The organism is Ramlibacter aurantiacus (genome assembly GCF_016722895.1).
GTDB classification, from domain to species: domain Bacteria; phylum Pseudomonadota; class Gammaproteobacteria; order Burkholderiales; family Burkholderiaceae_C; genus Ramlibacter; species Ramlibacter aurantiacus.
Window position 1 is genome coordinate 1,518,615 of record NZ_JAEQNA010000001.1, and the last position, 55,896, is coordinate 1,574,510.

Sequence of the window (55,896 nt, forward strand, 5' to 3'; positions counted from 1 at the left end):
CACCCGCAATGCGGACGGCGGCTGGGCGGACAGCCATCTGCCGCGGGTGCCGACCGGCCACCGCGGCTTCGGGGCCGTCGGGTTCGGCCCGCGCTACCTGCCCAACGTTGCGCTCTCCCTGGACGGCAGGACACTGGCCGCGGGTGACGTCGGGCACGGGTCGCAGGCCCCTGGTTTCTCGAGCCTGGCGACGTCGAGCCCCCAACAAAACCCTCGCCAGGCCTACGGAGGGGTGTTCCTCTTCTAAGCCCTGGCCACCGGCACGCGCACGAACACCGCCGTACCCCCGGCGAGCAGCAGCGCCGTGGCCGTGAACACCAGGCCGTAGGGCTCCCAGCCCACCGCCTGCGCCGCCGAAGCGGCCAGCCCGGTGAGCCACTGCACCAGCCCCACCCCCAGGAACATGGCCATGGTGAAGAGCGCCATGGCCCGCCCGGCCATCTCGGTGGGATAGGCCGACCGCAGGTCGGCGTACTGCAGCACGATGTAGCCGGTGACCGCGGTGATGGCCAGCACCAGCGCCACGTCCGGCACCGGCCGCCGGCTGGCGGCCAGCACCATGAACAGGCCCGCGGTGAGCATCGTGTAGCCCACGATCCAGCGACGCCGCCGCAACGGCCCGGGGTCGAGCCGGCCGAAGATCGGCGGACCGACCATGGCGATCAACGAGACCGCCAGTGCCACATGGCCGGCGGACACCAGGGTGAAGGTGTGGCGCTCCACCAGCAGCGGACCCAGCCACAGGCCGCGCAAGGTGAGGAAGGATGCATAGGTGACAAGCGCCAAGGCCAGGATGCCCCAGGTGTGCGGCAGCCGCAGCAGGTCCACATACCCGCGCAGTGCCGGCAGCACGGCCGGGCGCTGGTCAGCGGCCGGCGGGTCTTCGCGCACGACCCGCCACACCGCCAGCCAGGCCAGCGCCGAGGCCGCCGCCAGCACCCCGTAGGCCGCGCGCCAGGAGGTGCCCGCCACCAGCCAAGCCACCGGCGTGCCGGTCAGCAACATGCCCACGCTGCCCAGACCCAGCACGGCACCACTCACGGCCGCGAAGCGCTCGGCCGGAAACCGGCGGGCGATGAACACCGTGCAGACCACGAAGGCCGGCGCGCAGCCGACGCCGATCAGCGCCTGGCCGAGCACCAGCTGGCCGTAGCCGTTCGCACCGGCCGCCACCAGCGCGCCGACCACCGCCAGCGGGAACACCGCCAGCATGGTGCGGCGCGCCCCCCAGATGTCGATGCCCACGCCGGTGACGATCTGCAGGCTGCCAAAGGCGAGATGGAAGACGCCGGCGAACACACCCAGCTGGCCTGGCGTGAGACCCAGTGACTGCTGCAGCGGCGGCGCCACGATGGCGGCCAGGGTGCGGAAGGCCTGGCTCATGGCGAAGCCGGCCGTGAACGCCAGCAGCATGGGCCAGGCCGACCCCTCCGCCGGGGAGGTCCGCTTCCGTTGCACCGGGTTCAAGCGGCGCAGCGCAGCCGCGGATGCATCCGCGCCTGCCTCACGCCAGCATGTCGAATGCCTGCTGCTCCACCGCCACGAAGGCGCGGGTGAAGCCGCCCAGCGCCGCGTAGAAGCGCGCCCTGGGATGGGCCTGCAGCGTCTCGCACAGCTGGCCCACCCAGGGCTGCAGGTGCGTGGCGAAGAACTCGCGCTGGCGGGTGAGGTTGGCCACTTCGACGTCGTCGCCGGCGATCAGGTAGCGCATGACTTCGGCCAGGTAGGCGAGGTGGTCCTCGGTCTCGGGCATGGCCTCATCCCGGGCGAGGCCCAGGGCGGCCAGGTCCTCGCGCAGGCGCGCGACCGGGCGGTCGTTCAGGAAGCCCGAGAGGTAGTGCGAGCCGAACAGGTAGACCTCGGGCTTGCCGACGCCGCCGAACAGGGCCTCGTGTTCGGCCGCCACCTGTTCGTCGCTCATGGCGCGGCTGATGCCGACCAGCTCGCGCCACGGTTCTTCGAGGAAACCCCCGGCGGCCGGCGCCTCGGTCGGGGCCACGCGCAGCGCCGCCAGCAGCTCGGGCGTGGGCGGGGCATAGAACAGCTGGGCCAGCAGGCCGTAGATCTCGGCCCGGGCGGTCTCCTCGTCCAGCGCCGACGAGGGCGTGTAGCGGGTGCCCAGGGGGACGGTGGCCTCGCGCAGGGGCTCGGTCATAGGTCGCTGATCCTCACTTCGTTGTCGGCGCTGTAGATGTCGATGACGCGGCAGTCGCCGCACATCTTGAGCCGCTCCAGCCCGGCGCCCTGGAACATGGGGTGGCCGGACAGCTTGCCGAGCATGGCTTCGATGGCCTTGAGCGTGCCGAAGGGCTTGCCGCAGCGCACGCAGCCGTAGGGCTGGGTTTCGTTGAGCACGCGCGGCTGCCGGCGTTCGGGCGTGAGCAGCAGGCGCGGGTGCAGCGTGATGGCGTCTTCCGGGCAGGTGCTGGCGCACAGGCCGCACTGCACGCAGTTCTTCTCGATCAGCTTCAGCTGCGGCAGTTGCGGGTTGTCCTGCAGGGCGCTGGCCGGGCAGGCGCCGACGCAGCTCATGCACAGCGTGCAGCGGTCCTTGTCCACGTGGATGCTGCCCAGCGGCGAACCGGCCGGCAGCTCGATCACCGGGGGCACGGCGCGCGCATGCTCGACCAGATGGTCGAGCGCCAGCTCCAGCGTGGGCCGCTTGTCGCCGGTGACGGCGAAGCGCGCCGGCTGGGCCGGCACCGCACCCGGCTTGCGCACCAGGCCTTGCAGCTGCGCATCGAGGGCTTCGGGCGCGCTGCAGGCCAGCAGGCTGAAGTGAGTGCCCTCGTAGCCCAGTCCCTGCACGATGGCCTCGGCCAGCGCCATCTGCTGGCGCAGGGCGTCCAGGTATTGCGGCGCCTCTTCGCCGGTGGTGAGCACGGCGACATGCCGGGCACCGGCTGCCACGGCCGACAGCCACAGCTCGATGCCGGTGCTGGCCGCGTGCCACAAGGCCAGGGGCATGACGTTGGCGGGCACGCCCGAGGCCTTGCCCACCCGCGCCAGGCGACCCAGGTCCTCGACCATCGCGCGCCCGGCTTCCTGGCTGTGCAAGAGCAGCACGGGCTCGCGGCCGCCGGCCTGGGCGTAGCTGGCCAACAGGGCCTTCCAGCGCTCGCCCTGCTCGTTGGGCCGGGGATAGGTGTAGGTGAGCGCGCCCGTGGGGCAGACCGTGGTGCAGGCCCCGCAGCCCACGCACAGGTTGGGGTTGACCTTGATCTGCTGGCGCGAGGTGTCCGAGGAAACCGCCTCGGCCGAGCAGACGTCGATGCAGGCGCGGCAACCCACGGTTTCATTGCGGCTGTGCGCGCAGAGCTTCTGCTTGTACTGGAAGAACTTGGGCTTCTCGAACTCGCCGACCAGCTCGCGCAGGCGCAGCACCGCGGCCATCCGGGCCTCGGGACCGCTGGCCGGGGGCAGGTGCAGGTAGCCCTGGGGCAGCGCGTGGCGGTCCATGGCCGGTCGCTCGCGCAGGTCGAGCACCAGGTCGAAGGTCTGGTTCTCGGCGCGCGGCTCGCGCTGGAAGTCGATGGCGCCGGCCGCCTCGCACACCTTCACGCAGGCGCGGTGGCCGGTGCAGGCATCGAGCCGCACCTGGTAGTCGAACCCGATGGCGCCCTCGGGGCAGGCCTGGATGCAGGCGTTGCAGCGGGTGCACAGGTCGAGGTCGATGGGGTTGTCCTGCGCCCATTCCAGCTCGAAGGCGCCCAGCCAGCCGGCCAGGCGTCCGATGCGCCCCGACAGCACCGGCCAGCGCCGCTCCTGCGAGCCGGTGCCGCCCTGCGAGAACACGGTGACCTGCAGCACGTCGGCCACGCTGGCGGCGATGCGCTCGGCCGCGTCGAGCGGCCCGATGACCAGCAGGCGGCCTTCGCTGCGGTAGGTGACGGTGGACACCGGCTCGGGCTCGGGCCGGCGCGCGTCGGCCAGCAGCGCGGCGATCTTGGGCATGGCGCGGGCGGCGTCGCGGCTCCAGCCGCCGGTCTCGCGGATGTTCACGAAGCGCACCGGCGACCAGGCGACACCCTCGGTCTGGCCAGCGATCTCGGTGAACAGTCGCTGCTCCTGGGTGCAGGCGACGACGACGTCGCCGCCGCCGCGCAGCGCCTGCTGGAAGGCGCCGGCTTCGCGCCGGCACAAGGTGGAGTGAAGCTTCAGGTCTTCATGCAGGGCCTTGCCCAGGACCTCGGGGTCCAGCGGCATGGTCCTGTTGCAATCGCAGATCAGGGTCGGCATCTTGGCTCGGGCGTTCGGGTACGGCATCGCCGCTGTCAGCGGCTGGGTCGCCCTCGGGTTGTCGGTTTTCAGGCGCTTGCGACTCTGGCACGGTCGCGCCCTCGGCGGTATCCGCAGCTTCCCTTGTTGCGGCATCGGCCACCTGGGCCGCCGGGTCCTCGCGGAACAGCCCCAGGAATTCGGCGCTGGCCAGATTCCGCAGCATGGATTCGGGCAGCGGGTCGGGCTTGCCGTAGTCGTCGATGTAGACGTCCAGGCCGTCCATCACGTTGAAGTGGGGATCTTCGAAGAGCTTCTTCACCGCGGCGTTGCGCACCTCGGGCGTCACGTCGGACGCCATGAAGCGGCTGAAGTCGGCCTCGGGCGTGAGGGCCCGCACGTCCTCCAGGCTCGGCGGCGGTGGCGCCTCGGCGGGCGACTCGGGTGACCCGGCCGGAGCAGCCGGAGCCGGTGCCAGGGGGCCCGCGGGAGCTTCGGGGATGGCCCGCGCCTGCAACGGCTCCGGGGGGGCGGTGGGCGGCGGCTCGGGCTCGGGAGCGCGGCCCTCCTTGACGTCCAGCTTGCGCCGCGACCAGCGGCCGAGGAATCCATCAGGCATCGCCGTCCCCCCCCTTGCGGCGCTTGTCGCCGGTGCTGATCGAAGCCGGATTCCCGAAGCGGTCCTGCAGCGGCTGGAAGCTTTGCGGCCGCTGCCGCCGGCGCGGCTCGGGCTGGTAGTGCGCCTGCGCGAACTCGCGCATCCATTCCACCACCTCGGGTGGCGCCGGCACGTTCTCCACGGTTTCCTGCGCGTCCAGCCAGCGACCGGCTTCGTTGTAGCTGAGCGTGAGGATCACCGGCCTCGCGATCGGCTCGTCGGCCACCGTGGGGGTTTCCTCCATGCGCCACATCACGAACCAGCACGGCGCCGGCGTGGTGACGTTGAGGTAGTAGCCCTCGGCCTCGTCGCGGAACAGCTCGACCCGCAAGCCCGGGTGCAGCCACAGCTCGCCGGTGTCGTCCTGGCGCAGCCGGCGCGGCTCGGAGCCGAAGGCGCTTTCGTTGGCGACCACGCTGTCGAGCACCCAGCGCCAGGGCTGCCAGCGGTTGCCCACCAGCGCCTCGCGGCGCATCAGCACCGCGACGTCGAGGCCGGGACGCTGCGTGCTCATGGAGAGACCTTCACCGCGCAGTACTTGAACTCGGGGATTTTGCCGAAGGGATCGAGCGCGGGATTGGTGAGCAGGTTGGCCGCCGCCTCCTGGTAGGCGAAGGGCATGAACACGGCGCCGTCGGGCGTGCCGTCGTCGCGGCGCAGGTGGCAGCGCACCTCGCCCCGGCGCGACTGCAGCGTGGCCATCTGGCCGGCGACCAGCCCGCGGCGCTCGAGCTCGCGGCCATTGAGCGAGGCGGTCGCCACCGGCTCGATGGCGTCCAGCACCGCGCTGCGGCGGGTCATGGAGCCGGTATGCCAGTGTTCGAGCTGGCGGCCGGTGATCAGTACCAGCGGGTACTCGGGGTCGGGCCGCTCGGCGGCGGTGAGCAGTTGCGTGGGCACCAGCCGCAAGCGGCCGTCGGCCGTGGGGAAGCTGTCGGTGAAGACGATGGGCTGGCCCGGGTCGTCCTCGCTCAGGCAGGGATAGGTGACGCTGCCTTCGCGCTCCAGCCGCTCCCAGCTGATGCCGGCGATGGCACCGTGCATGGCCTGGCGCATCTCCTCGTAGACCGCGGCGACGCCGGCATCGGGGCCGGGGTAGTGCCAGGCCAGGCCCATGCGGGCGGCGATCTGCTGGATCAGCCACAGGTCGGGCCTGGCCTGCCCTGGGGGCTCGATGGCCTGGCGACCGAGCTGCACCATGCGGTCGGTGTTCGTGACGGTGCCGGTCTTCTCGGGCCAGGCGGTCGCCGGCAGCACCACGTCGGCCATCCAGGCGGTCTCGGTCATGAAGATGTCCTGCACCACCAGGTGCGACAGGCCAGCCAGGGCCTCGCGCGCGTGGTTCAGGTCGGGGTCGCTCATGGCGGGGTTCTCGCCCTCCACGTACATGCCGCGCACCTTGTGCGGATCGCTCTCGGGGGCCAGCGCCTTGTCCATGATCTCGACCACGGTGTAGCCCGGCTGCGGATCGAGCGGGGTGCCCCAGAAGCGCTCGAACCAGGCGCGCACGGCCGGGTCGTCCACCCGCTGGTAATTGGGCAGCATCATGGGGATGAGCCCGGCGTCGCTGGCGCCCTGCACGTTGTTCTGGCCGCGCAGCGGATGCAGCCCGCTGCCGGGCTTGCCGATCTGGCCGGCCACCGCGCACAGCGCGATCAGGCAACGGGCGTTGTCGGTGCCGTGCACGTGCTGGCTGATGCCCATGCCCCAGAGGATCATCGCGGCCCTGGCCGTGGCGAAGGCCCGCGCCACTTCGCGCAGGGTGGCGGCCGGTACGCCGCACACGGCTTCCATGGCCTCGGGCGAGAAGGCGGCGACGCCGGCGCGCAGTTCCTCGAAGTGGCTGGTGCGCGCCTCGATGAAGGCGCGGTCGGCCAGGCCCTCGTCGATGATGGTGTGGATCAGCGCGTTGAGCAGCGCCACGTCGGTGTCGGGGCGGAACTGCAGGGTGCGCCAGGCGTGGCGGCCGATGTCGGTGACGCGCGGGTCGGCCAGCACGATCTTCGTGCCGGCCTGTGCCGCGTTCTTCATCCAGGTGGCGGCGACCGGGTGGTTGGCCGTGGGGTTGGAGCCGATCACCAGGATCAGCTCGGCCTGGGCCACGTCGGCCACCTGGTTGCTCACCGCGCCCGAACCCACGCCCTCGAGCAGCGCCGCGACGCTGGAGGCGTGGCACAGGCGGGTGCAGTGGTCCACGTTGTTGCTGCCAAAGCCGGTTCGCACCAGTTTCTGGAACAGGTAGGCCTCTTCGTTGGTGCCCTTGGCCGAGCCGAAGCCGGCGAGCGATCGCGGGCCATGCTGGTCGCGCAGGGCCTTCAGGCCGCCGGCGGCGAGGTCCAGCGCCTCGTCCCAGGTGGCTTCGCGGAACACCTCGCTCCACAGGGCCGGGTTGCGCAGCACGTCGGTGTCCTTGGGCACGCCGGGCTTGCGGACCAGGGGCACGGTGAGGCGGTGCGGGTGGTGCGCGTAGTCGAAACCGAAGCGGCCCTTGACGCACAGGCGGCTGTGGTTGGCCGGGCCGTCGCGGCCGTCGACGGCGACGATCTTCTCGTCGCGCACCTTGTAGGTGATCTGGCAGCCGACGCCGCAGAAGGGGCACACCGACGGGACCTCGCGATCGACCTGCTGCGAGCCGATGAGTGTCTTGGGCATCAGGGCGCCGGTGGGGCAGGCCTGCACGCACTCGCCGCAGGCCACGCAGGTGCTCAACCCCATGGGGTCCTGCAGGTCGAACACCGGCAGCACCTGGGCGCCGCGGTGGGCGAAGCCGATCACGTCGTTGACCTGCTCCTCGCGGCAGGCGCGCACGCAGCGCGTGCACTGGATGCAGGCGGCGAGGTTCACCGCCATGGCGGGGTGGGAGAGGTCGGGCGCGGGCGCTTCGCGGCGCAGGGATTGCAGGGCCGGGCGAGGGGTGACGCCGAGTTGATCGGCCCAGAAGCTGAGTTCGCCGTGTTGCGAGGCGGTTGGCGCGGGCCCTTCGACGAGCTCAGGATGATCGGAAATCACGGCCGCCGGCCCACCCCCTCCGTTCGGGCTGAGCTTGTCGAAGCCATGCCCGGGCGCGGGTTCACCCACGGCGTGCCCACCTACCCCGTTCGGGCTGAGCCTGTCGAAGCCATGCCCGGGCGCAGTGCCGTCATTCCACTTGAACCCCTCATCCGGCATGTCCGCCAGCAGCAGCTCCAGCACCATCTTCTGGCTCTTCACCGCCCGTTCGCTGCGCGCCTGCACGTCCATGCCCGGCGCGACGACCCGGCAGCAGCTGGGCGCCAGCACCCGCTCACCGGCGATCTCGACCACGCAGGCCCGGCAGTTGCCATCGGGGCGCATGCCGTCCGTGTAGCAAAGGCGCGGAATCTCCACGCCCACGCGGCGGGCTGCGTCGAGGATGGTCTCGCCTTCGATGGCCTGGACGTCCTGGCCGTCCAGGCGGAAGGCCACCAGGGGCAGGTCAGGTGACTTCATGGGGGAAATAGGTCTGGATGCAACGGATCGGGTTGGGCGCCGCCTGGCCCAGGCCGCAGATGGAGGCGTCGGCCATCACCTGGCCGAGGTCATCGAGCGTGGGCTGGTCCCAGCGCGGCGCCTCCATCAGCACGGCCGCCTTGGCCGTGCCGACGCGGCAGGGCGTGCACTGGCCGCAGCTCTCGTGCTCGAAGAATCGCATCATGCTCAGCGCCGCGTCACGGGCCCGGTCGTGCTGGCTCAGCACGATGACCGCCGCCGAGCCGATGAAGCAGCCATGCGGCTGCAAGGTGTCGAAGTCCAGCGGCACATCGGCCAGCCGTGCCGGCAGGATGCCGCCGGAGGCGCCGCCCGGCAGGTAGGCATAGAGCTCGTGCCCCTCGGCCATGCCGCCGCAGTGTTCATCGATCAACTCACGCAGCGTGATGCCGGCGGGCGCCAGCTTGACGCCCGGCTCGCGCACGCGGCCGCTGACGCTGAACGAGCGCAGGCCCTGGCGGCCGTGGCGGCCATGGCTGGCGAACCAGTCGCCGCCCTGCTCGACCAGCTGGCGCACCCAGTACAGGGTCTCGAAGTTGTGCTCCAGCGTGGGCCGGCCGAACAGGCCCACCTGCGCGATGTAGGGCGGGCGCAGGCGCGGCTCGCCCCGCTTGCCCTCGATGCTTTCGATCATGGCCGACTCTTCACCGCAGATGTAGGCGCCCGCGCCGCGGCGCAGATGGATGGCCGGCAAGGCGAAGGGCGGGTCGGCCTGCAGGCGCGCCAGCTCGGCCTGCAGCAGGCGGCGGCACTCGGGGTATTCGTCGCGCAGGTAGATGTAGATGGCCTGCACGCCCACCACGTGGGCAGCAACCAGCATGCCTTCGAGGAAGCGGTGCGGGTCGCGCTCGAGGTAGTGCCGGTCCTTGAAGGTGCCGGGTTCGCCCTCGTCGATGTTCACGGCCATCAGGCGCGGCGCGGGTTGGTCGCGCACGATGCGCCACTTGCGCCCCGCCGGGAAGCCCGCGCCGCCCAGGCCGCGCAGGCCGGCCGATTCGAGCGCGGCGATCACGGACTCGGGGTCGCGTTCCCCGCTGACCAGGCTGGCGGCCAGCTGGTAGCCGCCGAAACGGCGGTAGGCATCGTAGTCCACCACCTGCACCTCGCCAGCCGCGGGCGCATCGGCGCCCGCCATGGCCGCGATCTTCTCGGGCGTGGCGTGGCCGCACGATCGCTGGCCCACCAACGCCGCCGGCGCCTGCTCGCAGCGGCCGATGCAGGGCGCGGCGACCACCCGCACGTCCTCGCCCAGCAGCGCGGGCAGCCGGGCCATCAGCTCGCGTGCGCCGGCCATCTCGCAGGAGAGGCTCTCGCACACCCGCACCGTGAGGGCCGGGCCGCGCTCGTCGCCGCGCAGGATGTCGAAGTGGTGGTAGAAGCTCGCGACCTCGTAGACCGTGGCCATGGGCAGGTTCATCTCGCGCGCCAGCGCCGCCAGGTGCCGGTCATGCAGGCCGTGCCAGTGGTCGTTGAGCCGGTGCAGGTGTTCGATCAGCAGGTCGCGCGCGTGCGGTCCCGGGCCGATCAGTTGGCGCACCTCGGCCAGCGAGGTCTCGTCGACCGGCCGGCCTTTCAGGCGGCCGGTGCGGTCGCCGCCGCGGAACAGCCGGATGGGGGCTTCCTGCTGCATCAGGTGTCCTTGGAGACGGTGATGGTGGGAAAGCGCGAGGAAAAGTCCTTGGCGCGCTGCGCGATCTTCACGGCCACCTGGCGGGCGACGTCCTTGTAGACGCCGGCCACTTGCCCGGCCGGGTCGGCCACCACCGTGGGCTTGCCGCCGTCGGCCTGCAGGCGGATCGCCATGTCCAGGGGCAGCGCGCCCAGGTACTCGATGCCGCGCTCGGCCGCGTAGCGCTTGCCACCGCCCTCGCCGAAGATGTGCTCGACGTGGCCGCACTGGCTGCACACGTGGGCCGCCATGTTCTCGACCAGGCCGAGGATGGGCACGCCCACCTTCTCGAACATGGCCACCGCCTTTCGCGCGTCGAGCAGGGCGATGTCCTGCGGGGTCGTGACGATCACCGCGCCGGTCATGGGCACGCGCTGCGACAGCGTGAGCTGGATGTCGCCGGTGCCGGGGGGCAGGTCGACCACCAGGTAATCGAGGTCGCGCCAGTTGGTCTGGCGCAGCAGCTGCTCCAGCGCCTGGGTGGCCATGGGGCCGCGCCAGATCATGGCCTCGTCGGCGTTGACCAAAAAGCCGATGGACATGACCTGCACGCCGTAGTTCTCCAGCGGGTCCATGGTCTTGCCGTCGGGGCTCCCGGGCCGGCCCTCGATGCCCATCATCATGGGCTGGCTGGGGCCATAGATGTCGGCATCGAGCAGGCCCACGCTGGCGCCCTCGGCGGCCAGCGCCAGCGCCAGGTTGGCGGCGGTGGTGCTCTTGCCCACCCCGCCCTTGCCCGAGGCCACGGCAATGATGTTCTTGACGTTCGGCAGCAACTGCACGCCGCGCTGGACCGCATGGGCCGTGACGCGGGTGGCGATGTTCACCGTGACCTGCTCGACGCCCGGCACGCCGCGCGCCGCCGCGGTGAAGGCCTGGCGCAGGGTCGGCAGCTGGCTCTTGGCGGGATAGCCCAGCTCGACGTCGAAGGACACCTGCGATCCCTGGACCTGCAGGTTCTTGAGCGCCTTGGTGCTGACGAAGTCCTTGCCGGTGTGGGGGTCGGTGACGGCCGAGAGGGCGGCGAGCAGCTGGTCTGGAGTGGCCATGGGTGGGGAAAGATCAGGAATATGTCAGTGTACCGAGACGAGGGGTGCGACCCCGCGCGACCGGCCGCTCCCCGCGACCCGGACTCTAGAATCCCGGGTTCCCCGCAGGACTCCCCACATGACCCAGCGCAAGCTCTTCGTAACCACCGCCCTGCCCTACGCCAACGGCAAGTTCCACATCGGCCACATCATGGAATACATCCAGGCCGACATCTGGGTGCGGTTCCAGCGGATGCGCGGGCACATGGTGCAGTTCGTCGGCGCCGACGACGCGCACGGCGCGCCGATCATGATCGCCGCCGAGAAGGCGGGCAAGACGCCGCAGCAATTCGTGGCCGAGATCGCGGCGGGCCGCCAGGCCTACCTGGACGGCTTCCATGTGCGCTTCGACAACTGGCACTCGACCGACAGCGCCGAGAACACCGAACTGGCCCAGGCAATCTACCGGCAGCTCAAGGCCAACGGGATGATCGCCACCCGCACCATCGAGCAGTTCTACGACCCGGTGAAGGGCATGTTCCTGCCCGACCGGTACATCAAGGGCGAGTGCCCCAACTGCCACGCCAAGGACCAGTACGGCGACAGCTGCGAGGTGTGCAGCAGCGTCTACGCGCCCACCGACCTGATCGCGCCCTATTCCACCCTCACCGGCGCCACGCCCGAGCTGCGCAGCTCCGAGCATTTCTTCTTCCGCCTGTCCGACCCCCAGGTGGTCGACTTCCTGCGCCGCTGGACGCAAGAGCCCGGCCGGCTTCAGCCGGAGATGGCCAGGAAGGCCGGCGAGTGGTTCGAAGCGGGCCTGGCCGACTGGGACATCAGCCGCGAGTCGCCCTATTTCGGCATCGAGATCCCCGACGCGCCGGGCAAATACTTCTACGTCTGGCTGGACGCGCCGGTGGGCTACCTCGCCAGCCTGAAGAACCACTTCGACAAGGGCCAGGCACGCCAGCACTGGCACGAGGCCTCGCGCACCGACGCCAGCTTCGAACAGTTCATGGCCGACCCGGCGGTGGAACAGGTGCACTTCATCGGCAAGGACATCGTGTACTTCCACACCCTGTTCTGGCCGGCCATGCTGCAGTTCAGCGGCCGCAAGACGCCCACCCAGGTGAACGTGCATGGCTTCATCACCGTCAGCGGCGAGAAGATGAGCAAGAGCCGGGGCACGGGCATCGACCCGCTCAAGTACCTGTCGCTGGGCATGAACCCCGAGTGGCTGCGCTACTACATCGCGGCCAAGCTCAACGGCCGGGTGGAGGACGTCGACTTCAACCCCGACGACTTCGTCGCGCGGGTGAACGCCGATTTGGTGGGCAAGTACGTGAACATCGCCAGCCGCGCCGTGAAGTTCCTCCCCGAGGGGCGGCTGGTCGGCAACGACTCGGGCGACCTCGACCCCACCCGCCTGGTCGAATCGGTCAAGCAGTTGTACGAGTCGCGCGAGTACGGCAAGGCCCTGCGCGAAATCATGGCCTTCGCCGACGAGGTCAACCTGCGCTTCGACACGGCCGCGCCGTGGAAGCTGGTGAAGGAGGGCAAGGGCGCGGAAGCGGCCGTGATCTGCTCCGAGTGCATCGAGCATTTCAAGGTGCTCACCGCCTGCCTCAAGCCGGTGCTACCCGAACTGGCCCGCCAGGCCGAGGCCTTCCTGCGCTGCGACCCGCTGTCCTTCGACAACGCGGCCCAGCCTCTGGGCGACGGCCATCAGGTGGGGGAGTACAAGCACCTGATGCAGCGGGTGGACGTCAAGCAGCTCGACGCGCTGTTCGAGCCGCCTGCGCAGGAAGCTCCCGTGGTGGCCGACCCGGGCGGCGAGCCGATCGCCGCCGGCATCGGCATCGACGACTTCGCCAAGGTCGACCTGCGCATCGCGCGCATCGCCGCCTGCGAGGCGGTGGAGGGCTCGACCAAGCTGCTGCGCCTCACGCTCGACCTGGGCGAGGGGCGCACCCGCAACGTGTTCTCCGGCATCGCCTCGGCCTACCAGCCCGAGCAGCTGGTGGGCAAGCTCACCGTGGTGGTGGCCAACCTGGCGCCGCGCAAGATGAAGTTCGGCGTGAGCGAGGGCATGGTGCTGGCCGCCAGCCACGCGGACGAAAAGTCGCAGCCGGGGATCTACATCCTCGAACCGTGGCCGGGCGCGCAACCCGGCATGCGGATCCACTGAAGACCGTCAGCGCCCCGCGCCGGCCTCCTGCCGCAGCCACTGCGCGAACCGTTCCCCGGCCGGGTGCGCCGCCACCGCGCGGCGCCGGCACAGGTAGTAACCCCGGCCGGTCGATGCCGCCTGCGGCACCGGCGTGACCAGTCGGCCGCTGGCCAGGTCGGCTTCCACCATGCAACGCTGCACCACCGCCACGCCCATGTCGGCCCGCACCGCCTCCACCAGGTTCATCACCAGGTCGAAGCCCGTTCCGTGCCAGCCGGCTGGCAGGCTCGCGCCCACCGCCTGGGCCCAGAGCGACCAGTTGTCGGGGTAGTTGGAGTGGTACAGCAGCGGCTGCTCCAGCAACTGCGCCGCGCCGTGGATGCGGGCGGCGCGCCGAGGCGCGCAGACGGCGACGATCTCGCGCCCGATCAGGTAGTCCGCCGCGATCTGCCGCGGCCAACGCTGCTGCGCCCGTGCCTTCAGGGCGATCCACAGGTCGACGTCGTCGCGCTCGAAGGTTTCTTCGTGGTGGTATTGGCGGAACTCGATGGCCACCTCGGGATGGAGCGCGCGGAACCCCTCCAGCCGCGGCAGCAGCCACAAGTGGCCGATGCTGGGGGCGACCGACAGCCGCAGGCGCAGGCGTTCCGGCTGGCGCCGCACGGCCAGGGCCGCGGCTTCGAGCGCGGTGACGTGCCGCTCGGTGCGCGCACGCAGGTCTTCGCCCTGCGGGGTCAGGCGCACCCCGCCGCCCGTGCGGGCGAACACCTCGAAGCCGAGTTGCGCCTCCAGCCGCTGCACGGCCCGCGACACGGCGGCCTGGGTGACCGCCAGCGCGTCGGCCGCGCTGCGGAAACTGCCGCAGCGCGCCACCGCCAAAAAGGCATGGAGTTCGACCAGGGAGGGGCTGCGGATGCGCACGGCGGGCGATTACACCATGTCATCACCTGGCACCGAAAAGTCGTTTGGCACCGGCCCCTGCGCGCCCTAGGCTGCGCCCACCTCTTCAAGACGAGCCCTTCGCATGAATACCCGCCACTTCCTCAAGACCGTGGCCGCCGCCGCGGCCCTGGCCTTCGTGGGCGCCGCCGGCGCCCAGTCCTTCCCCGACCGGCCGATCAAGCTGGTCGTGCCTTTCGCTCCCGGCGGCTCGACCGACCTGGCGGCGCGGCTGGTCGCCGAGTTCGCGGGCCGTGAGCTGGGCCAGTCCATCGTGGTCGAGAACAAGGCCGGCGCCGGTGGATCGCTCGGCATGGAGTTCGTCGCCAAGTCGCGGCCCGACGGCTACACCCTGGGCATGGCGACGGTGAGCACGCACGGCAGCAACCCCGCCGTGTACGGCCCCAAGCTCAAGTACCACCCGATCAAGGACTTCGCCCCGGTGACCAACGTGGCGACCACGCCCAGCGTGTTCGCGGTGAACCCCAAGGTCACGGCCGCGGACATGAAGGCCTTCATCGCCCAGGCCAAGGCGCAGCCGCGCAAGTTCAGCTTCGCCTCGCCGGGCACCGGTTCGCTCGGTCACGCCAACATCGAGCACTTCATGCACCTGGCGGGCATGGAGCTGCTGCACATCCCGTACAAGGGCGCCGGGCAAGCCATGAACGACGCGGTGGCCGGCCAGGTCGACGCGATCACCGACAACCTGCCCTCGGCCCTGCCGCACATCAAGGCCGGCAAGCTGCGCCCGCTGGCCGTGCTGGCCGACAAGCGCTCGCCGTCCCTGCCGGACGTGCCCACCTACGGTGAACTGGGCTTTCCGCAGATGGGCAACGGCGGCTGGTTCGGCGTGGTCGCGCCCGCGGGCACGCTGCCGGAGATCGTCGCCAAGCTCAATTCGGCGATCCACAAGGCCATGAAGAACCCCGAGTTCGTGCGCAAGATGGACGAGTCCGGCGCGACCCTGATCCCGGGCACTCCGGCCGACTTCGGCAAGCAGATCCAGCAGGCGATGGACCGCTACCAGCGCGTGGCCGAGGTGGCCAGGATCAGCCTCGACTGATGTGAAGGTCCACCCCGAAGCGCCTTCGGCGCCTCCCCTCAAGGGGCGCCACCAGCGGCCCGGCCAGGCCGGTTCCGCGGTGGAGCACTGAGATGCAACCCTTCGACCTGTACCTGCCGCACGGCGAGCCCGTCGCGCTGGTGTGCGATTCGCCGCACAGCGGCACCCATTACCCGGAGGACTTCGGCCACGTGGTGCCCATGCCGCTGCTGCGCCGCGGCGAGGACACGCACGTGGACGCACTGTGGCAGGCCGCGCCCGATGTCGGCGCCACGCTGCTGGCGGCGCGCTTTCCCCGGACCTACATCGACGTCAACCGCACGCTCGAGGACCTCGACCCCGAGCTGCTGGACGGCCCGTGGGACGCCCCGCTCGCGCCGGGGGAGAAGACCCGGCTGGGCTACGGCCTCATCTGGCGCAACGTCGCCGCCGGCGTGCCGATCTATGACCGGCCGCTGGCGCCCGAACGGGTGCGCCGGCGCATCCAGCAGTGCTACCTGCCCTACCACGCAGCGTTGTCGAAGGCGATCGAGTCGTCCGCGCAGCGCTTCGGCGGCGTCTGGCACCTCAACCTGCACTCCATGCCCGACGACGCCTACCGGCGGCTGGGCATCGCCAGCCCGCACCCGCTGGCCGATTTCGTGCTCGGCGATCGCGACGGCACCACCTGCGAGCGGACCTTCGTCGACCTGGTGGAATACGAGCTGCGCTCGCTGGGCTACACCGTGGCCCGCAACGACCCGTACAAGGGCGTGCAACTCATTGCGCACATCGGCCAGCCCGCGCGCAACCGCCACAGCCTGCAGGTGGAGATCCGCCGGCCCGTTTACATGGACGAGGGCACCCGCGAGCGCCATGCCGGCTTCGACCGGCTGCAACGCGACCTGTCCCAGCTGCTGCGCACGCTGGCCGCCTATGTGCGGGGACGCTGCGATCCCGGCGCGCGCTGAAACCCGCGGGGGGCAGGCTCGGCTGCCTACAATGGCCGCGTCATCCCCGCCCGACCCTTCCATGCGTACCTCGCGCCTGCAGCTGATCACCTCGCTCGCCCTTGCCGGCGCCCTCCTCCTGCCGGGCTGCGCCGTGATCACCGTGGCGGGCGCGGCGGCATCGGTCGCGGCGACCGGCGCATCGCTGGCGGTGGGCACCACCGTGGGGGCGGTGAAGCTCACCGGGCGCGCCGCCGGGGCGGCGGTGGGCATGGTGGTGCCGGGCGGAGACGACTGACGATCCGACGGCCATGCTGCCCCTCGCCCGCTTCCGCCCGCGCTTGCTGGACGCGACGCGTGGCTACAGCGCGGCACGCCTGCAGCACGACCTGGGGGCCGGCGCCACGGTCGCCATCGTCGCCCTGCCCCTGGCCATGGCCTTCGCCATCGCCTCGGGGCTCAAGCCCGAGGCCGGCTTGTGGACGGCCATCGTCGCCGGCCTGATCGTCGCCTTGTTCGGCGGCTCCAACGTCCAGATCGCAGGCCCGGCCGGCGCTTTCATCGTCATCGTCTACGGCATCGTCGAGCGCTACGGGCTGGCCAACCTGCTCATCGCCACCGCCTGCGCCGGCGTGCTGCTGTTCGCGCTGGGGCTGCTGCGCCTGGGGGGGCTGGTGCGCTATGTGCCGGTCAGCATCGTGGTGGGCTTCACCAACGGCATCGCCGTGCTGATCGCGCTGTCGCAGCTCAAGGACTGGCTGGGCCTGGACATCGCACGCATGCCGGCCGACTTCTTCGGCCAGGTCCTCCTGATCGCGCAGAACCTGCACAGTTTCAGCCCCTATGCGTTCGCCCTGGGGCTGGCCTGTGTCGCCGGCCTGGCCATCTGGCCCCGGCTCTGGGGCGGCCAGTCACCCCTGCAGCCGGTGCTTCAGCTGCCCCTGGTGCGCAGCGCCGCTCTGGTCAATGCCCGGCTGCCGGGCCCGGTGATCGCCCTGGTCAGCCTCACCTTCCTGTCCTGGGCGCTCGCGCTGCCGGTGGAGACCATCGGCTCGCGTTTCGGCGGCATTCCGCAGGGCCTGCCCCGGTTCGAACTGCCGGCGTTCTCGTGGGAGACGGTGAAGCAGCTGGTGACGCCCACGCTCACCATCGCGCTGCTGGGCGCGATCGAGTCGCTGCTGTGCGCCCGGGTGGCCGACCAGGTCAGCCGGCTGCCACGGCACGACCCCAACCAGGAGCTGATGGCGCAGGGCCTGGCCAACCTGGTGGTGCCCTTCCTCGGCGGCATGCCGGCCACCGGCACCATCGCCCGCACCGTGACCAACGTACGGGCGGGCGCCACCTCGCCGGTGGCGGGCATCACCCATTCGGCGGTGCTGGCGCTCATCGTGCTGCTGCTGGCGCCGCTGGCGCTGCACGTGCCGCTGGCGGTGCTGGCGGGCATCCTGCTCTTCGTGGCCTGGAACATGGGCGAGTGGCGCGAATTCGCCCGCCTGCACCACCACAGCACGCACTACCGCGTGCTGATGCTGGGCACCTTCACGCTCACCGTGGTCTTCGACCTGACCGTGGCCCTGCAGGTGGGGCTGGTGGCCGCCTGCGTGCTCTTCATCTGGCGCATGAACACGCTGTTTTCGGTCGAGGTCACGCAGGCCTACGGCGCCATCCGACTGCGGCTGTATGGCTCCCTGTTCTTCGGCGCCGCCGCCAAGCTCGACGGCGGCATGCAGGCGGTGGAGGCCGGGCCGGAGCAGCCGCAGGTGCTGATCGACGCCCTGCACCTGGTGCACCTGGACGCCACCGGACTGGACGCCTTGCGCCAGCTGCACCGGGCGGTGCTGGCACGCGGCGGCACGCTGCGGCTGGAGAACCTGCAGCCGCAACCGCGCGAGGTGATCGAACGAGCCGGCTTCGACCGCGAACTGGACCGAGGAGTGGCGTCGGACGAGGTGACCGCCTAGGGCGGATTAGCGCACCTCGGTCTCGGGGTCGGGCCGCACCTCGCTGCGCACGACGCGCCAATCGCGGTCGAACCAGACGGTGAACAGGCTGGAGGTGTTGGGCGGCTTCATCCATCGCCACGACCACGCGGCTTCGTTGCGCCGGGGAAAGTTTTCCTGCATGGCCGGCTTGCCCAGCGTGCGCCGCACCTGCTCCATGGTCATGCCGGGCTGGATCTTCTCGAAGGTGGCCGGCTGCAGAACCTGGCGCAAGGCACTCATGCGGCCGTCCGGGCCGATGGTGATCATGTAGTTGTAGTGGCCGGCCGGGTTGCGGTTGTATTCGAGCGTGCGGCCGCCGCCGGGGGCGTCCCACACGGCTTCGGGGTCTCCGAAGCGAGCCCGCACGTCGGCCTCGGTGGCCACGCCCTCCCGCAGTTCGGAAATGCGCTGCTGGTCACAGCCGGACAGCACCAGGACGGCACTCAGGACCAGGGCGCAGCCCAGCCGGGTGCGGCTGGGGCGCGCCGATAGAATCTTCGGGTTCGACACCGCCCCAGTCTATGTCCAAGTTGCTCCGCCTTTTCCGCCGCCCCGACTACCAGTCGGAGGTCACCCAGTTCATCGAGCAGCTCAAGACCGAAAAGCCCGACCTGGAGGCCCAGCAGCGTGCGGGGCGCGCCATCTGGTGGGACAAGCGTGTGGACCGCGACCAGCAGCAGGAGTGGAGCGAGGCGCGGGTGCGGCAGAACGCCTACGTGTACGGCAGCAATTCCGGCGAGAAGCCGTAAGCGCCCACCTATTCGCTCCTGGCAGCGGGACTACGCCATCGATCCAGAACCCAGCAGGCGGGCGTACGCCGGGTCCAACGTGCCTTGGCCCTCACCGGCCCCGGGCACCGCAACCCCGGTGGCCTGCGATCCAGCTACTTCAGCGAAAGACTTCCGGCCTGCGCCCTTGGCGGCCTTGGCCGTGGAATCGACCACCACGTCGAATGCCTTGAAGACATAGCTGGCCGGATCCCGCGCGATCTGGTCGGCCTGGGCCAGCGCCTCGCGGGCCGACCGCAGGGCCGCCGCGCGTTCGATGCCAGACCGGTGCCCCGCCACCTTCAAGTGCTCCTGCGCGTTGCGGTACCAGTCGTTGGCCTTGTTCATCGCCCGGCGGGTCATTGCGCATTCCAGGCGAACCTGCAGACCGCTGTCGCGGGAGCCCATGGCGCCCAGGGCCGACTCGACACTTTCGACGTACTGCGCCAGCTCCGACGAAGCCTCGGGCTTCAGCAGGTGCGGCATCACGGCGCAAAGGCTTGTGCGCACATCGCCGCCCACCACCCGCGCCTGGACCTCGAAGCCGGAACCCTCACGCAACAGGCCCGCACGCCGGACGAAGCTGCGCGTGACCGACAGGTCCTGCCCCATTTCGGCTTCCTTGCTGAACTTGCCGCCCAGGGCCGACGCGCTGCCGCTGGCGATTCGCCGGTGTTGCCGGTTCCAGCGTTCGACCTCGGTCAGGCCCGAACGGCTGGAAGTGCGAACCTCGCCCCTGGCCTTGAGCAGTTCGCCTTCGACCGAGGCCAGCGACAGGTCGTCCGTCACGTCGATGGACAGCCTGGCCCGCACCGTGGCCTGGGTGTCGCTGCTGCGTGAGTCCAGCGTGTGGAACTTCAGCTTGTCCCCGGTGGCCGCATCCATGGGCTCTTGCCCCACCAGCGCCTTCACCAAGCGCTGCGCCGCTTCCGGGTCTTCACAAGTGGCCCGGAAGCCGCTTGCCGTGCCTTCGCTGCGCTTGCCGCCCAAGGTCAGGATCCCGAGGAAGGACACGCTCGCCGCCAGCGAGCCGGAGCGCTCCTGCGTCACCTGCACCTCGTAACCCTGCGCCGTGCGCACCACGCGCACCGCGTCGGCGGTGCGGGCGCTGAGCTGCGTCTCCTGGGAGACGCCGATCACCAGCGGATTGGAGACGGACAACTCGCCTTCGTGGCCGAAGCGCACCTCGAATGACTGCCCCGGCTCCAGGCTCTTGAAGCGCTGCTCGACCGCTTCCATGTTGCGCAGGCGGCGCTTTTGCGCGCCGGTCAAGGCATCGGGCTGCGCCGGGACCTTGGGCGTCGTTTGCGAAGTGACAGGCGCCCCTGGAAGCGAGGGCCGCAACAGCCCCTTGGAGCCCGATCTCAGCGGGTCGAAGCGCTGGGTGAGCTTGGCCAGATCGAAATCCTGTGCATTCACCTTGCGCCAGACGTCGCGCACCAGGTCGCGGATGTGCGGATGCGGATCGTGCAAGGTGAGGCCGAACTCTTTCAGGCGCTTCATCACGCCGGCCCGGGTCGCCGGCTCGCCGCGGGCGTGCGCATCGAGCGCCTCCTCCAGGATGGCAACCCGGCTGGCGCCCTCCACCATGTCCTGGAGCTCGGCGGCCCGGGGGTTCGGCGTCTTGTCCACGAGCTGCCGAGTCCCCTGCACGTTGACGCAGACGTTCTGCAGCGTGGCCAACTCCTCGAGCTGGCCCAGCATGCCGGCGCTGGTGAGCTGCGAATGACTGGGCTCCTCGTCGACCGCACCCATGGTGCGAGAGGTGACGTCGAACCCCTTCAATTGGGCGCGCAAGTCCGCCAGTTCGCCGGTGTACTTGGCGACGATCTGCTTCTTGGCTTTTGCCGACACGCTGGAGTCGACAAGCGCCGCCTGGAGCGCTCGCGTCGTCTTGCCGTACTCCACCAGCCGATCGACCATCGGTGCCTGGTCAGGGGCCGAAGCGAGGTTCGGCAGATTGCCGCTCTTGTCTCTCTGGAGCTTCCACCCGGTGCTCGCCAGGTGGGCGAATAGCGCATCTCGCGTCATGGTCAACGTGGCCAGCTTCAGGTAGCCCGGCCCGCCGGCGGCGCGCCATTCGTCCTTGCACTGCTCCACCTTTTCAGCCAGGAGCTCCTGGTCTGACTTCCCCTGGGCCTGCGCACCGTCCGTGAGCTGGGTCTTCAACCGCTCGACCAGGCCCCTGGCCTGCACCGATGGATCGTGCAGTTGGCTGGCCTGGGCCAGCGCTGAAGCCTTGGCCAGGCGGTCCGCCACGTCGCAGATCAGTTGCTTCGATTGCTTGACCGAGGCCGAGGACACATGACCCTGGCGGTACTGCTCCTTCGCTGCCGAGAGATCGACCGGTGTCGACCTGCCTTTGTTGAAGTGCCTGAGCAGCTCGTCGACCTTCTTGTCGTTGATGGCCTGGCTGGCGGGATCGAGGGCGGACAGGTAGATCCAGTGCGTGAGCAGCAGGTCGACTTCCTTGTCCAAGCCGCCGCCCAGCTTCTTGAGCTGATCGATGGACCACGTGGACGCGCCGGGTGCCTGGCCTTTGTCGCCCACCAGGTCACCCTGCCGGGCCGGGTCGTGCGCGCGCAGCAGGCGGTTGATTTCGGTGTTCACCACCTCGCGGCTGTGCGTGGTCTCCATGCTGAAGCGGCGGGCGGCGAAGGCGTCCCCGATGTCCTGCTGCCGGGCCGGGTCGACACCGGCCTTCTGCAGCTCTTTTTCCTGCTGCTGGTCGAGTCCGCCCAGCTTGAGCGACAGCACCAGTTCGTCCCACTGTTCGAAACCGAAGATCTTGTCGACGGCCTCGGGCTTGCCCTGCACCACGTCGTCGATCAGCCCGAATGCCACGCCGCCGCGCCCGTCCTGGATGCCGTCGCCGAGCTTGGCCAGGACGGCTTCGTGGTCTTCGGGGTGTGCCCTGGCGCAGATCTGGTCGACCTTGCCTTGCGTGGTGCGATAAGTCTCGACCGAGCCGGCGCGCAAGTGGTCGGCCAGCGGCTTGCATGGCTGGGTCTCCTCGTTCCGCGCGTCGATACCCCGGATGGCGTCGTACCGGTCCAGCAACGGCCCGGCGTCTTCCACGGTATCGACCAGCCCTTGCATCCGTTCCAGCAGCTTGTCCACCTGAACTTGCTGGCCCTCCGGCAGGGCGCCCATGACCGCGGCCGCCTCTCGGGACTGGACCAGCTGCGCCTGCAAGGCAGGCGCGTCGGCCAGTGCTTCGCCGACGGGCTTGCCGGCAAGCTCCTTGACCTGGGCGCCCATGCCCTCGATCAGCTCCCGCTGCTGAACGCCACGCTGCAACTCGATGCGACCTTGCAGGCTGGCGAGCAAGGGACGATCACCGCCCCCGGCGAGCTGCGCGAGTTCCTGCGAAATGCGGTTCAGCTCGCGCGCCCGCTCGACCAGGGGCGACCGGCTCTGCTCCAGCGCACCGAGATGGCCTTCCAGGGTTGCGACCTGCTCGGCCACCGTGCGCGCCCGCTGCTGTCGCACGAGCGCGGCTTGCACTTCCGGGCGCTGCTGCGCGGTGGCCAGGCCCTTCGTCATCGCCGTGAAAACGACCTCGGCCTTCTCGCGCGCTTTCGTGCTCTTGCGAAACCATCCACAGGTCGGCTTGAGCTCCCGTGCCAATTGAAGCTTGATCTGCTCGGCCCCTTGTTGCTGCAGGTAAGGTTGCAGCTCGTCGGCCTTGCCCTCCGACAGCTCCTCGACCTTGCGCGCCAGCAGCTGCGTCGACAGCCCGCGAGCCACCGATGCCACCCACGCGAACTTCGCAGGAGCGGCGCCAGCGCCAACCCGGGGCCCGGTCACCAAATCGCTCTGCCCCAGCCGACGAACGTCGGGCGGGGTGCTGGGGCGTCGGGTGAACAGCCCGAAGAAGCGGGCGGCCCAGCTGCGCTGCGGGGCGCGCAGCCGGCTCAAGTCGCCGGCCGTCGCGGCGACTTTGAGACTGGGGGGCCCGGCCGATTGAGCAGGCCGGGAATAAGCGTTGACGTTGTGCATGTCAGGCAAACCCTTTGTCGAGCGCTTCGGTTTCCTGCAGGTGGACGTCGGCGGTGCGATACACCTCGTCCAGTTTTTGCTTCCATTCCGCCGCCGTCTCCAGCAGCGCCAGCACCCAGGCGAGGAAGCTGTTCTCGTCGAGGGCGGTGAGCGGCCGCGAGGTCCACAACACCAGTTCAGCGTCCTGCCGGTCGACCGCGAAGCAGGCGCCGCCGGTCTGCATGCCCAGGAAGCTCGCCTCCAGGCAGTGCTCGGCCAGCACATGCGGCTGGCCCCCCGAAGGCCAGGGGAGCACCGGAACGCGCAGGTACACCATGCCGTGGCCGTCGGGGACCTCGATCGCGCAATCGAGCCCGCAGTCGTGGCCGACGGCGCACAGGCCCGAGTCATCGAGCTGAAGGGTGAGCCCGGTCTTGGCTCCGAGGCTGCGCAGCCATGCGTTGACGCGCGCCTGTTCTTCACTAGGGGATGGCTGGAACATCGGGTCCTCGATACGACAGCCGCCAGGGAACACCCCCCGCGGGCGGCAGGCGCGGGTCCGGTTCAGTAACTCGGCGCGCGAGGGCGGTTCCGGCTTGTGGCCGGGGTGGCCTCGGTAGAATCCCGCACCCCACCAGGCGCCGCCGTCCTTTCCGCATGACCCAGCCCACCCGTTCCGCCAGCCTGCATGCGCCCTCGTCCGCCCCGGCCGGCGGCATGCCCGAGGTGGTCGACCAGGTGGCGCTGGCGCGGCTTTATGGCGAACCGCTGTTCGCCATGCCCACCGACCTGTACATCCCACCCGATGCGCTGGAAGTCTTCCTCGAAGCGTTCGAGGGGCCGCTGGACCTGCTGCTGTACCTGATCCGCAAGCAGAACTTCAACATCCTGGACATCCCCATGGCGGGGGTCACGCGCCAGTACCTGCAGTACGTGGACGAAATCCGCAGCCGCAACCTGGAGCTGGCCGCCGAGTACCTGCTGATGGCGGCCATGCTGATCGAGATCAAGTCGCGCATGCTGCTGCCGCCCAAGAAGACGGCGGAAGGCCAGGAGCCCGAGGACCCGCGGGCCGAGCTGGTGCGGCGGCTGCTCGAGTACGAGCAGATGAAGCTGGCCGCCGCGGGCCTGAACGAGCTGCCGCAGATCGGCCGCGAGGTGCTGCGGGCCCAGGTCTACATCGAGCAATCCCTGCAGCCGCGGTTTCCCGACGTGAGCGTGTCCGAGCTGCAGGACGCCTGGCGCGACATCCTCAAGCGCGCCAAGCTGGTCCAGCACCACAAGATCACGCGAGAGGAACTGTCGGTGCGCGAGCACATGAGCATCGTGCTGCGCAAGCTGCAGGGCCGCCGCTTCGTGGAGTTCGAGGAGCTGTTCGAGGTGGCGCGTGGCGTGCCGGTGCTGGTGGTCACCTTCATCGCCATGCTCGAGCTGGCCAAGGAGACGCTGATCGAGCTGACCCAGGCCGAGGCCTTCGCACCCATCTACGTGCGCCTGGCCTACCAGCCGGCCTGAAGGCATGGACCGCCCGTCCCCCCTCGATTTCGACGTGCTGGTCGTGGGCACGGGCCTCGCGGGCCTGGCGGCCGCGCTGCACCTGGCGCCCACGCACCGGGTGGCGCTGGTCACCAAGGGCGGCATCGAGGCCGGCGCCAGCGGCCGGGCCCAGGGCGGCATCGCCGCCGTGCTGGCGCCGCAGGACAGCTTCGACTCGCACGTGGAGGACACCCTGGTGGCTGGGGCCGGGCTGTCCGACCGAGAGGCCACCCGATTCGTGGTGGAACACGCGCCCGCCGGCATCGCCTGGCTGCAATCCCTGGGCGTGCCCTTCTCCCAAGCCGATGGCGAGCTGCGCCTGACGCGCGAGGGCGGCCATGCGCAGCGGCGCATCGTGCACGCGGCCGATGCCACCGGCGCCGCCGTGCAGCGCACGCTGGTCGAGCAGGTGCGGCGCACGCCCGGCATCACGCTGCTGGAGCGGCACGCACTGGTGGACCTCCTCACCTCCGGCTCGCCCGGCGAGCGCACGCGCCGCTGCCTGGGGCTCCACGCGTGGGACGAAGCGCAGGACCGGGTGCTCGCGCTGCGGGCACCGCACACGATCCTGGCGACGGGCGGGGCGGGCGCGGTGTACCAGCACACCAGCAACCCGGCCGGCGCCACCGGCGACGGCATCGCCGCCGCGTGGCGCGCCGGCTGCCGGGTGGCCAACATGGAGTTCATCTAGTTCCACCCCACCAGCCTGCACCACCCTCGGGAGCGCAACTTCCTGATCACCGAGGCGGTGCGCGGCGAAGGCGGGCGGCTGCTGCTGCCCGACGGCACGCGCTTCATGCCGGCCCACGACGCGCGCGCCGAGCTGGCGCCGCGCGACATCGTGGCCCGGGCGATCGATGCGGAAATGAAGAAGCACCGGCTCGATTGCGTGCGGCTGGACATCTCGCACCAGCCGCCTGATTTCGTCCGCGACCACTTCCCCAACATCCACGCACGCTGCCTTCAGCTGGGGATCGACATCACGCGCGAGCCGATCCCGGTGGTGCCCGCGGCGCACTACACCTGCGGCGGCGTGCTCACCGACCTGCGCGGGCGCGCCGACCTGGCGGGCCTGCATGTCATCGGGGAGGCCGCGTGCACCGGGCTGCACGGAGCCAACCGGCTGGCGAGCAATTCGCTGCTCGAATGCCTGGTGTTCGCGCGCGCGGCGGCCAGCGACATCGCAGCGTCCGCACCGGCACGGCAGACACGGCCGCTGCCGGATCGGGCGGACCACAGCCCTGGCGCAACCGGCGCGTCGAGCGCGGTCAGCCAAGCTCGCAACGAGCTGCGCCGCCTGATGTCGCAGGACGTGGGCATCGTGCGAAGCCGCGAGCGGCTCGAGCGGGCCGCCGCGCGCATCGCGTCGCTGCGGGCCGAGGTCCGCGCCGCCTGCGTGGATGCGCGAACGGATGGCGCGCTGCTGGAGTGGCGCAACCTGGTGACGGTCGCCGAGCTGATCGTGCGCTCGGCGCGGCAGCGGCCCGAGAGCCGCGGCTGCCATTTCAACAGCGACCAGCCGCGCACCCTGCCGACTGCGCGCCCGACGGTCCTGGACCCCAGCTGAGGCCCAGCGCCGCGGACTGTTCAGGCGGCGCCGATCTGCGGCACCAGCGCGCCGGCTGGCTCGCCATTGCGCAGAGCCGCGGTGAAGGCCAGCATGCGGTCGATGGGCAGCTTGGCGCGCTCGGCGAGCTTCGGGTCGACAAACACTTCGTGGGCGCCGGTCTCCAGCACGTGGGCCACGCCGGCCAACCCGTTCATGGCCATCCAGGGGCAGTGCGCGCAGCTCTTGCAGGTGGCGCTGTTGCCGCCGGTGGGCGCCTCGATGAAGGTCTTGCCGGGGTTGAGCGTGCGCAGCTTGTGCATCATCCCCGAGTCGGTGGCGATGATGAATTCGCGCGCGTCCATCTCGCGCGCGGCCTTGAGGATGGCCGAGGTCGAGCCCACCGCATCGGCCAGCGCGATCACATCCGGCGGCGACTCCGGATGCACCAGCACCTTGGCACCCGGGTGCTCCTTCATCAGCTCGGACAGCTCGAAGGCCTTGAACTCGTCGTGCACGATGCAGGCGCCGTTCCAGAACACCATGTCGGCGCCAGTCTGGCGCTGGATGTAGTTGCCCAGGTGGCGATCGGGCGCCCACAGGATCTTGTGCCCCTTGTCCTTGAGCGCGCTCACGATCTCCAGCGCGCAGCTGGAGGTGACCAGCCAGTCGGCCCGCGCCTTGACCGCCGCGCTGGTGTTGGCGTAGACCACCACCGTGCGGTCCGGGTGCTGGTCGCAGAACGCGCTGAACTCGTCGACCGGGCAGCCCAGGTCGAGCGAGCAGTTGGCGTCGGGGTCGGGCATCAGGATGCGCTTGTCGGGCGAGAGGATCTTGGCGGTCTCGCCCATGAAGCGAACGCCCGAGACCACCAGCGTGCTGGCCGGGTGGTCGCGGCCGAAGCGCGCCATCTCGAGCGAGTCACTGACGAGCCCCCCGGTCTCCTCGGCCAGGTCCTGCAAATCGGGATGCACGTAGTAGTGCGAGACCATCACCGCATTGCGCTCCTCGAGCAGGCGGCGGATGCGGCTCTTCAGTTCCTCACGTTCCTGCGGCCCCGGTTCGGGCGGCACACGTGCCCACGCGTGGCGCGTGTCGCAGGTGCCCCCCACGGGTTGCTCGTACTCGACGTCGATGATCGGGATGACAACGCTCATTCCTGGTTCCTGGGATCGCTTCCGATGCAGATGCGGCCTCGCGGGGGCGCATCAAGCCCGGCGATGGAATCGAAAGTCTCGGACAAACCCGCGAGCATAGCGGGCACGCTGGCGGCCTCGGCCGCGGCGACAAAATCGGCGAATGACAAAACCCTACACCCCCGATGAACCCACCCGGGACGAGGTCGATGCCTTCCCCGGCGGCGCGCTGCTCGAGTTCGGCACGAACTGGTGTGGCTGGTGCCAGGGCGCGCAGCCGCGCATCAGCGAGGCGTTGCGTGGCCACGAAAGCCTGCGGCACATCAAGGTCGAAGACGGCCCCGGCCGGCCGCTGGGTCGGTCGTTCCGCGTGAAGCTCTGGCCCACGCTGATCTTCCTGCGCGACGGCCGGGAGGTGGAGCGCCTGGTGCGACCCGGCGCAGCCGAGCCGATTCGAGAAGCGGTGGAACGCATCGACCCGGTGTCTACCTGAGCCCGCCTACCGTTCGGAGCGGGCCTGCCGCCCCATGAGCTCGGCCACGGCGGCGGCCGGCGGCAGCTCGCCATCGAGCAGGCGCACCACGGCGCTGGCGATGGGCATCTCCACGCCCAGCCGCGCGGCGCGTTCGACCACGGTGCGCGCGCAATACACGCCTTCGGCGACGTGGCCCAGCGATTGCACCGCCTGGTCCAGCGTGCGGCCCTGGGCCAGCAACAGGCCCACCCGGCGGTTGCGGCTGAGGTCGCCGGTGGCGGTGAGCACCAGGTCGCCCAGGCCGGAAAGCCCCATGAAGGTGTCGGGCCGCGCGCCCAGCGCCAGCCCGAGGCGGGTCATCTCGGCCAGGCCCCGGGTGATGAGCGCCGCGCGGGCATTCAGCCCCAGGCCCAAGCCATCGCACAAGCCCGTGGCGATGGCCAGCACGTTCTTCACCGCGCCGCCCACCTCGACACCGGGCAGGTCGTCGTTGGCATACACCCGCAGGGTTGCGCCGTGGAAGGTGTCCACGAGGGCGTCGCGAACGGACCCGTGCGGGCTGGCGGCGACCAGCGCGGTGGGCTGGCCGCGCGCGACCTCCAGCGCGAAGCTGGGGCCGCTCAGCGCGCCACCGGCCAGCCGCGGAGCGACTTGCGCCTGGATCTCGTGGCCGAGCAGCCCCGATCCCGCTTCCGCCTCGAATCCCTTGCAGACCCAGGCCGTGGGAACGGGCACGTCGCGCAGCAGCCCAAGCATGGCACGCAGGCCCGCCATGGGCGTGGCGATCACCGCCAGGTGGTGGGCGGCCACCAGCTGCGGCAGGTCTTGCGCGGACCCGTCCCGCACCAGCAGGCCGGCCGGCAAGGCGATGCCTGGCAGGTAGCGCCGGTTCTCGCGGCACGCGAGCAGCTCGCGCGCCTGGTCGGCGTCGCGCAGCCAGAGGGTGACCTCATGGCGCGCCGCCGCGCTGACGGCCAGGGCCGTGCCCCAGGCGCCGGCACCCAGCACGACCAGCTTCATGCTCAGGCGCTGGTGATGATGCCGGAGCCCTGCTGGTCCTGCTGCTGTGCCTGCTGCTGCTCGTACATGGCCTGGAAGTTGATCTCGGCCAGGTGCACCGGCGGGAAACCGGCGCGGGTGATGAGGTCGGCGACGTTGCCGCGCAGGTAGGGGTAGATGATTTGCGGGCAGGCGATGCCCATGACGGCGTTCATCTGGTCGGCCTCGAGGTTGCGGATCTCGAAAATGCCGGCCTGCTTGACCTCGGCCAGGAAGACGGTGCGTTCCTTGATCTTGGTGGTGACGGTGGCCGTCACGCAGACCTCGAACACGCCGTCGGCCGCTTGCGAAGCCTCCACGCCGAGCTGGATGTCGACGCCGGGCTGTTCCTGCTCGAGCAGGATGGCGGGCGAGTTCGGCTGCTCGAGCGAGGCCTCTTTCAAATACACGCGCTGGATCTGGAAGACGGGGTCTTGGGAGTCGGCCATGGAAGCTCTTTCAAAATGAAAACGCCCGGCCGAAGACCGGCCGGGCATCGGGACAGTCGGCGATTATCTCAGGGGCATCCGAGGCGCTTCAGCTGTTCAGCAGGGGCACCAGTCCGCCGCGGCCATCGAGCGCGATCAGGTCGTCGCAGCCGCCCACGTGCGTGTCGCCAATGAAGATCTGGGGCACGGTGCGGCGGCCGGTGATCTGCATCATGCGGGCTCGCTCTTCGGGATCGGCGTCGATGCGGATCTCATCGATCTGCTCGACGCCCTTGGACTTGAGGATCTGCTTGGCACGGATGCAAAAGGGGCATACGGCCGTGGTGTACATCTTGACGGGTTGCATGTCGTTGCGGTCGAGGTTCAGGCTTTTTCGACCGGCAGGTTAGCGTCTTTCCAGGCGCGCAGTCCGCCAGCGAGCACTTGGGCCTTCTCATAACCGAGTTTCTGGGCCAGGGCCAGCGCGCGTTGCGCGCGGCGACCCGTGGGGCAGACCAGGATCACCGGCAGGGCCTTGTTCTTGACCACCTCGGGCAGGCGCTTTTCGAACTGCTCCATCGGCACGTTGCGCGCGCCGGTGACATGGGCCTGGGCGTATTCGGCCGGGTCGCTCACATCCACCACCACGCCTTTTTCGCGGTTGATCAGCTGTACCGCGGCCGTGGGCGTGAGGCCCCCGCCCGGGCCGCGCCGCAACGTGGGCCACAGCAGCATTCCGCCGGACAGCAGGGCAATGGCGACAAGCGTCCAGTTATCGATCAGAAAGTTCACTTCGTTCCTTAGGTCCCCAGGGCAACCCGCGATTCTAGAATCCGCGGTTCCCTTCCACTCGAACAGGCGCCCTGCCCATGTACAAACTCGTGCTGATCCGCCACGGCGAATCGACCTGGAACCTCGAGAACCGCTTCACCGGCTGGACCGACGTGGACCTCACGCCCACCGGCATCGAACAGGCCAAGAACGCCGGCCGGCTGCTGCGCAGCGAGGGCTACGACTTCGACCTGGCCTGCACCAGCGTGCTCAAGCGAGCGACGCGCACCCTGTGGCACTGCCTGGACGAACTCGATCGCACCTGGCTGCCGGTGACGCACTCGTGGCGCCTGAACGAGCGCCACTACGGCGCGCTGCAGGGCCTGGACAAGGCCGAGACGGCCCGCAAGTACGGCGATGAACAGGTGCTGGTCTGGCGTCGCAGCTACGACGTGCCGCCGCCGGCCCTCGATCCGTCCGACCCGCGATCGGAGCGCGGCGACATCCGCTATGCCGGGCTCGCCCCCGAGCAGGTGCCGCTGACCGAGTGCCTGAAGGACACCGTGGCGCGGGTCCTGCCGTTCTGGAACGACACCCTGGCACCGGCCATTCGCTCGGGCCAGCGGCTGCTGGTCGCCGCGCACGGCAACTCCATCCGCGCGCTGGTCAAGTACCTGGACGGCATCTCCGACACCGACATCGTGGGCCTGAACATTCCCAATGGCATTCCGCTGGTTTACGAGCTCGATGCCGACCTGCGCCCAATCCGCAACTACTATCTGGGCGACGAACAGGCGGCCAAGGCGGCGGCGGCGGCGGTGGCCAGCCAGGGCCGGGCGCGCTAGGTCCCACGCCACGAAACCATCGAAGCGCGGTCTTTTTCCGCGCCTTGTGCTCAGGCGGGGGAACCACGAGGTAACCCGTGCGTCATAGGCGTATCGCGGGTGTATAAATCCCAGACTCTAGAGGACCCCTCACTTCCATGAGCCACAAGTTGAAGATTGCCGGCTGGATTTCCGTAGGCGCATTGGCCGGCGCGCTCACCACGGTTTCCCTCCAAACCGCCGCGCGTGGCTCCCTGGCCCCGCTCCCTCTCGAAGAACTGCAGCAGCTCGCCGCCGTGTTCGGCATGGTCAAGAGCGACTACGTCGAAGCGGTCGACGATCGCAAACTCATCAGCGACGCCATTGCCGGCATGGTGTCCAGCCTCGATCCGCACTCGCAGTATTTCGACAAGAAGTCCTTCAAGGAATTTCGCGAGGGCACCTCGGGCCGCTTCGTCGGCGTGGGGATCGAGATCGCGCAGGAAGAAGGCCTGGTGAAGGTGGTCTCGCCCATCGAGGGCAGCCCCGCATTCCGCGCCGGCCTGCAGCCGGGCGACCTGATCACCAAGATCGACGACACCGCGGTCAAGGGCCTGTCCTTGTCCGACGCGGTCAAGCGCATGCGCGGCGAGCCCCAGACCAAGGTGATGCTCACGATCTTCCGCAAGTCCGAGAGCCGCACCTTCCCGGTGACGATCACGCGTGAAGAAATCAAGACCGTGTCGGTCAAGGGCAAGGTGCTGGAACCTGGCTATGCCTGGATCCGCCTGTCGCAGTTCCAGGAACGAACGGTCGAAGACTTCGTGCGCAAGGTGGACGAGGTCTATCGCGCCGACCCCAACCTGAAGGGGCTGGTGCTGGACCTGCGCAACGACCCGGGCGGCCTGCTCGATGCGGCCGTGGCCATCTCGGCGGCCTTCCTGCCCGAAGGCGTGCCCGTGGTCTCGACCAACGGGCAACTGCCGGAGAGCAAGTCCACCTACAAGGCCTCGCCCGAGCACTACATGCGGCGCCCCGGTCTCGACCCGTTGCGCCGGCTCCCCGCCGCGATCAAGAACGTGCCCCTGGTGGTGCTGGTGAACGAGGGCTCCGCCTCCGCCAGCGAGATCGTGGCCGGCGCCCTGCAGGACCACAAGCGCGCGATCGTGATGGGCAGCCAGACGTTCGGCAAGGGATCGGTGCAGACGGTGCGCCCGCTCGGCCCCGACACCGGCTTGAAGCTCACCACTGCCCGCTACTACACGCCCAGCGGCAAGTCCATCCAGGCGCTGGGCATCGTGCCCGACGTGCTGGTCGACGAGAGCCAGGAAGGCAACGTCTTCGCCATGTTGCGCACCCGCGAAGCCGACCTGCTCAAGCACCTGAACAACGGCAACGGCCAGCCGGAGGTGAAAGACCCCGCCCGTGAGAAAGCCCGCGAGGAAGCGCTGCGGCGCGCCGAGGAAGAAGCCCGCAAGCCGGTCGCCGAGCGCGCCAAGATGCCCGAGTTCGGCAGCGACACCGACTTCCAGCTCAAGCAGGCGCTCAACCATCTCAAGGGGCAGCCGGTCCTGATCAGCAAGACCCAGGTGATCGAGGACAAGACGGCGAAGAAGGACAACTGATCCTCTGGGGGTCAGGGGCTGGGGGCCAGGGGTTACGGACCACCCCGGCGCGCGCCACCCGCCCCACGGCCTCCACCGATTGACACAGCCCCTGGACTTCCCCAGGGGCTGTGTCTTTGGACCTTCGCGAAGCCCGTGTCCCCCTGGCTCCCAGGCCCCAGCCCCTCACCCCTCAAAAGAAGTGACCAACGACCAATTGCTGCGCTACTCACGCCACATCCTGCTCGACGAGATCGGGGTGGAGGGGCAGGAGCGGCTGGCGCGGGCGCGGGCCCTGGTGATCGGGGCGGGTGGGCTGGGATCGCCCGTGGCGCTGTACCTCGCCAGTGCGGGGGTCTCGCTCACGCTGGTGGACGCCGATGCGGTCGATCTGACCAACCTGCAGCGCCAGATCGCCCACAACGTGGAGCGGCTGGGGCAGGCCAAGGTCGACTCGGCACGCGTGGCCGCGCTTGCCATCAACCCCGAAGTCGACGTGCGCGCGCTGGAACTGCGTGCCGACGCGAAGATGCTCGATGAACTGGTCCCGGCGTCGCAGGTGGTGCTGGACTGCACCGACAACTTCGACACCCGCCACGCGATCAACGCCGCCTGCATGCGGCACGGAGTGCCGCTGGTGTCCGGGGCGGCCATCCGCTTCGACGGACAGGTCTCGGTGTTCGATCCGCGCGAGGCGTCCTCGCCCTGCTATGCCTGCGTCTTTCCACCCAGCCAGGCGGTGGAGGAGGCCCGCTGCGCCACCATGGGCGTCTTCGCGCCCCTGGTGGGCATCATCGGCAGCACGCAGGCGGCCGAAGCGCTCAAGCTGCTGGCCGGCACGGGGCGCCCGCTCACCGGGCGCCTGCTGATGCTGGACGCCTTGCGCATGAACTGGAGCGAGATCCGCGTGCCTCGCGACCGCGAGTGTCCGGTCTGCGCGGACCGTGCCGGTCCGGCTGATTCCGCGCTACCGGCCTGACGCCGCGCGCGCAGCCGCCGCGGAAGCGGGAACGGGCGGTGCCGGCACCGGCGGCGGCTTGTTGGGCGTGGCCGCCTGCTTGAGCACGGCGCCGCAGTCGGCGTCCTCGCCAGGACCGGTCTCGATCGTGGCCGCCAGCGCCAGCAGCGGATTGATCGCACCCAAGGCGATCGCCGCTGCGGCCCGGGCGACGAGCGGCCCCTTCTCGATGCCGCCCTCCGGCGCGCCCAGGGTGCCGGAGAGCTTGAGCGGCGAGCGCAGGGCCAGGATGCTCGCATCCTTGGGATAAGGCCGGAAGATCAGGTCCAGGCGCTCGTCGGCCAGGTTGATGGTGCCCTGGCCGTAGATCACCGTATCTACCGTGTCCAGCACCAGGGCCCTCGAGCTCATCAGGCCGTCCTTGACATGGAAGGCGGCGGCGGCGCAGCGCAGCTCGACGCGCTGGTCACGGCCCAGCAGGAAACGCACGATCTCCGCGCCGTCCAGACCCGCAAACTCCAACAGGAGGTTGCTGATGCGCCCGCGCCCGAGCAGCAGCGCGACATCGCCCGAGGCGGAGCCCAGCATCTGGGCCACGCTGGCGCCCCGCCCTCCGAGCGCGACGCGGCCGTGCACCTGGCCCACGCTGGCACGGTTCAGGTCCACCGCCGGGAACAGGCGCTCCAGGTTCAATCCCCGCACCTGGAGCTGCAGCGCGAACTCGGCAGGCTTTTGCCGCCCGCTCACCCGGAAGCTTCCGGTCAAGCGCCCGCCGGCGAGTCCCGCATCCAGGGGTTCGAGCTGGAGCAGTCCGTCCTGCAGGCGCACATGCACCGACAGCCGGTCCACGGGCACGGGCTTGGCATCCACCACCCGGTCCGCGGCGAAGCGGACGTCGGCGTCCATGCTGCGCAACCGGCTCAAGTCGAGCGGGGCACGTGGCAACACCTGCCGATCCCCCTGGGCCGGCCGGGCTCCGCGGCGGGCGCGCGGTGCGTCCTCGCGCTTGCCGATCAGGGGCGCCAGGTCATCGAAGTCCAGCCGACGCGATTGCAGCGAACCCACCAGCACCGGCTTGTCGCCCGAGACGTCGTAGCTCATCTCGCCGCGCAGGTCCGTGCGGCCGAGCGTGCCCCGCAGCTCGGAGGCGCGCCACACCGCCCCTTGCCGCTGCAGCCGCCCTTCGACCGTATACGGCGGCGTCTCCGGCAGGGCGATGCCGACCAGGCGGTACAGCTCGGCCAGGTCGCGGCCGCGCATGGCCACGCTCAGGTCCGCCCCATCGAAGGTGGCCAGGCTCACCACGCGACCGGCCATGCGCAGCGAACTGCGGCCCGAGGTGGCGAAGATCTCGAGGGGTAAGGGGTTGCCCAGCCCTTCGCGCAGTGCCAGCACGTTGCCCGAGCGGCCTTCCAGCACGAAGTTCTCCCCGTGCCACCGACCGCCGCCGCGGAAACTGAGCGGAAGCAACTGCGGGCCCTGGCCGGCAGCGGGCGCATCCATGGCGAAATCGGCCTGCACATCGGCGCCCTGATGCTGGGCGATGTAGCGCAACTGCCCCCGGTCCACTTCCATCGCTCCCACCACGATCGCGCTGTCTTCCTGGCCCTCACGCTCGAGGGTCCAGGTGCGCCGTCCGTCCGGCAACAGCTCCAGGCCCAGGCGCGGCTGGCTCATGGCGATGAGCGGTAACTCCAGGCGCCAGCGCGTGAGCAACGGCCACAGGCGCACCTCGGCCTCGACCCGTTCCGCCTCGATCAAGTTCGGTTCGGTGGCCCAGGGTGGATTGCCGAACACCAGCCCGTCAGCCACGATGCGGATATGCCAGCCGATGTCGACATCGAGCCGACGCGTGATTTCGAAATGACGCCCCGTCCGCTCGGACACATAGCGGTTGATCGGTCCTCGCAGCCAGTCCCACGGAAAGAGGGCCACCGCGAGCACCAGGGCCACGACGATGACCAGCACCACGGTCAGCGCCCGCCGCCATCGCGGCCCCAGGCCGCCGATGGCGCGTGCGCTCATGGCCATGGTGTCAGCGGGCCCCCAGCAGGGCCACCAGGCGGCGCAATTCGTCGACGACCCGCTCGTCTTCGCCGCCGCCGCCGTTGTCGGTCATGCCGTAATGCGTCGGTGGAATCGGCTGGATGCCTGCGCCACCGGGTTGCCCGAGGGCCAGCAACCCGGCCAGCAGCAAGGTGCCGAAGAAGATCATCATTGAGCCGACCAGAATCCTCACTGCCATGCTTTCTCGCCGGCTTGCCCGGCTCCGATGCAGTGTGGCCCGGCGCAGGGCGGCGGCGGGTCGGTGCGCCACGCTTGGGCCTGTGAGCGCCAGCCTACGAGCTCTGCGGCGCAGCCGGAGGGGCAGACACCCGGCGCCCGAGAGAGTCTCGACAAGTCTCGGTCAATCGATCAGTTTGTTCTTGAGTGCGTAATACGTGAGATCACTGTTCGACGCCAGAGACATCTTTTCCATTAGGCGAGTGCGATAGGTACTCACCGTTTTGACTGACAGGGACAATGCTTTCGCAATATCTCCGGCGGTCTCGCCTTTGGCCAGCTTGAGAAATACCTGGAACTCGCGTTCCGAAAGCTGCTCGTGCGGTGCGCCGCCCTCCTTGCGATTGAGCTGCTGCGCGAGCAACTCGGCAACCGCCGGAGAAATGTAGCGACGACCGAGCGCAATGGTGCGGATCGCGTTGACGATCTCCATCGGCTCGCATTCCTTGTTGAGGTATCCGCTGGCCCCCTGGCGAATGAGGTTCATCGCGTAGTGCTCCTCCGGGTATCCCGAAAGGATCAGGATGCCCACATCGGGGGCCTTGGCGCGGATCATGCCCAGGGCGTCGATGCCACTCTGGCCTGGCATGGACAAGTCCATCACCAGCACATCCAGCTCGGTGGTGCGGACGAGATCGATGGCTTCGCGGCCACTTGCAGCCTCGCCCACCACACGCAAATCCACCTGCTCGGAAAAGAACTGCTTCAGTCCCGACCGCACGATGGCATGGTCATCCACAATGCCGACTTTGATCATGTCTTTTCTCTTTCCTTCGTCGTTGCCCGGAATACCGAGGTCAACCGAATTGGCCTACCCTTTTAACATGACGAGTCTGGATTCTATGCAGATCGGCTCTGTAATGGAGGGGTTCTGATGCCGCTCGGCGCGCTGCCGAAGGCGACGATCAATCTCATCCTTGCGGTGGTCGCCGTGGTCGTATTGATCGGCATCAGCGAAACAGGCTTCCAGCGGTCCACGGCCGCGCTCACGGAGATCTCCGACGCGGCGCGTACACGCAGCGCGCTCAACCAGACCCTCCAGCTCGTGCTGGACGCCGAAACCGGCTCGCGCGGCTACCTGCTCACCGGCGACCCGGCCTACCTGGAACCCTACAACCGGGCCGTGACCGAGATCGGGCAAACCCTGGACACCCTGCGCGGCGTGTACGTGGAAGACGGGCAGGCGCAGGCCACGCTCTCACAAGTTGCCCGCGAGGTGCAGCGCAAGCTGGCCGAGATGGACCTGCTGGTGCGCATGCGCCAGCAGGGCAACGAGGACGCCTGGAAATTCGTGCTCATGAGCGACATCGGCAAGCAGCACATGGACGTGATCCGCAGCCAGGTGGCGGCGCTCATCGCGACCGCCAACGAACGCATCGCGGCCAGCCAGGCGCAGGTGCGCGACTCCCTGCTGCTGGCGCGCGTGGGCATCGCGGCCGTGGCGGTGGTGGCCTTGCTGGCGTTCTACCTGTATTTGCGCCAGAGCAGCGCCTTGAAGGCCGCCGGTGAGCGCCAGCAGCAGGCGCTGCAGGCCGAGCGTGACCTGCTGGAGCGGCAGGTGCGGGAGCGCACGGCCTCGCTCACCGAGCTGGCGACCCACCTGCAGCAGGTGCGCGAGCAGGAGCGCGGACACCTCGCACGCGAACTGCATGACGAGCTCGGCGCCCTGCTCACCGCGGCCAAGCTCGACGTCGCCCGCCTCAAATCGCGCCTGGGCACGCCCGCTCCCGAAGTCACCCAGCGACTGCAGCACCTCACCGAGACGCTCAACAGCGGCATCGCACTCAAGCGCCGCATCATCGAGGACCTGCGCCCTTCCTCGCTCACCAACCTCGGCTTGTCGGCGTCGCTGGAGATCCTGGCGCGCGAGTTCTCCGAGCAGTCCGGCGTCGAGGTGGTCACCAACCTCGAGTCCGTCGAACTCGACGAATCGCGCCAGATCACGGTGTACCGGCTTGTGCAGGAATCGCTCACCAACATCGCGAAGTACGCCGAGGCGAGGCACGTGGAGATCAGCGTGCACAGCTATACCAACGTGGTCGAGGTGACGGTGCGCGACGACGGCAAGGGCTTCGACGTGGTTCGCATGCGGCCGTCCACCCATGGGTTGGCCGGAATGCGCCACCGGGTCGAGTCCGCGGGTGGCCGCCTGAAGCTCACCTCGTCCCCTGGCCAGGGCACGCGCGTGGTGGCGGTGCTGCCGCAAGGCGGGGCCGTGCAGCCGGCGCCGGTTACGATGTCCTGAACTGCTCGTCCGCGGGTGGGAAGGCTCCTACATGGGCACCCTGCCACTGCCGACATGCAGTCACGCCACGCGCCGATCGGGGACGGCTGACCTTGAGCCGTACCCTCAGTCGCGTGACCTGACAACAGGCTGCTCGCCCGAGCGGCCGCAACAACCGAGAGGACCACCCATGTTCAACAAGAGCCAGAACAGCCGACGTGCCGACGACCTCGCCGCCTCCGCACACAAAGCCATCGACGGCACGCGCGAAGTCGCCGCCCAGGCGCTCGAGCGTGCGGCCGAACGCATGCGCGACCTGCGCTATGGCGTGTCCGACACCGCCAGTGCCGCCCAACGGCAAATGAACCAGTACGCCGACGTGACCAGCCGCTACGTCGCCGAGCAGCCGGTGAAGGCCGCGCTGATGGCCGCGGCCGTGGGAGCCCTGGTCATGGCCGTGGTCTTGATGGCCCGCCGCAACGACCACTGAACCCGGGAGGCCCGACCATGCATCCCATCCTCTCCGTATTGATCCGGCGACCCGAACTCGTGTCCGATCACTTGTCCAGTTATGCGGGTCTGATCCGGGAGGAGGCGGCGCAGGTCGGCGCCGAAGTGGCCAAGCGGGCGGTCGCCGGTGCCATTGCCGCCGTCTGCGGCCTGGTCTTCCTGGTGCTCGCCGGTGTGGCTGCCATGCTGTGGGCGTTGACTGGGTTCCACTGGATGCTGGTGATCGCCCCGGGCGTCTTCCTGGTGGTTGCCGCCATCGCGGGCATGCAGGCCATGCGCAAGCTCCCACAGGCGGCCTTCCGCGAAACGCGCTCGCAACTCAGTGCCGACGCGCAGACCCTGCAAGCCCTGGGAGCGCGGTCATGAGCGAGTACGGCGACCGGCTCGCCCAATCCCGCCTGGCCATCCTCGAATACGTCCAGCAGCGGCAGGACCGCCCGGGCATGCTGCGGTCGGCCTTCAACAAGGTGGCCCAGGCTGCCGGTTTCGGTCATGGCGCCGCGCGCGACGAGCACAGCCCCGAGGCCGCCTACGAGCGTGCCGAGGAGCGCGAGGAAGAACGCGCCACCCGCATGCGCATGGAGGCCGCCGAGCGCGCGGAATCCGAACCGGTCGGCGTCGCGGGACCGGCCGACACGGCCACCCGGAAGGCCCGGCGCGCTGATCGCCTGTTCAGCGGCCGCTTCGCCGGCCTGGGGGACGCGGGCCGCGCGTACTGGCAACACCATCCGGCGCGCCTGGTGGTCGAACTCGCCACGCCCACCCTCTCCTCTTACGGGCAGCGCCATCCGGTCAACTTCCTGCTGGTCGCGGCAGCGGCCGGCGCGCTGGTCTACCTGGCACGCCCCTGGCGCCTGATCTCGGTCACTGGCCTGGCCATGGCTGCCCTGCGGTCGCCGCAGCTGTCCTCGGCCCTGATCTCGGCCATCTACGGTTCCGGCCCCGAAGACGCGCCGCCTCCCCCGCCGGCCTGATCTCGGCGGCGCTCGACCAGGAGGAAGGCCGGAGGGCCTGCGCCCCCGGGCTTTCGCCATGCAGGCGGCTCGGCGGCTGAACGGCCCCTGGAATGCGCCGCCCGTGCCGCCCCGCCCGACTCGGCTCTCCGGGGGCCCGCGACCATCGAGCGATTAAGCTCGGCGCCTCATGCGTTCCCTCAGATCCTGGTTCCCCTTTCTGGACTGGCCGCGCCTGGACGGCACCCTGCTGCGCGGCGAGCTGTCGGCCGCCATCACCATCGCGGTGGTGATGATTCCGCAGTCGGTGGCCTATGCAGGCCTGGCCGGCATGCCGCTGGTCACCGGCCTCTATGCCACCTTCCTTCCCGCGCTCGCGGCGGTCCTGTTCAGCCGGTCCACGCGCCTGTCGGTCGGCCCCTCGGCCCTGAGCGCGGTGCTGGTCGGCGCCTCGCTGGTGGGCATGGCCGAACCCGGCAGCGCCCAATGGGTGGCGCTCGCCATGTGGCTGGCGCTGCTGTCGGGCGCGCTGCAACTGGCGGTGGGCGCGAGCGGGGCGTCGTGGGTCCTCAACCTGGTGAGCTCGCCGGTCCTGGCGGGTTTCAGCCAGGCCGCCGCGGTGCTGATCATCGCCTCGCAGCTGCCGGCCCTGATCGGCCTCGACGGCAAGCTCACGGCCCTGCTGCAGTCGCCGCGTATCCAGTGGGAAGCGTTGGGCTACGGCGCGTGCTCCCTGGCGCTGTTCGAGATCGGCAAGCGCTGGCTGCCACGGCTGCCGATGGTGCTGCTGGTGCTGGCCGCCACGGCCGCCCTGAGTGCCTGGACCGGCTTCGCCCAGCGGGGCGCGGTCATCGGGGCGCTTCCTGCGGGGTTTCCGGCCTTCCACCTTCCCGGGCTCCTGCCCTGGGAGCAGTTCGCGTCCCTGGTCGCGCCCGCGCTGGTGCTCACGCTGGTCACCTCCCTGGAAATGGCGGCGAGCGCCAAGATCGAGAGCCAGCGCGAGGGACGGCGCTGGGACGCCAGCCAGGACCTGATCGGCCAGGGCATGGGCAAGTTCGCGGCGGCGTTCTCTGGCGCCTTCCCCGTCAGCACCTCGTTCTCGCGCTCGGCCCTGACGCTCTATGCGGGCGCGCGCACGGGCTGGGCCACGGTGCTCGCCACGGGCGTGGTGATGCTGGTGCTGCTCTATCTCACGCCGGCGCTGTACCACGTGCCGCAGGCGGTCCTGGCGGCTGTGGTGATCGCGGCGGTCATGGGGCTGATCAAGCCGCGCGTCTTCACGCAGCTGTGGAAGCTGCACCGGATCGAAGCCCTCATCGCGGCGACCACCTTCGCCGTCACGCTGCTCTCGGCGCCGCGCATCTACTGGGGCGTGCTGACCGGCGTCGTCCTGGGCCTGGTGCACTTCCTGCACCACCGGCTGCACCCGCGCATCATCGAAGTGGGCCTGCACCCGGACGGCAGCCTGCGCGACCGGCACTTGTGGAAGCTGCCCGCGATCGCGCCCGACACCTTCGCCCTGCGCATGGACGACGAACTCGACTTCGCCTCCGCCAGCGCATTGGAGCGCCGTGTCATCGAGCACCTGGCGCTGCATCCCGGGGTCAGGCACGTGTGCCTGTTCGCGCAGCCGATCAACCGCATCGATGCCACCGGCGTCGAGATGTTCGGGCAGCTGCGCCGGTTCCTGGCGAGCCGCCAGATCATGCTGCACATCAGCGGCATCAAGCTGCCGGTCGAGACCATGCTGCACCGAGCGGGCGAGCTGGGCGACGACCCGCTGCTGCGAACCTACCGGACCGACGCCGAGGCCCTGGCAGCGTTGGCCGCCACGCGCGGTTGAGGCCAGCACGACGCCTTTCCGGTCGCGTGAGCGCACCAGGCGAGCGGGCCGCCGCAGCACGCCCGCCTAGAATGGACTTCTTTCGTACTAATCCATGGCGCCAGCCGTGGCCAGGGAGGTCCCCTTGTCTCGTCCGAATCCTCAGGCGCTTGCCACGGCCGGCTTCACCCTGCTCGAGCTGCTGGTCGTGGTGGCCATCATCGGCCTGCTCGCAGCCTATGCCGGTCCGCGCTACTTCGGCCAGATCGGCAAATCGGAGCAAGCCGTCGCCCGCTCACAGGTCGAGGGCTTTCACCGCGCCCTCGCCGGCTACCGGCTGGACATGGGCAGTTTCCCCAGCTCCGAAGAGGGACTGGCCTCCCTGACGGGCATGCCGCCCACTGCCGCGGCGGGAGCTGCGACTTGGCGCGGCCCCTACCTGAGCAAGGCCGTCCCGCTCGACCCATGGGGCCGACCCTACATCTACCGCAACCCGGGCGTTCGCGGGGACTACGACCTGCTGTCCTACGGCAAAGATGGCCAGCCGGGCGGCAGTGGCGACGCCGCCGATATCGGCCCCGACTAGAGCGGCGTCATGCATTACCGCGCACGCGGGCTCGATTCCGCGCAGCAGATCCACGTGCTGCACCTCGAAGCCGCCGACGATGCCGAGGCCCTGCGCCAGTTGCACGACAAGGGCCTGCTGCCGCTCGCTGTTCGGCGGCGACGCGGTTTCGGTCCTGCCCGGCGCCCGGCGCAGCTGGACCTGCTGCTCTTCGCGCAGGAACTGCTGGCGCTGGTGGCGGCCGGACTCTCCATCTCCGAAGCGCTGGACGCACTGGTCGAGAAGGAAGCGCAGCCCGCCCGCCGCCAGGTGCTCGAAGGCGTCATCGACCAGCTGCGCCAAGGCCATCGCCTCTCGGCCGCACTGGCTGCCCAACCGGCGGTGTTCCCGCCGTTGTTCGTCGGCCTGATCGCTTCGTCCGAGGGCACCAGCGACCTGCCCCAGGCGCTGGGCCGGTACATCGGCTACCAGATCCGCCAGGCCGCCCTTCGCCACAAGCTCGCCAGCGCCGCCGTGTACCCGGCCATCCTGCTCGTGGTCGGCATGGCGGTGAGCGCATTCCTGCTCGGCTACGTGGTCCCCCGGTTCGCGGCCGTCCTCGCTGGCAGTGGCCACGATCTGCCCTGGGCTTCGCGGGTGCTGATGCAATGGGGCCAATTCGCGTCCATGCACGCCGGCTCGCTGATCACGGCCACGCTCATGGTCGTGGCCCTGGTCACGACTGGCGTCGCCAGGGTGGTCCGCCGGGCGGGATGGGGGCGGCTGCTCGCCGGCATACCCGGGGCGGCACCGCACGTTCGCTCCATGATCCTGGCCCGCCTGTACCTCACGCTGGGCATGCTGCTCGAAGGCGGCATCCCCCTGGTGCGCGCTTTGCAGCTGTGCGAAAGCGTCATGCCGCAGCGTGACCACGCCCGCATCAGGGAGGCTCGCTCGGCGGTGCGGAACGGGCAGCCGCTGTCGATCGCTTTTGAGGGCCACTCGCTCACCACGCCGGTGGCACTGCGCCTGCTGCGCGTGGGCGAGCGTTCGGGCCAGCTCGGTGCGCTGCTGACCCGCGCCGCCATCTTCCAGGAAGAAGAAGCCACCCGCTGGATCGACCGCTTCTCACGCGCCTTCGAGCCCCTGCTGATGACAGCCATCGGGCTGGTGATCGGCCTCATCGTGATCCTGCTGTACATGCCGGTCTTCGAGCTGGCCGGGAGCCTGCAATGAGCGCCCCGCTGGACTGGCCGGCACTGCGACGGGCCTTTGCGCAGGGCCACCCGAGCATCGAGACGGTGGCCACGCTGCGTGGCTGCAGCCTGCGCGAGGCGGCCCGGCACATCGCCGCCGACCTGGGCCTGGCCTGTTGGGATTGCCCGCTGATGGCCCGGCGTGTCCCCGCCTTCGAGGTCCTGCCGCTCCCGCAATGCCAGGCCATGCGATGCGTGCTGCTGCTGCCGCCCGAACCCGGGTCCGGGCGCGACGCCATCGATGGCGATGTGGCAGGCGCATTCGATGGCTGCATCGCCGTCATCTCGGAGCCGCTCGATACCGACCTGCGGACCCGGCTTTCGCATCGGGTCGCCGGGCCTGTGCGGTTCGTGCTGGCCGCGGCCGACGACATCCACGCCTTCCTGAACCAGCAGGAAGCCAAGCTGCGCGCCATGGACACGATGCAGGGCGTACCGGGCGAGAGCAGCGGCCAGGACCTCTCGCTGGAGGAGCTGTCGCTGGCACGGCTGTCGACCGAAACCAGCCCGGCGGTGCGGCTGGTCAACTCCACGCTTTATGACGCCTTGCGCGCGGGCGCCAGCGACCTGCACCTGGCAGCCACCCCCGACGGACTGGCCATCCAGTACCGCATCGACGGCGTGCTCGACACGGTGGCCGAGATCCCCGGCATCCCGCTGGCCGAACAGGCGGTGTCACGCCTGAAGGTGCTGGCCGAACTCGACATCGCCGAGCGCCGTGTGCCGCAGGACGGCAGCTTCCGGGTGCGCGCGCAGGAACGCGAGATCGACCTGCGCCTGTCGGTGATCCCGGGCCTGCATGGCGAAGACGCCGTCGTGCGCATTCTGGACAAGCAGGCCATGGTCGCGCGGCACGGCCGGCTCGATCTCGCCAGCCTCGGACTGCCATCCGATTTGGTCGCGGGACTGCGCGAGCTGATGGACGCGGCCTGGGGCATGCTGCTGGTCACCGGGCCCACCGGGTCGGGCAAGACCACCACCTTGTACGCCGCGCTCTCCGAAGCCCACACCGGCCGCGACAAGATCGTCACCATCGAAGACCCGGTCGAATACCAGTTGCCCGGTGTGCTGCAGATCCGGGTGAACGAGAAGAAGGGCCTGAGCTTCGCCCGTGGCCTGCGCTCCATCCTGCGGCACGACCCCGACAAGATCATGGTGGGCGAGATCCGAGATCGCGAAACCGCCGAGATCGCCGTGCAGTCCGCCCTCACCGGGCACCTGGTTCTCAGCACCGCGCACGCCAACAGCGTCTTCGACGTCTTCGGCCGGTTCACGCACATGGGGCTGGATCCGCATGCCTTGATGTCCGCGCTGAACGGCATCTGGGCCCAGCGCCTGGTGCGCCTGACCTGCACGCATTGCAGCCGGGCTTGCGAGCCCGCCGACCACGAGTTGGCGCGCCTGGGCCTTTCACAAGACCAGGTCGCCGGATGGAACCTGCGGCGCGGCAGCGGCTGCGGGGACTGCCGCGGCACCGGCTACCGCGGCCGCCAGGCGGTCGCCGAACTGCTGCGCCTGACCGACGAACTGCGCGAGCTGATCATCGCGCGGCAGCCGGCCCGGCTGGTTCGCGAAGCCGCCTACCGCAGCGGCACCCGCAGCCTCAAGGACTCGGCCCTGGCGCTTGCGCGAACCGGTGCCACCAGCCTGGAGGAGGTCCGGCGTGTCACCGTGGCGGCCTGACTTGCGCGCCCTTGTCCGCCATCGCGAGCCGCTTCTGATCGGCCTGGATAGCCATGGGGCTGCATGGCACCCGCGTGGCGACATCCAGGCCACTCAATGCGTTTCGATGGAACTCGCCCGTTGCCTGCCCCAAGGGCGGCTCCCGGAGCTGGACTTGGTGACCAGTCCGCGGCTTGCCGTGCACTGGGTGCAGCGTGCCCCGGCAGCCGCCGCCGGGCTGGCCGAGCTGCGACAGGTGGCGGCCGCCCGTTGCGCCCAGCTGTTCGGCGGCACGGCCACCGACTGGCGCATCACCGGCGACTGGCGACGCCACGGCTCCTTCGTATGCGCCGCCCTGCCTGAAGCCTTCGTCCGGCCGCTGGAAGCCGCGCTAGCCAGCCGGCATGCACGTTGGCGCTGGCACACCAGCTGGGGCTGGCTGTGCCGCCAACGCAGCGCGGCGATTCCAGGCGACGGATGGACGGCCCTGCGCAGCCCCACGACCGTGATCCTCTGGGCCTGTGCCGCGGGCGAGGTCGTGCATTTCACCCAACTGCAAAGCACCGCCGGCGAACCGCTGGCCACCCTGGCTGAGCGGACCCTGGCGCTCGCGCGCCTCGAGAGCATCGCGAGCGGCCTGCCCACGCCTGGCGCCCTGCACTGGATCGACCTGTGCACCAGCGACGCTGCGCCGTCCGGCCTGCCGATCTCGAGCCTGGCGCGTGGCCAACCCGGCGCCGCCACGCCCCCGAACGAAGCCACCGCCGTGCTGGCCCTGTCCACCTTGCGCCTGTCTCCCCCGTGACGCCACCCGTTCCGACCCCCTTCGCCCCCATGCGTCCGATCGACATCCGCTTCGATGCGTCACCTGGCTGGCGGCGCTGGCTGCTGGGCGCACAGCGCGCGCGCGGCAGCGCCCTGAGCCTGCTGTCGCTCATTGCTACGGGCACCATCCTCGCCTGGACTGCAGGCACGGCCTGGTACCTGCAGGACGACCTGGCGAGTGCCCGGCGCACCTGGGCCAGCCTGACCACGCCGCCCCGTCGCGCCACCGCCCCGACCCCACCTGCCGCCAAGCCCGCGGCCCGCGCCGAGCTCGCCGCCTGGACGGAAGCGGTGCAGCGCTTGAACACACCCTGGACCGCGGTGCTGGACGGCCTGGAGAGCCTGGCCACACCCGACGTCGCCCTTCTCTCGATCGAAGCCGAGGGGGAGGGTCGCCGGCTGCGATTGACGACCGAGGCTCGCGACCTGCCGGCACTCATGGGGTATGCCCAGCGGCTCGGGCGCACGCCGGGCTTCGAGTCGGTCAGGCCGTTGCGGCACGACACCTACGAACAAGACCCCGCCCGGCCGGTGCGCCTCACGCTTCAGTTCAACCCCGGACTGCTGGCAGGGCCTGGCGCCGCATCGCAGCCGGAGCAGGCGCGATGAGAAGCGTGCGCTGGGGCCGGGTTCAGCCGCAAGCCTGGCGCACGGCGTTGGCGATCGCCTGCTGGAGGCACGGTCTGGCCGGCACCGTCGCCGCCTTCTTCGCCCTGGCAGCGGCCGGCATTCACTGGGGCTTCAACCTTCCGGCCCAACAGGAACTCTCCCGACTGCGCGCCTGGCTCGATCGGCCGGCTCGGTCTCCCGTGCCCACCGCAGCCAGCACCCGCGACGAACCCGAGGCCCATGCGCTTGTGCAGGCGCTGCAATCGGCACCCGAGCTGCCCGAGGCGCTGCGGACCATCGACCGACTGGCCGGCCACGAGCAGCTGGCGCTGCCGAGCGGGGAATACCGCCAGCACGAGCCCGCGGCCGCTGCGGGCCTGACGCGGGTGCTGGTCACCCAACCGATCCGGGCCAGCTATCCGCAGCTGCGGCGCTACCTCGAAGCCGTGTTGCGCGAACTGCCCAGCGCAAGCCTGGACCATATCTCGGTGCGGCGCGAGAGCATCGGGCAGCCGCAGCTGGAGGCGCGCGTGCAATGGTCCTTGTGGCGAGTCGACTCCCCTTCCGCGTCCGCGCCGCCGCAGCTGCTGCCGCTGATCGAGCGACAGTGGCTGGTGCCGCAGCGTGAGCCTGCCGCCCACCGAGCACGGGGCCGGCCGGCCCCCGAGCTGTTCGCCGTGGGCAGCTGGCAACCATCGGCCACAAGCGCCACCGCCACTCCGGCGGCCGCGCCCGCGCAGGCGCCCGACCCGCCACCGCCATTCACCTACCTGGGCAAGCAGCTGGCGGACGGGCACTGGTCCGTGTTCGTCGCGCACGCGCAGGAAACACGGGTGCTGCGCGAAGGACAGCGCGTGGATGGCCAGTGGCAGATCGATCGCATCGCACCGCCCGACCTGCATTTCACCTACCTGCCCCTGGGCCGGGCCTATACCTTGACGATCGGAGATGAACGATGAAGCCAGCGCAAGCCTTGCTGGCCCTGCTGGCCGGTGCCGGCGTGTCGCTGGCCGGCTGCGCCGGCCCGTCGACACTGGCGCGAAGCCAGGCCCTGGTTCAACAAGGGCATCCCCTGCAGGCCGTGCAAGTGCTCGAAGCGGCCAGTCGCGAGCAGCCGCAAGCACTGGACCTGCGGGCCGCACTCGTGCGCACGCGCGAACTTGCCCAGCACCAGGCCGTCACACCGCCCGCCCCGGGAACCCCGTTCCCCGCCGTGCCCGATGCGGACCCGCCCGCCGCCACACCCCCCGCGCTGTCAGAGGCACTGCGCAAGCCGATCACCATCGAGTTTCGCGACGCCCCGCTGCGCAGCGTGTTCGACCTCATCGCCCGCACGGCCTCCTTGAACTTCGTTTTCGACAAGGACGTGCGCACCGACCAGAAGACATCGATCTTCCTCAGGGACGCCACCATCGAGGCCGCGGTGCAGCGCATCCTGCTGACCCACCAGCTCGACCACCGGGTGCTGGACCACAACACCTTGCTGGTCTACCCCGCCACGGCGGCCAAGCAGAAGGACTACCAGCCGCTGCAGGTGCGCGCGTTCTACCTGGCCCATGCCGATGCCAAGGCCGTCGCCGCCAGCCTCAAGACCCTGCTCAAGGCGCGCGATGCGGTCATCGACGAGAAGCTCAACCTCGTGATCCTGCGCGACAGCCCCGAGCTGATCGCGATGGCCGCCAAGCTCGTGGCCTTGCAGGACGTTCCGGAACCCGAGGTGATGCTCGAAGTGGAGATCCTGGAGGTCAAGCGCGCGCGCCTGCTCGACCTGGGCGCCCGCTGGCCCGACCAGCTCACGCTGGCGCCCCTGCCCGCCACCGCCGGCACGCCGCTCACGCTGGCCGACCTGCAAAACCTGGGCAGCCGCTCGATCGGTGCCACGCTCTCGCCCCTGACCCTGAGCGCGCGTCGCAGCCTGAGCGACGCCAACATCCTGGCCAACCCGCGCATCCGTGCGCGCAACCGCGAGAAGGCCCGCATCCTGATCGGCGAGCGGGTACCCAACATCACCACCACCTCCACCTCCACCGGCTTCGTCGCCGAGTCCGTCAACTACGTCGACGTGGGCCTGAAGCTGGACGTGGAGCCGACCGTCTTTCTCGATGGCGAAGTCGCCATCAAGGTGGCGCTGGAGGTGAGCAACATCATCAACCAGCTGCAAACCAAGTCGGGCTCCATCGCCTACCAGATCGGCACGCGCACCGCGCAAACGGTGCTGCGGCTGAAGGACGGCGAGAACCAGGTGCTGGCCGGCCTGATCAACGACGAGGACCGCCGCACCGCCAACCGCCTGCCGGCCCTGGGCGACGTGCCCGTGCTCGGCCGCCTGTTCGGCAGCCAGGCCGACGATCAGACCAAGACCGAAATCGTGCTGTCCATCACGCCCCGGGTCTTGCGCAACGTGCCGCGACCGGTGGGCGCAGCCGCCCAGTTCGACTCGGGCACCGAGACCTATGCCGGGGCGGGATGGCTGGCGGCGCCATCCCCGCGTGCGACGCCGAGCGCCCCGGCTGCCGCGGCGCCCGCGCAAGCACCATCCGAGACAGCCGCGCCGAACGCGACGAACCCTGCGCCAGCGGCTGCCACGTCCTCGCTCGCCTGGCAGGGCCCTACCCAGGCGCGGGTGGGAGACACCATCGACCTGCAATTGGTGTTGCGCACCGATGCCACCGTGCAGCGCCTGCCCCTCGCCATCGGCTTCGATCCGCAGGTGCTGCAAGTGGTCGCGGTCGGCGAAGCGGACACGGACACGACACGCGGTGCCGGGCTGCGAGCGATCAGCCGCGTCGACCCCAGCGGCCAGGTGCTGGTCACGGCCGAAGGCAGCCAGCCGCTCGCGGCTGGGCGACTCGTCACGCTGCGCGTGCGCGTCGCTTCGGCCGGGGCGGGATCGACCGGGATCAAGCTGCTCAGCGCCGGGCCGCTGGCTGCGGGCGGCGAGGCACTGGCCGCCCCAACCTTGCCCACGCATACCTTGCGCATCGTGGGCGGTCACTGACGCGGTCCGTCATGCGCCATACCGTCCGCGGCTTCACCCTCATCGAGCTGCTGCTCACGCTCGCCCTGCTCTCCGTGCTCGCCCTTCAGGCCGTCCCCCTGGCGCAACTGCAGGTACAGCGCAGCAACGAGCAGGCGCTGCGCGTGGCCTTGCGCGACATCCGCCACGCCATCGACGCCTACAAGCGCGCGTCCGACGAAGGCCGCATCCGCCGCGCCATCGGTGCCAGCGGCTACCCACCCGACCTGCAGACGCTGGTGGACGGCGTGGAAGACCAGCGCGACCCGGATCGGCGCAAGCTCTTCTTCCTGCGGCGCATTCCGCGCGACCCGTTCCACACCGACCCGACTGTCGACCCCGCACGGACCTGGGCCCTGCGCGCCTACGCCAGCGAGCCCGACGACCCGCAGGAGGGCGACGACGTCTACGACGTGCGCAGCCGCTCCACCCGCAGCGGCCTCAATGGCGTGCCCCTGAACCAATGGTGAGCGCAAGCTATCGCCGCGCGCCGCGCGGCTTCACGCTCATCGAACTGCTGGTGGTGCTGGCCATCGTCGCCACCCTGCTGCTGCTGGTGGCACCCCGGTATTGGGGCCATGTGGACACCGCCAAGGAAGCCGTGCTGCGCGACAACCTGCGCGGCACACGCGAAGTCATCGACAAGTTCTACGGCGACCACGGCCGCTATCCCGACAGCCTGGACGAGCTGGTCGACAAGCGCTACCTGCGCGCCCTGCCGGTGGACCCGGTCACTGGCAGCGCCACCACCTGGACGGTGCTATCGCCGCCGGCGGGCTACGAAGGCCAGGTGCATGACCTGCGCAGCGGCGCGCCAGGCACGGGCAAGGACGGGAGCAGCTATGCCGACTGGTAGGCGCCGACCGGCGCGCAGCCAGCACGGGTTCACCTACCTGGCCTTGCTCATCGCCTTGGCGGTCATCGGCCTGTGGGCGACGCAGAGTCTGGAGATGGGCGCGAGCGCAGCCCGGCGTAATGCGGAGCGGGAACTGCTGGCGATCGGAGGCGATTTCGAGAGAGCCTTGCGCAGCTACGCCAACCTGCCGCCCGAACGTGGCGCTGGGGCAGGCGTTCCCACACCGGGCGCTCGCGGCCCCCGTGAACTGCAAGACCTGCTGCGCGACCCCCGGGTGCCCGGCATCCGGCGCCACTTGCGGCGCGTGCCGCACGACCCGCTCACCGGGCGCGCCGAGTGGGGCCTGGTGCGCGACGAGGCGGGGTTCATTGTTGGCGTGCATAGCCTGGCGTCGGGGAGGCCGATTCGGCAGGTGAAGGTCGAGGGAGCGTCGGCGCTCTCGACGAGCCAGCTGGCCGACTCGTATGCGGACTGGGTGTTCGGGCTGGGCCATCGGGTGGCACAGGCGAATCGACCTGCGGCCGGGGAAAGTCGGAAGGCCAAGTAAGGTGAGCCGCTTGCCCTCGGAGCCGCGTAGCGACGGGACCAGGTAGAGGGTGGTGAATGGGGTAATCCACCGTCAATTGGGGTAAAACAGGCCCAGATTACCCTAATCCACAGTAGCATTACCCCGTTTACGCTGCTCAGCTTCTTCCATGCACTCCCTCGCGCCAGACCACCTTGCCAAGTTGCGCTTCGACGCGCGGCAACTGGCGACGCTGCGCGCGTTGGGTGAGTACCGCGGGAAGCAACAACTCTTTGTCGTCCAGTCACCCGAACTGTTGAGCGACCTGCGGCAGGTTGCCGTGGTGGAATCCACGGAGTCATCGAACCGCCTCGAGGGAGTCACGGTGGCCGCGCACCGGCTCAAGTCACTGGTGCTCAGGCATGCCACCCCGCAGAGTCGGTCGGAGCAGGAGGTGGCGGGCTATCGCGACGCATTGGATCTCATCCACGAGAGCGGCGAGCAGATGCCGTTTTCGGAAGGCACCGTCCTGCAGCTCCACCACATCCTGTACCGCTACATGCCCCAGCCGGGCGGGCATTGGAAGGCGACGAACAACGACATCATCGAGCGACACCCCGACGGCAGCTCGCGCATACGGTTTCGCCCGGTCGCCGCGCATCTCACGCCCATTGCCATGGCCGAGATGATCTCGCGCTACCGCTCGGCACTGGACCAGCACCTGGCTGACCCGTTGGTGCTGGTGCCGCTGGTCATCCTCGACTTCCTGTGCATCCATCCCTTCCCGGACGGCAACGGCCGCATGGCGCGGCTGCTGACCTTGCAGTTGCTCTATCACTTCGACTATGCCGTGGGCCGGTTCATCAGCCTGGAACGCATCTTCGAAGAATCGAAGGAGAGCTACTACGAAACGCTGGAGGCCAGCTCCCGGGGCTGGCACGAGGGCACCCACGACATCGCCCCCTGGCTCGACTACTTCTGGGGCGCGCTGCTGCGCGCCTACAGGGAGTTCGAGGAGCGGGTGGGCACCATCGAACGCGGACGCGGCGCCAAGGGTGACCGGGTGCGCGCGGAAATCCTCAAGCGCCAGCGGCCCTTCTCCATCTCGGAGATCGAGGAAGCCTGCCCCGGCGTCAGCCGCGACATGGTGCGCGTCGTGCTGCGTGCCATGAAGACTGAAGGAGTCATTGCCCCAACGGGCAAAGGTCGTGCAGCGAAATGGTCGCGGATGAAGGTTGAGGGACAAGCCTGAATGCAACGAGCTCTGACGCCACATCAAAGCCTTTACTACGCTTGGCTGCTGACCCGGCGCGCGGCGGGCGACTCCGTGGAGGCGCTGGCATCCACCCTGGTTGACGCGCAGGTCCACCTCAACCCTCATCAGGTCGAGGCGGCCTTGTTCGCCTGCGCCAATCCGCTGTCGCGTGGCGTCATCCTGGCCGACGAAGTCGGGCTGGGGAAAACCATCGAGGCCGGCTTGGTGATCTCGCAGCGATGGGCCGAGCGCCGCCGTCGAATCCTGATCATCGTGCCCGCCAACCTGCGCAAGCAGTGGCACCAGGAGTTGCAAGACAAGTTCAACCTGCAGGGCGTGCTCCTGGAGGCCAAGAACTACAACGCCATTCGCAAGCAGGGCCGCCAGAACCCGTTCGAAGGGTCGGCCGGTCCTGTCATCTGCTCCTACCAGTTCGCAAAAAGGAAGGCGGTGGACATCCAGGCTGTCAATTGGGACCTGGTGGTGCTGGACGAAGCGCATCGACTGCGCAACGTCTACAAGACCAGCAACGTGATCGCCAAGACGCTGAAGGACGCCTTGGCCCACGTGCATTCCAAAGTGCTGCTGACCGCGACGCCGCTGCAGAACTCGCTGCTAGAGCTCTACGGGCTCGTCAGCATGATCGACGACCGCGTCTTCGGTGACATCGACAGCTTCCGCTCGCAGTTCACCGGCCAGTCCAGGGAACAGGCGTTCACCGCCCTGCGAGCACGCTTGGCCACCGTGTGCAAACGCACGCTGCGCCGCCAGGTTCAGCATTACGTGCCATACACGGCACGCCGGGCCATCGTTCAGGAGTTCACCCCGTCGCACGAAGAAAAAGAGCTCTCCAGCCTGGTCGCGGACTACCTCCGCCGGCCCAACCTCAAGGCGCTGCCAGAAGGACAACGGCAGCTTATCTCCTTGGTGCTGTGGAAGCTGCTGGCCTCATCGACCCACGCCATCGCCGGCGCGCTCGAAACCATGGCGACGCGGCTGCAGGGTGAACTCGACAAGTCTCCCGACCTTGCCGACCTGATGGAATCCCTGGACGACGACTACGAGTCCCTTGACGAAACCGCTGACGAGTGGGACGCACAGCCAGCCTCCACGGCATCGACTGCAACCAGCGAACGAGACGCAGTCGCTCAGGAAATTGCCGAGCTGCGGCGCTTCAAGAACCTGGCGACCCACATTCGCGAGAACGCCAAGGGCGCGGCACTGCTGACCGCGCTGGATAAGGCATTCGCCGAGCTGGGTCGCCTCGGCGCCGCCCAGAAGGCCATCATCTTCACCGAGTCCAAGCGCACGCAGGAATACCTGCTGTCCCTTCTGGCCGACACGCCCTACGGCGAGGGCATCGTCTTGTTCAATGGCACAAACAGCGATGCCCGGGCACAGGCCATCTACGCCGACTGGATCAAGCGCCACGCAGGGTCCGATCGCATCACTGGATCCAGAACCGCGGACACGCGCGCGGCGTTGATCGAGCACTTCAAGGAACGCGGCACGGTGATGATTGCCACCGAAGCGGGTGCCGAGGGCATCAACCTGCAGTTCTGCTCGCTGGTCATCAACTATGACCTGCCATGGAACCCGCAACGTATCGAGCAACGCATCGGCCGCTGCCACCGCTACGGTCAAAAGTTCGACGTGGTGGTGGTGAACTTCGTGGACCGCAGCAACGAAGCGGACGCCAGGGTGTACGAACTTCTGGACCAGAAGTTCCAGTTGTTCGAGGGCGTGTTTGGCGCCAGCGACGAGGTGCTTGGCGCAATTGGCTCCGGCGTCGATTTCGAGAGGCGTATCGCAGAGATCTATCAGAACTGTCGCGACCCGGAGGCTATCAAGGCCAGCTTCGAGCAGTTGCAGCGAGACTTGTCTGGCGAGATCAGTGAGGCCATGGTCAAGACGCGCCGAATCCTGCTGGAGAACTTTGATGAAGAAGTTCAGGAGAAGCTGCGCGTCCGAGCAGCGGACAGCCAGGAGGCACGATGCAAGTACGAACGCATGCTGCTGGCAATGACGCGGGCCGAGCTGGCCGACTGCGCTCTCTTCGATGACGACGGCTTCGTGCTTCAGCGCCTTCCTGCCGGCACACCGAGCGACGTTGCCTTGGGGCGATACGAGCTACCCAGCACCGCCGGCGACGCGCATCTCTATCGAATTGGCCATCCGCTCGCGGAATGGGTGACCCAGCAGGCGAAGAACCATGAGCTTGCCGGCACCCGGCTCGTCTTCGACTACGACGCACACGGCGCCCAGATCAGCACCCTGAAGCCGTATCGCGGCAGGTCGGGCTGGCTCACCTTGAAGCTGGTGTCGGTCGAGGCACTCGGAAAGGAAGAACAGCGTCTGTTGGTGGCGGCCATCACATCCGACGGCGAACCCTTGGCGGAAGACGATCCTGAAAAGCTGCTGCGCCTTCCCGCTACGGTGCAGCCGGCCGAGCAGGCGCATGCGGAACTATCCCTGCTCAGCGCGGAGGTGGCTAGTGGCTCACATGCAGAAGGAAGCTCTCAGATCAACGAGCGAAGCTCGTCACCGGATGACCTTGCTGGCAGTAAATCAGCGTCTCCTTAAATCTCAGCGGTGCGTGTGAGTAAACAGGCACTCAAGGGTTTCATCGCTGCATCGGCGCACTTGAACAGTAAAGTTGTCCATCAGAGCTCGATTCCACACGGGGATAAAGCCTGGCAGCCGCAGCGCCTGCATACCTCGCCACCAGTAACAATCCCGATCTCGGAACGTACGTTTGGTCTGGCGAAACTGGCGCTCATTCTCCAGGAACCGCTCAATTCGACTACCGACCTCCCCGTCGGCAACCACACAGAACGGCTCCCGCGACTTTGTAATCTGCACCACCGCGTCGTAATCCAATGCGAGAAGTTGCTCGTAGTCGAACGTCCGCATATTTAGTCCCCCAGTGCCGCAACGCACGAGATAAGCGCTGCCGTACACATTGCTATCAGCGGTGGTTTCAGAGGGGTGGGGCACGCCGGATGTTTGGCTGCACTCATGCATGCGTCAAACATCTTTTTGCATGCGCCCCCCCTTCCTCCGGATCGTTCGGAGGACGCGGACTACTCGGCACACGCGGGTCCAGGACAGGTTGACGAACCTCCGGGGGCCCGTCCCGCCATGAATCAACGTTCAGCGGTGGATAACTCATGTTCACCGGTGGGGCCGGCGGGTTGCAGGGCACTAGCGCAGACGTGGAATGTGCATGCCTGGGTGCTGTTCCAGCTGCAGCTCGCTACCGAAGGCTGGAGCCATCAGGGTTAATTGCTTCTGCATCCCTTCTCGTCGGGTAGTAGACCTTTTTATCTTCTAGGTCGTAGAAAATGATCCCATGGATGCCCTGGGAAAGAGCCTTCTGAACAGGCCGTTTCCAGATATTTTTAAAAGCAGCATCCAGCTTCTGAGGCTCAACTCTTTCGTAGACCTCGTCGATAAAAGCGATGTCAGTCCCCTCAGGGAAGATCAAGGCAAATTCGTCATCTGTCGCCGCGAAGATGTCGTACACACAATTCCGCGCACCGTCTATGACCTGGATATTCTTCATGATTACCGCCTCGGCTTGACGTTTCGATAATCTCCCCCGGGGGTCTGCACATCCCAATGTGGACCGCCATGCCCTCTACCACCTTGTCCAGTAGGGCACCAGACATCTCCCTTCGCATCTTGCCAGCCCCAGCCGGATCCTCCCTTCCCAGGGTTGGGATTCGGCACCCAGTTTTCGCCTCCCTTAGGGTCTTTGAAGCCATCCGCTTCCGTTGGCTTCCCAGGCGCCTTTGGCCCATTCGGGTCGTACGCATTCTCCGGCGGTTTCGCCAGCATCGGCCCGAACACATTCCATCCGACCCATGCACCAACACCCGCTCCGATGATCCCACCCGCGACCGTTCCAACAGGGCCGAAAGCAGTGCCTGCGACAGCACCGCCCCATGCTCCCGCAACAGGGTTCAGCCCATCCGGATCCGTGTAGCTGAGCGGTCTGCCACCAACATACGCAAACTCGTTCGGCCCACCCTCCAACCCAATCGGATCCCTGGATATGAACCTCCCGATCACCGGGTCGTAATACCGAGCCCGGTAGAAGTAGAGCCCCGTCCCTTCATCGTTCTCCCGGCCGGTGTACTGCAGCGTGTTCTCGCTCGCGTCGCCACCCACAGGCGCAGTCTCGCCATACGGGCTGTACGCGTAGCCCGCCTCCACGCTCTGGTCCTCTCGCGTGAGGGCCAACACGCTGCCCAGAGCATCGGTAATGTGGGTGCGCACCATCGGCGCTTGGCCTTGCCGGCTCACGATGCGAGCGATGACGTCGTCAAGGCCGATGCCGGTGAGCAAAGTCGCTGCGATTCGGCCGT

Annotated in this window: 52 protein-coding genes and 1 pseudogene (2 of these 53 running past the window's edge); 30 read left to right on the top strand and 23 right to left on the bottom strand. The window is 69.2% G+C overall.

The annotated features are described in order from the left end of the window. Positions 1-247, top strand: the end of a protein-coding gene (locus JI739_RS07115) for a WD40 repeat domain-containing protein (RefSeq protein ID WP_201683103.1). The gene continues 1,574 nt to the left of window position 1, outside the view; the window shows 247 of its 1,821 coding nt (coding positions 1,575-1,821); its start codon lies beyond the left edge, outside the window; it ends in the stop codon at positions 245-247. Here the strand turns inward: JI739_RS07115 and JI739_RS07120 are convergent. From JI739_RS07120 to apbC, 8 genes are all read right to left on the bottom strand, one after another. Further along, positions 244-1,413 (bottom strand): MFS transporter, encoded by a 1,170-nt coding sequence (locus JI739_RS07120; protein WP_201683104.1) that lies wholly within the window; start codon positions 1,411-1,413, stop codon positions 244-246. The genes JI739_RS07115 and JI739_RS07120 overlap by 4 nt on opposite strands. A gap of 91 nt (positions 1,414-1,504) precedes the next feature. Continuing rightward, positions 1,505-2,155, bottom strand: a complete 651-nt coding sequence (locus tag JI739_RS07125) for a TorD/DmsD family molecular chaperone (RefSeq protein WP_201683105.1) — start codon at positions 2,153-2,155, stop codon at positions 1,505-1,507. Beyond that, on the bottom strand, positions 2,152-4,239 hold the full coding sequence (locus JI739_RS07130; protein WP_201683106.1) for a 4Fe-4S binding protein: 2,088 nt from the start codon (positions 4,237-4,239) through the stop codon (positions 2,152-2,154). Before JI739_RS07130 ends, JI739_RS07125 begins: the two co-directional genes overlap by 4 nt. Then, positions 4,166-4,837 (bottom strand): DUF3306 domain-containing protein, encoded by a 672-nt coding sequence (locus JI739_RS07135; protein ID WP_201683107.1) that lies wholly within the window; start codon positions 4,835-4,837, stop codon positions 4,166-4,168. The genes JI739_RS07130 and JI739_RS07135 overlap by 74 nt, the downstream gene beginning before the upstream one ends. Next, positions 4,830-5,390, bottom strand: a complete 561-nt coding sequence (locus tag JI739_RS07140) for a DUF3305 domain-containing protein (RefSeq protein ID WP_201683108.1) — start codon at positions 5,388-5,390, stop codon at positions 4,830-4,832. The genes JI739_RS07135 and JI739_RS07140 overlap by 8 nt, the downstream gene beginning before the upstream one ends. Continuing rightward, a complete protein-coding gene (gene fdhF / locus JI739_RS07145; RefSeq protein ID WP_201683109.1) occupies positions 5,387-8,344 on the bottom strand; it encodes a formate dehydrogenase subunit alpha in 2,958 nt (985 codons plus the stop codon). Before fdhF ends, JI739_RS07140 begins: the two co-directional genes overlap by 4 nt. Then, positions 8,331-10,013, bottom strand: a complete 1,683-nt coding sequence (locus JI739_RS07150) for an NADH-ubiquinone oxidoreductase-F iron-sulfur binding region domain-containing protein (protein ID WP_201683110.1) — start codon at positions 10,011-10,013, stop codon at positions 8,331-8,333. The genes fdhF and JI739_RS07150 overlap by 14 nt, the downstream gene beginning before the upstream one ends. Beyond that, the gene (gene apbC, locus JI739_RS07155) at positions 10,013-11,101 is read right to left on the bottom strand and encodes an iron-sulfur cluster carrier protein ApbC (protein WP_201683111.1); all 1,089 of its coding nucleotides are present in this window, start codon (positions 11,099-11,101) and stop codon (positions 10,013-10,015) included. Before apbC ends, JI739_RS07150 begins: the two co-directional genes overlap by 1 nt. Positions 11,102-11,219: 118 nt before the next feature. Here apbC and metG point away from each other — a divergent pair, with 118 nt between their 5' ends. After that, a complete protein-coding gene (gene metG / locus JI739_RS07160) occupies positions 11,220-13,268 on the top strand; it encodes a methionine--tRNA ligase (protein ID WP_201683112.1) in 2,049 nt (682 codons plus the stop codon). A gap of 6 nt (positions 13,269-13,274) precedes the next feature. Here metG and JI739_RS07165 read toward each other — a convergent pair whose 3' ends face one another. Continuing rightward, positions 13,275-14,171, bottom strand: a complete 897-nt coding sequence (locus JI739_RS07165; RefSeq protein WP_201683113.1) for a LysR substrate-binding domain-containing protein — start codon at positions 14,169-14,171, stop codon at positions 13,275-13,277. Positions 14,172-14,274: 103 nt separating this feature from the next. Between JI739_RS07165 and JI739_RS07170 the strand changes: the two genes are divergently transcribed. The 4 genes from JI739_RS07170 (at position 14,275) to JI739_RS07185 (ending at position 18,142) form a co-directional block, all read left to right on the top strand. Beyond that, entirely contained in the window at positions 14,275-15,252 is a 978-nt protein-coding gene (locus JI739_RS07170; RefSeq protein ID WP_201683114.1) for a tripartite tricarboxylate transporter substrate binding protein BugE, read from the top strand. A gap of 92 nt (positions 15,253-15,344) precedes the next feature. Beyond that, complete coding sequence (locus JI739_RS07175; RefSeq protein WP_201683115.1) at positions 15,345-16,202, top strand: N-formylglutamate amidohydrolase; 858 nt, start codon at positions 15,345-15,347, stop codon at positions 16,200-16,202. A 61-nt stretch (positions 16,203-16,263) separates the two neighbouring features. Beyond that, positions 16,264-16,479, top strand: a complete 216-nt coding sequence (locus JI739_RS07180; RefSeq protein WP_201683116.1) for a hypothetical protein — start codon at positions 16,264-16,266, stop codon at positions 16,477-16,479. A gap of 13 nt (positions 16,480-16,492) precedes the next feature. After that, entirely contained in the window at positions 16,493-18,142 is a 1,650-nt protein-coding gene (locus JI739_RS07185) for a SulP family inorganic anion transporter (protein WP_201683117.1), read from the top strand. A 6-nt stretch (positions 18,143-18,148) separates the two neighbouring features. On the opposite strand, the gene bamE is transcribed toward JI739_RS07185, so the two are convergent. Then, positions 18,149-18,673, bottom strand: coding sequence for an outer membrane protein assembly factor BamE domain-containing protein (gene bamE / locus JI739_RS07190; RefSeq protein ID WP_435531590.1), 525 nt, complete (start codon positions 18,671-18,673; stop codon positions 18,149-18,151). Between the two features lie 11 nt (positions 18,674-18,684). On the opposite strand from bamE, the gene JI739_RS07195 reads away from it, so the two are divergent. Next, on the top strand, positions 18,685-18,912 hold the full coding sequence (locus JI739_RS07195; protein ID WP_201683118.1) for a DUF3460 family protein: 228 nt from the start codon (positions 18,685-18,687) through the stop codon (positions 18,910-18,912). Positions 18,913-18,942: 30 nt separating this feature from the next. Here JI739_RS07195 and JI739_RS07200 read toward each other — a convergent pair whose 3' ends face one another. Together JI739_RS07200 and JI739_RS07205 are read right to left on the bottom strand one after the other, a co-directional pair. Beyond that, positions 18,943-22,932 carry a hypothetical protein gene (locus tag JI739_RS07200; protein ID WP_201683119.1) on the bottom strand — a complete coding sequence of 1,330 codons (3,990 nt, stop codon included), beginning with the start codon at positions 22,930-22,932 and terminating at the stop codon, positions 18,943-18,945. 1 nt (position 22,933) lies between these two features. Beyond that, positions 22,934-23,413, bottom strand: coding sequence for a type III secretion system chaperone (locus JI739_RS07205; protein ID WP_201683120.1), 480 nt, complete (start codon positions 23,411-23,413; stop codon positions 22,934-22,936). Positions 23,414-23,568: 155 nt separating this feature from the next. On the opposite strand from JI739_RS07205, the gene JI739_RS07210 reads away from it, so the two are divergent. Both JI739_RS07210 and nadB read left to right on the top strand, forming a co-directional pair. Beyond that, the gene (locus JI739_RS07210; protein WP_201683121.1) at positions 23,569-24,426 is read left to right on the top strand and encodes a segregation and condensation protein A; all 858 of its coding nucleotides are present in this window, start codon (positions 23,569-23,571) and stop codon (positions 24,424-24,426) included. Positions 24,427-24,430: 4 nt separating this feature from the next. After that, positions 24,431-26,014: pseudogene (gene nadB, locus JI739_RS07215) on the top strand (L-aspartate oxidase). A gap of 20 nt (positions 26,015-26,034) precedes the next feature. Here nadB and nadA read toward each other — a convergent pair. Further along, positions 26,035-27,150 carry a quinolinate synthase NadA gene (nadA, locus tag JI739_RS07220; protein WP_201683122.1) on the bottom strand — a complete coding sequence of 372 codons (1,116 nt, stop codon included), beginning with the start codon at positions 27,148-27,150 and terminating at the stop codon, positions 26,035-26,037. Positions 27,151-27,292: 142 nt separating this feature from the next. Between nadA and JI739_RS07225 the strand changes: the two genes are divergently transcribed. Continuing rightward, positions 27,293-27,622, top strand: coding sequence for a thioredoxin family protein (locus JI739_RS07225; protein WP_201683123.1), 330 nt, complete (start codon positions 27,293-27,295; stop codon positions 27,620-27,622). Positions 27,623-27,628: 6 nt separating this feature from the next. Here the strand turns inward: JI739_RS07225 and JI739_RS07230 are convergent, their stop codons facing one another. The 4 genes from JI739_RS07230 to JI739_RS07245 form a co-directional block, all read right to left on the bottom strand. After that, positions 27,629-28,624 (bottom strand): NAD(P)H-dependent glycerol-3-phosphate dehydrogenase, encoded by a 996-nt coding sequence (locus JI739_RS07230; RefSeq protein WP_201683124.1) that lies wholly within the window; start codon positions 28,622-28,624, stop codon positions 27,629-27,631. Positions 28,625-28,626: 2 nt separating this feature from the next. Next, positions 28,627-29,091 carry a protein-export chaperone SecB gene (secB, locus tag JI739_RS07235; RefSeq protein ID WP_201683125.1) on the bottom strand — a complete coding sequence of 155 codons (465 nt, stop codon included), beginning with the start codon at positions 29,089-29,091 and terminating at the stop codon, positions 28,627-28,629. Positions 29,092-29,179: 88 nt separating this feature from the next. Beyond that, positions 29,180-29,437, bottom strand: coding sequence for a glutaredoxin 3 (gene grxC, locus JI739_RS07240; RefSeq protein WP_201683126.1), 258 nt, complete (start codon positions 29,435-29,437; stop codon positions 29,180-29,182). Positions 29,438-29,454: 17 nt separating this feature from the next. Beyond that, complete coding sequence (locus JI739_RS07245) at positions 29,455-29,862, bottom strand: rhodanese-like domain-containing protein (RefSeq protein WP_201683127.1); 408 nt, start codon at positions 29,860-29,862, stop codon at positions 29,455-29,457. A 77-nt stretch (positions 29,863-29,939) separates the two neighbouring features. On the opposite strand from JI739_RS07245, the gene gpmA reads away from it, so the two are divergent. The 3 genes from gpmA (at position 29,940) to JI739_RS07260 (ending at position 33,227) form a co-directional block, all read left to right on the top strand. Further along, entirely contained in the window at positions 29,940-30,686 is a 747-nt protein-coding gene (gene gpmA, locus JI739_RS07250) for a 2,3-diphosphoglycerate-dependent phosphoglycerate mutase (RefSeq protein WP_201683128.1), read from the top strand. A gap of 137 nt (positions 30,687-30,823) precedes the next feature. Beyond that, positions 30,824-32,269 carry a S41 family peptidase gene (locus tag JI739_RS07255; protein ID WP_201683129.1) on the top strand — a complete coding sequence of 482 codons (1,446 nt, stop codon included), beginning with the start codon at positions 30,824-30,826 and terminating at the stop codon, positions 32,267-32,269. A gap of 181 nt (positions 32,270-32,450) precedes the next feature. Continuing rightward, positions 32,451-33,227, top strand: coding sequence for a HesA/MoeB/ThiF family protein (locus JI739_RS07260; RefSeq protein WP_201683130.1), 777 nt, complete (start codon positions 32,451-32,453; stop codon positions 33,225-33,227). On the opposite strand, the gene JI739_RS07265 is transcribed toward JI739_RS07260, so the two are convergent. The 3 genes from JI739_RS07265 to JI739_RS07275 form a co-directional block, all read right to left on the bottom strand. Next, entirely contained in the window at positions 33,216-35,231 is a 2,016-nt protein-coding gene (locus JI739_RS07265) for an AsmA family protein (protein ID WP_201683131.1), read from the bottom strand. The genes JI739_RS07260 and JI739_RS07265 overlap by 12 nt on opposite strands. A 10-nt stretch (positions 35,232-35,241) precedes the next feature. After that, the gene (locus tag JI739_RS07270) at positions 35,242-35,451 is read right to left on the bottom strand and encodes a hypothetical protein (protein ID WP_201683132.1); all 210 of its coding nucleotides are present in this window, start codon (positions 35,449-35,451) and stop codon (positions 35,242-35,244) included. 162 nt (positions 35,452-35,613) lie between these two features. Continuing rightward, the gene (locus JI739_RS07275) at positions 35,614-36,246 is read right to left on the bottom strand and encodes a response regulator (RefSeq protein ID WP_013902425.1); all 633 of its coding nucleotides are present in this window, start codon (positions 36,244-36,246) and stop codon (positions 35,614-35,616) included. A 117-nt stretch (positions 36,247-36,363) separates the two neighbouring features. Between JI739_RS07275 and JI739_RS07280 the strand changes: the two genes are divergently transcribed. From JI739_RS07280 to JI739_RS07360, 17 genes are all read left to right on the top strand, one after another. Further along, the gene (locus tag JI739_RS07280; protein WP_201683133.1) at positions 36,364-37,734 is read left to right on the top strand and encodes a CHASE3 domain-containing protein; all 1,371 of its coding nucleotides are present in this window, start codon (positions 36,364-36,366) and stop codon (positions 37,732-37,734) included. 169 nt (positions 37,735-37,903) lie between these two features. Beyond that, entirely contained in the window at positions 37,904-38,203 is a 300-nt protein-coding gene (locus tag JI739_RS07285; protein ID WP_201683134.1) for a DUF883 family protein, read from the top strand. Positions 38,204-38,220: 17 nt separating this feature from the next. Further along, positions 38,221-38,589, top strand: coding sequence for a phage holin family protein (locus JI739_RS07290; RefSeq protein ID WP_201683135.1), 369 nt, complete (start codon positions 38,221-38,223; stop codon positions 38,587-38,589). Next, a complete protein-coding gene (locus JI739_RS07295) occupies positions 38,586-39,197 on the top strand; it encodes a hypothetical protein (protein WP_201683136.1) in 612 nt (203 codons plus the stop codon). The genes JI739_RS07290 and JI739_RS07295 overlap by 4 nt, the downstream gene beginning before the upstream one ends. Positions 39,198-39,366: 169 nt before the next feature. Beyond that, complete coding sequence (locus JI739_RS07300) at positions 39,367-41,019, top strand: SulP family inorganic anion transporter (protein WP_201683137.1); 1,653 nt, start codon at positions 39,367-39,369, stop codon at positions 41,017-41,019. 94 nt (positions 41,020-41,113) lie between these two features. Then, positions 41,114-41,584: a type II secretion system major pseudopilin GspG gene (gspG, locus tag JI739_RS07305; protein ID WP_201683138.1), complete on the top strand. Its 471-nt coding sequence runs from the start codon at positions 41,114-41,116 to the stop codon at positions 41,582-41,584. Between the two features lie 9 nt (positions 41,585-41,593). Then, positions 41,594-42,778, top strand: coding sequence for a type II secretion system F family protein (locus tag JI739_RS07310; protein ID WP_201683139.1), 1,185 nt, complete (start codon positions 41,594-41,596; stop codon positions 42,776-42,778). Then, positions 42,775-44,481, top strand: coding sequence for a GspE/PulE family protein (locus JI739_RS07315; protein WP_201683140.1), 1,707 nt, complete (start codon positions 42,775-42,777; stop codon positions 44,479-44,481). Before JI739_RS07310 ends, JI739_RS07315 begins: the two co-directional genes overlap by 4 nt. Positions 44,482-44,587: 106 nt before the next feature. Beyond that, positions 44,588-45,265, top strand: a complete 678-nt coding sequence (locus JI739_RS07320; RefSeq protein WP_201683141.1) for a hypothetical protein — start codon at positions 44,588-44,590, stop codon at positions 45,263-45,265. 29 nt (positions 45,266-45,294) lie between these two features. Next, entirely contained in the window at positions 45,295-45,894 is a 600-nt protein-coding gene (locus JI739_RS07325; RefSeq protein WP_201683142.1) for a hypothetical protein, read from the top strand. After that, positions 45,891-46,853 (top strand): hypothetical protein, encoded by a 963-nt coding sequence (locus tag JI739_RS07330; RefSeq protein WP_201683143.1) that lies wholly within the window; start codon positions 45,891-45,893, stop codon positions 46,851-46,853. Before JI739_RS07325 ends, JI739_RS07330 begins: the two co-directional genes overlap by 4 nt. Then, positions 46,850-48,892, top strand: a complete 2,043-nt coding sequence (locus tag JI739_RS07335; RefSeq protein WP_201683144.1) for a secretin GspD/PilQ domain-containing protein — start codon at positions 46,850-46,852, stop codon at positions 48,890-48,892. The genes JI739_RS07330 and JI739_RS07335 overlap by 4 nt, the downstream gene beginning before the upstream one ends. An 11-nt stretch (positions 48,893-48,903) precedes the next feature. Continuing rightward, the gene (locus JI739_RS07340; protein WP_201683145.1) at positions 48,904-49,380 is read left to right on the top strand and encodes a prepilin-type N-terminal cleavage/methylation domain-containing protein; all 477 of its coding nucleotides are present in this window, start codon (positions 48,904-48,906) and stop codon (positions 49,378-49,380) included. Next, a complete protein-coding gene (locus tag JI739_RS07345; RefSeq protein WP_201683146.1) occupies positions 49,374-49,766 on the top strand; it encodes a type II secretion system protein in 393 nt (130 codons plus the stop codon). Before JI739_RS07340 ends, JI739_RS07345 begins: the two co-directional genes overlap by 7 nt. Then, complete coding sequence (locus JI739_RS07350; RefSeq protein WP_201683147.1) at positions 49,753-50,313, top strand: type II secretion system protein; 561 nt, start codon at positions 49,753-49,755, stop codon at positions 50,311-50,313. Before JI739_RS07345 ends, JI739_RS07350 begins: the two co-directional genes overlap by 14 nt. A 148-nt stretch (positions 50,314-50,461) precedes the next feature. Next, positions 50,462-51,523, top strand: coding sequence for a Fic family protein (locus JI739_RS07355; protein WP_201683148.1), 1,062 nt, complete (start codon positions 50,462-50,464; stop codon positions 51,521-51,523). Then, a complete protein-coding gene (locus JI739_RS07360) occupies positions 51,524-54,109 on the top strand; it encodes an SNF2-related protein (RefSeq protein WP_236589099.1) in 2,586 nt (861 codons plus the stop codon). It abuts the gene before it with no gap. A 3-nt stretch (positions 54,110-54,112) separates the two neighbouring features. Here JI739_RS07360 and JI739_RS07365 read toward each other — a convergent pair whose 3' ends face one another. From JI739_RS07365 to JI739_RS07375, 3 genes are all read right to left on the bottom strand, one after another. Further along, positions 54,113-54,550, bottom strand: coding sequence for a hypothetical protein (locus JI739_RS07365; protein WP_201683149.1), 438 nt, complete (start codon positions 54,548-54,550; stop codon positions 54,113-54,115). Positions 54,551-54,782: 232 nt separating this feature from the next. Further along, the gene (locus JI739_RS07370; RefSeq protein ID WP_201683150.1) at positions 54,783-55,091 is read right to left on the bottom strand and encodes a hypothetical protein; all 309 of its coding nucleotides are present in this window, start codon (positions 55,089-55,091) and stop codon (positions 54,783-54,785) included. Between the two features lie 2 nt (positions 55,092-55,093). Beyond that, positions 55,094-55,896, bottom strand: the 3' portion of a protein-coding gene (locus tag JI739_RS07375) for an RHS repeat-associated core domain-containing protein (RefSeq protein WP_201683151.1). 1,345 nt of this gene lie beyond the right edge of the window; 803 of the gene's 2,148 nt are visible here — the last part of the coding sequence; its start codon lies beyond the right edge, outside the window; it ends in the stop codon at positions 55,094-55,096.

What these genes read in the sequence shown, in the direction of transcription:
- JI739_RS07120 (WP_201683104.1), bottom strand. Translation starts at nt 1,413, where the DNA reads ATGCTGCTGGCGTTCACGGCCGGCTTCGCCATGAGCCAGGCCTTCCGC.
- JI739_RS07125 (WP_201683105.1), bottom strand. Translation starts at nt 2,155, where the DNA reads ATGACCGAGCCCCTGCGCGAGGCCACCGTCCCCCTGGGCACCCGCTAC.
- JI739_RS07130 (WP_201683106.1), bottom strand. Translation starts at nt 4,239, where the DNA reads ATGCCGACCCTGATCTGCGATTGCAACAGGACCATGCCGCTGGACCCC.
- JI739_RS07135 (WP_201683107.1), bottom strand. Translation starts at nt 4,837, where the DNA reads ATGCCTGATGGATTCCTCGGCCGCTGGTCGCGGCGCAAGCTGGACGTC.
- JI739_RS07140 (WP_201683108.1), bottom strand. Translation starts at nt 5,390, where the DNA reads ATGAGCACGCAGCGTCCCGGCCTCGACGTCGCGGTGCTGATGCGCCGC.
- fdhF (WP_201683109.1), bottom strand. Translation starts at nt 8,344, where the DNA reads ATGAAGTCACCTGACCTGCCCCTGGTGGCCTTCCGCCTGGACGGCCAG.
- JI739_RS07150 (WP_201683110.1), bottom strand. Translation starts at nt 10,013, where the DNA reads ATGCAGCAGGAAGCCCCCATCCGGCTGTTCCGCGGCGGCGACCGCACC.
- apbC (WP_201683111.1), bottom strand. Translation starts at nt 11,101, where the DNA reads ATGGCCACTCCAGACCAGCTGCTCGCCGCCCTCTCGGCCGTCACCGAC.
- metG (WP_201683112.1), top strand. Translation starts at nt 11,220, where the DNA reads ATGACCCAGCGCAAGCTCTTCGTAACCACCGCCCTGCCCTACGCCAAC.
- JI739_RS07170 (WP_201683114.1), top strand. Translation starts at nt 14,275, where the DNA reads ATGAATACCCGCCACTTCCTCAAGACCGTGGCCGCCGCCGCGGCCCTG.
- JI739_RS07175 (WP_201683115.1), top strand. Translation starts at nt 15,345, where the DNA reads ATGCAACCCTTCGACCTGTACCTGCCGCACGGCGAGCCCGTCGCGCTG.
- JI739_RS07180 (WP_201683116.1), top strand. Translation starts at nt 16,264, where the DNA reads ATGCGTACCTCGCGCCTGCAGCTGATCACCTCGCTCGCCCTTGCCGGC.
- JI739_RS07185 (WP_201683117.1), top strand. Translation starts at nt 16,493, where the DNA reads ATGCTGCCCCTCGCCCGCTTCCGCCCGCGCTTGCTGGACGCGACGCGT.
- JI739_RS07195 (WP_201683118.1), top strand. Translation starts at nt 18,685, where the DNA reads ATGTCCAAGTTGCTCCGCCTTTTCCGCCGCCCCGACTACCAGTCGGAG.
- JI739_RS07200 (WP_201683119.1), bottom strand. Translation starts at nt 22,932, where the DNA reads ATGCACAACGTCAACGCTTATTCCCGGCCTGCTCAATCGGCCGGGCCC.
- JI739_RS07205 (WP_201683120.1), bottom strand. Translation starts at nt 23,413, where the DNA reads ATGTTCCAGCCATCCCCTAGTGAAGAACAGGCGCGCGTCAACGCATGG.
- JI739_RS07210 (WP_201683121.1), top strand. Translation starts at nt 23,569, where the DNA reads ATGACCCAGCCCACCCGTTCCGCCAGCCTGCATGCGCCCTCGTCCGCC.
- nadA (WP_201683122.1), bottom strand. Translation starts at nt 27,150, where the DNA reads ATGAGCGTTGTCATCCCGATCATCGACGTCGAGTACGAGCAACCCGTG.
- JI739_RS07225 (WP_201683123.1), top strand. Translation starts at nt 27,293, where the DNA reads ATGACAAAACCCTACACCCCCGATGAACCCACCCGGGACGAGGTCGAT.
- JI739_RS07230 (WP_201683124.1), bottom strand. Translation starts at nt 28,624, where the DNA reads ATGAAGCTGGTCGTGCTGGGTGCCGGCGCCTGGGGCACGGCCCTGGCC.
- secB (WP_201683125.1), bottom strand. Translation starts at nt 29,091, where the DNA reads ATGGCCGACTCCCAAGACCCCGTCTTCCAGATCCAGCGCGTGTATTTG.
- grxC (WP_201683126.1), bottom strand. Translation starts at nt 29,437, where the DNA reads ATGCAACCCGTCAAGATGTACACCACGGCCGTATGCCCCTTTTGCATC.
- gpmA (WP_201683128.1), top strand. Translation starts at nt 29,940, where the DNA reads ATGTACAAACTCGTGCTGATCCGCCACGGCGAATCGACCTGGAACCTC.
- JI739_RS07255 (WP_201683129.1), top strand. Translation starts at nt 30,824, where the DNA reads ATGAGCCACAAGTTGAAGATTGCCGGCTGGATTTCCGTAGGCGCATTG.
- JI739_RS07265 (WP_201683131.1), bottom strand. Translation starts at nt 35,231, where the DNA reads ATGAGCGCACGCGCCATCGGCGGCCTGGGGCCGCGATGGCGGCGGGCG.
- JI739_RS07270 (WP_201683132.1), bottom strand. Translation starts at nt 35,451, where the DNA reads ATGGCAGTGAGGATTCTGGTCGGCTCAATGATGATCTTCTTCGGCACC.
- JI739_RS07275 (WP_013902425.1), bottom strand. Translation starts at nt 36,246, where the DNA reads ATGATCAAAGTCGGCATTGTGGATGACCATGCCATCGTGCGGTCGGGA.
- JI739_RS07280 (WP_201683133.1), top strand. Translation starts at nt 36,364, where the DNA reads ATGCCGCTCGGCGCGCTGCCGAAGGCGACGATCAATCTCATCCTTGCG.
- JI739_RS07285 (WP_201683134.1), top strand. Translation starts at nt 37,904, where the DNA reads ATGTTCAACAAGAGCCAGAACAGCCGACGTGCCGACGACCTCGCCGCC.
- JI739_RS07290 (WP_201683135.1), top strand. Translation starts at nt 38,221, where the DNA reads ATGCATCCCATCCTCTCCGTATTGATCCGGCGACCCGAACTCGTGTCC.
- JI739_RS07295 (WP_201683136.1), top strand. Translation starts at nt 38,586, where the DNA reads ATGAGCGAGTACGGCGACCGGCTCGCCCAATCCCGCCTGGCCATCCTC.
- JI739_RS07300 (WP_201683137.1), top strand. Translation starts at nt 39,367, where the DNA reads ATGCGTTCCCTCAGATCCTGGTTCCCCTTTCTGGACTGGCCGCGCCTG.
- gspG (WP_201683138.1), top strand. Translation starts at nt 41,114, where the DNA reads ATGGCGCCAGCCGTGGCCAGGGAGGTCCCCTTGTCTCGTCCGAATCCT.
- JI739_RS07310 (WP_201683139.1), top strand. Translation starts at nt 41,594, where the DNA reads ATGCATTACCGCGCACGCGGGCTCGATTCCGCGCAGCAGATCCACGTG.
- JI739_RS07315 (WP_201683140.1), top strand. Translation starts at nt 42,775, where the DNA reads ATGAGCGCCCCGCTGGACTGGCCGGCACTGCGACGGGCCTTTGCGCAG.
- JI739_RS07320 (WP_201683141.1), top strand. Translation starts at nt 44,588, where the DNA reads ATGGAACTCGCCCGTTGCCTGCCCCAAGGGCGGCTCCCGGAGCTGGAC.
- JI739_RS07325 (WP_201683142.1), top strand. Translation starts at nt 45,295, where the DNA reads ATGCGTCCGATCGACATCCGCTTCGATGCGTCACCTGGCTGGCGGCGC.
- JI739_RS07330 (WP_201683143.1), top strand. Translation starts at nt 45,891, where the DNA reads ATGAGAAGCGTGCGCTGGGGCCGGGTTCAGCCGCAAGCCTGGCGCACG.
- JI739_RS07335 (WP_201683144.1), top strand. Translation starts at nt 46,850, where the DNA reads ATGAAGCCAGCGCAAGCCTTGCTGGCCCTGCTGGCCGGTGCCGGCGTG.
- JI739_RS07340 (WP_201683145.1), top strand. Translation starts at nt 48,904, where the DNA reads ATGCGCCATACCGTCCGCGGCTTCACCCTCATCGAGCTGCTGCTCACG.
- JI739_RS07345 (WP_201683146.1), top strand. Translation starts at nt 49,374, where the DNA reads ATGGTGAGCGCAAGCTATCGCCGCGCGCCGCGCGGCTTCACGCTCATC.
- JI739_RS07350 (WP_201683147.1), top strand. Translation starts at nt 49,753, where the DNA reads ATGCCGACTGGTAGGCGCCGACCGGCGCGCAGCCAGCACGGGTTCACC.
- JI739_RS07355 (WP_201683148.1), top strand. Translation starts at nt 50,462, where the DNA reads ATGCACTCCCTCGCGCCAGACCACCTTGCCAAGTTGCGCTTCGACGCG.
- JI739_RS07360 (WP_236589099.1), top strand. Translation starts at nt 51,524, where the DNA reads ATGCAACGAGCTCTGACGCCACATCAAAGCCTTTACTACGCTTGGCTG.
- JI739_RS07365 (WP_201683149.1), bottom strand. Translation starts at nt 54,550, where the DNA reads ATGCATGAGTGCAGCCAAACATCCGGCGTGCCCCACCCCTCTGAAACC.
- JI739_RS07370 (WP_201683150.1), bottom strand. Translation starts at nt 55,091, where the DNA reads ATGAAGAATATCCAGGTCATAGACGGTGCGCGGAATTGTGTGTACGAC.